This window comes from Heyndrickxia coagulans DSM 1 = ATCC 7050 (genome assembly GCF_000290615.1).
GTDB lineage: Bacteria > Bacillota > Bacilli > Bacillales > Bacillaceae_C > Weizmannia > Weizmannia coagulans.
The window spans coordinates 1-57671 of record NZ_ALAS01000107.1 but is presented as its reverse complement, the minus strand read 5'-3'; the positions used below and the strand labels follow the sequence as shown (position 1 = coordinate 57671).

Here is a 57671-nt window from a genome sequence, read left to right as displayed (position 1 = left end):
ATCTGCCGGCATGATTTCCGGATTCGGATTGGCCATTGCAAAAATAATCGGATCTTTTTTCATTGACTGCACCATTTCTTTTGTCAGCGCCCCTTCCACGGAAACGCCGATAAAAACATCCGCTTCTTTGATCACATCCGCCAGGCTGCCTGCTGCTTTGTCACGGTTTGTATATTTGGCCACTTCGGATTTCACCTTGTTCATTCCGAACGGGCGCCCTTCATAAATTGCCCCTTTGGAGTCGCACATGATAATATCGCGGACGCCAAAGTTGTAAAGCAGTTTGATGATCGCGATGCCGGCAGCACCCGCGCCGCTTGCCACCACTTTAATTTCAGACATTTCTTTGCCAACGAGTTTTAAAGCGTTCACGAGCCCTGCAGCCGTTACAATCGCCGTCCCGTGCTGGTCATCGTGAAAAACAGGAATATTCATTTCCTTCTTCAGCTTTTCTTCAATGACAAAACAGTTTGGCGCGGCGATGTCCTCCAGATTCACGCCGCCAAAAACCGGTTCCAGCCGTTTCACTGTCTCCACGATTTCATCAATATCTGTCGTATCAAGGCAAATGGGAAAGGCATCGACGCCGGCAAAGCTTTTGAACAATATTGCTTTGCCTTCCATGACCGGGAGTGCGGCTTCAGGGCCGATATTTCCAAGCCCGAGAACGGCGGTGCCGTCCGTTACGACTGCGACCATATTGCCTTTCATCGTATATTCATAGACCGTTTCCGGTTTGTCGTAGATCATTTTGCAAGGCTCAGCCACGCCGGGCGAATAGGCCAGGCTCAGATCCTTTGCATTTTTGACGGTGACTTTTGACTTGGATTCCAATTTCCCTTTGTGTTCGCGGTGCATATGTAACGCTTCTTCCCGCAATGACATGAACCTCACTCCCCCGTTTTCACTGCACGATATGCGATTTCTTATTCACAAGCCTATTAAACAATATAACATATTAATCTGGAGAGAAAAACTTATTTCAATATGACATTCCCTTCACCAAGCAGTTCCGTGAGCTTTTCGAGGCACGCTTCCTCCGCCCGGACCCGGCTTTTTTCCGGAAGCCGGATCGTTTTCCGTTCCTCTTCATAATGAAGAATGACCGGCGAGTCCCCCGGAAAAGCGTCAAGCACCTGCTTCACTTGAACAAGCAGCATGCGGTCCTTTCCAGCCGGAATCTTTAAATATAACGTGGCGCCGGCAGGCATGAACGGGCCGGCATCTTGCAGCCCCCGGGCAATCACCTGCTTTTTGCCGTTCCTGTTTTCGACATTTCCTTCCACGACCACAATCAACCCTTTTTGGCATAACGGGCTGTATTTTTTAAAGATATCCGGAAAGACGACACATTCTATTTCATCCGTTTCGTCACTCATGTGCAAAAATGCCATCAGGCTGCCTTGTTTTGTGCGGATCGTTCTTGTGTCCGTAATGCAGGCACCAAACCGGATTTTCCTCATGCCCGAATGCAGCTTGCTTACCGCAAGCACGCCTGTCTTGTCCCAAAAAGGCCGGTACTGCCCGGCCGGATGCCCGGATAGATAGAGCCCCAAATATTGCTTTTCAAATGCGAGCTTATCCATCAGTGAAATCGGCTCGGTTTCCACATAATTCGGTTCAATGCTGAACGCTTCATCCTCAAAGAACAGATCCGCCTGCCCGTCATCCGGCTGCATAATGTCCGCATGTTCAAGGGCGACATCGATGCTGGCAAGCAAGACAGCCCTGTCTTTTCCGAATTCATCCATCGCGCCTGAAAATGCAAACGCCTCTAAAATTTTCCGGTTCAGCCCTTTCACCCGCAGGACAAGATCAAACAAGCTTTTAAACGGGCGCCGTTTTCTTTCTTTAAGCAGTTCTTTGATGGAGGCGTATCCGATCCCTTTTATCGCAGCAAGGCTGTAGCGGATGGCGCCGTTTTCCACGGTAAACGGATAATGGCTGTGCTGCACGGAAGGCGGCAAGACCCGGATCCCCATCTGCTGCGCTTCGCGAATATACTGGGCAATTTTATCCTCGTTGCCGATCACGCTCGTCAAAAGGCTCGCCATAAAATAGAGCGGGTAATGGGTTTTTAAATAAGCAAGCCGGCAAGCGAGCATGCTATAGGCGACGGCATGGCTGCGGTTAAAACCGTAATTGGCGAAACGGACGATAAAATCATAAATAGTATTCGCCGTTTTTTTCTCATATCCTTTTTTTTGCGCGCCATTTATAAAATGCAGCCGCTGTTCGTCCAGGATTTCCCTTTTCTTTTTGCTGACGGCCCGGCGGAGCAAATCCGCCTCCCCGAGCGAAAAGCCCGCCATCTTTGAAGCGATCTGCATAATTTGTTCCTGGTAGACAATCACGCCGTATGTTTTTTCCAAAATCGGCTGAAGATCGGGATGCGGATATTCGACCGGTTTCACCCCGTGTTTCCGCTCAATATAGGCCGGGATATTTTCCATCGGCCCGGGCCGGTACAGCGCATTGACCGCGACAATGTCTTCAAATTCGGTCGGTTTAAGCCGCTCGAGCACTTTCCGCATGCCGTCCGACTCGAACTGGAAGATCCCAGTCGTATTGCCCGTACTAAAAAGGCGAAATGTCTCCGGATCATCAAGCGGCACATCCTGGAGGCGGATTTTTCTCCCCGTCCCCTTTTCGATCCCCGCGAGGATATGCTCAAGAATGGTTAAATTCCGCAAACCGAGGAAGTCCATTTTCAAAAGCCCGATTTCTTCGAGATGGTTCATCGGATACTGGGTTAAAAAAATGCCGTCATGCCCTTCCTGCACCGGGATGATGCCCGTAAGCGGTTCACCGCTGATAATGACGCCGGCAGCATGGGTGGAAACATGGCGCGGTAAGCCTTCCAAAAGCCGGGCCGTTTCAAAAAGCTTGCGGCGCTGGTCCGACTGGCCGATCCACTCCCGGAAGGCGCTTGATGCTTCATATGCTTTTTTAAGCGTCATGCCAGGCTGTGACGGGATGAAGCGCGACAACCGTTCAAGCTCTTTTGTTTCAAGGCCGAAAATCCGGGCAACATCCCGGGCTGCGGCTTTCGCGGCAAATGTGCCGAATGTGATGATCTGCGCGACATGCTGCCGGCCGTATTTTTCCGCGACATAGCGGATCATCTCGTCCCGCCTGTGATCCGGAAAATCGCTGTCAATATCCGGCATGGAGACGCGCTCCGGGTTCAAAAACCGTTCAAACAAAAGCCCGTATTGCACCGGGTCGACATCGGTAATATAAAGCGCGTATGCGACAAGGGAGCCGGCAGCGGAACCGCGCCCCGGCCCGGTAAGAATCCCGTGTTCCCTGGCATATTTCATAAAATCCCAGACAATGAGGAAATAGTCGCTGAACTGCATTTCCCGGATGATTTTCAGCTCATACTCCAGCCGGCCTGTATACCGTTCTCCCGGATTCGGCACGCGTTCGCTGAGGCCTTTGCGGCACACTTCTTCCAGGAAGGCATCCGCCGTCTGCCCGCCCGGAACCGGAAACGCCGGCAGCAGCCGCTGTCCCGTTTTGATTTCCACAGAGCAGGCATCTGCGATTTTTTCCGTATTGGCCAAAGCTTCCGGGAAATCGGCAAAAAGCTGTTCCATTTCCTGCTGCGGCTTAAAGTCGTACATCCCGCTTTCCGGGCCCGGCCGGTTTTCATCCGTAAGTTTCACCCCGGCTTTGATCGCGCGCAACACTTCATGGGCAAAAGCATCTTCCTTCTTTAAGTACTTCACATTTGCGGCAACGACTTCCGGGATGCCCAGTTTTTCCGACAGCGCATGCATATCGGGAAGCACTTTCTTAGCTTGCGCTGTCCCGTTGTTTTCAAGTGCAAGATAAAAGCTCGGCCCGAAAATTTCCCGGTATAAAACCGCAACCTCTTCTGCGCGCGGTCCATCGTCCCGCAACAGCGCCTGCTCGATTTCCCCTTCAAGCCCCGGCGTAAAGGCGATCAGGCCATCGCTGTAGGCGCGCAGCCATTTTGTGAAAATGCCGGGTTCGGGCCTCGTCTGGATGGCACTTGAGATTTTCATCAAATGCCGGTAGCCGGTTTCGTTTTTGGCAAGCAACACAACCGGATAGGCTTTGCCGGGTTCAAATTGGCTCATCACATCCGCTGTCATGCCGATAACGGGTTTGATGCCGTTTTCGCGGCAAGCCTTGTAAAAAGGGAAGGCCCCGTACATCACATTGCGGTCCGTGATCGCAAGGGTGTCATAATGAAGCGCTTTTGCGTACGCCGCCCATTCAGGGATGGAGATCGTACTTTCCAGCAGGCTGTAGGCTGTTTGGACCTGCAAATGGACAAAACGCATGTTAAACTGCCTCCTATTCGTACCTGTACATGATTCTTATTATACATGTTTTCAAGCGGGCAAAAAAGAAGATACGTTCGATTTCATACGGGCACGCATTGTCCCATATATTGTTTAGTAATGAAGAAAAGATGGGGATGGTTCGGTTGAGCGAAGGGTTTTTTCCCGCATTTTTCAACAGTTATTTTATCGCGTTCGGCGTAATGTTCGGCGGCGCCTTGATCGGGGGGCTCGCTTCGTTCATTACCGGCGAGCCGCTTTTGACGGAAATTTCGAAGATTGCGCGCGACCTCCGCATCTGGGCGATCATTGCCGCCATCGGGGGGACGTTCGATACCGTTTACAGCTTTGAAAAAGGATTTTTGGAAAGCGAGACAATGGTATTGTTCAAGCAGCTGCTTTTAATTCTGTCGGCCATGGGCGGTGCCAAAACGGCCGCGCTTATTATTTCATGGATTACCCAGGAGAATGTGCTATGAGAATCCCGCCGCTTTACCGGAAACCGGGCTGGCAGCGGTTCATGGCCGGATTTATCGTGGGCGGTTGCATCAGCTGGCTTATTTTTCTGTATATGTTCGGTGTCATGCAGGAAAGGCAGGCGCAAATGATTGAACGCCAGGAAAAAACGATCCAGGATTTGCAACAGGAAAAGGCAATCTGGCAGGAAGACTATAAAAAACTCAATCAAAAAAATGAAAAGCTCCTGACCATCCAGCGTATTGACGTGAAAATCAGCAACTATGAAAAATATGATATCCACGATTCACAAAGCATTTTTGAAGCAGAAGAGGATATTAAACATGACTTAAGCCCGCTGATCGCAAAAAATTTAAAAACCGCTTATTTGAACAAAGACTTGATTATCCGCATGCTCGAAAACAAAGTCATTAAAATCAACCACCGCCGCTATACCTTCGAAGTGCGAGACATTTTGTTTTACTCCGTTGTCCGCGTCCACCTGAATTTAAAGCTGGCAGACTGAAAGAAGGCAAATCCGCTTTCCCGCGGTTCTGCCTTCTTTTTTTACCCTTCCTTGCAGAGCGCGATCAAATCCTTTTTTACCGCCTCTGTCGTTTCCCACGAATGCACGGTGGCCCCGGCAGCAAGCGGATGCCCGCCGCCGCCGTATTTGCGGGCCAGCTCATTGATGGCAGGGCCTTTTGAACGGAAACGGAGGCGGATTTGGCCTTCTTCTTCGATAAAGAAGCACCAGGCTTTAAGCCCTTTAATATCGCCGAGCGTGGTGACAAGCTGGGAGGCTTCCCGCACCGTTACGCCGAATTTTTCAATCAGTTCTTTTTTCAGCACGACAATCGCCGCCCCGTGCTCAAGAATGTCCAGGTTCTGGTATATATACCCTTGGAGCCTCACGACTTCCGGTTCAACCTCGTACATCTTGTTAAAGAGCGCCGTCCGGTCGAAATTGTAATGGATCAGTTCACCGGCATAGTCAAATGTTTTTTCCGTCGTGCTCGGATACAAAAATCGGCCTGTATCCCCGACAATGCCGGCAAACAGCAGCCTTGCCGCATCATCTGTCATCCTGAGCCCCTCTTCTTTCCCGGATAAGTAAAACTCATAGATCATTTCGCTGACAGAGGACGCGTCTTCATCAACCCATTGAATATCCCCATAAGCATCATGGTTCGGGTGGTGGTCGATTTTGATCAGCCTTTCCCCGAGATGGAAGCGCTGGTCGCTGATCCGTTCGCGGTTGGCGGTATCACAAACGATGACAAGCGCCCCGCGGTACGTTTCATCCGGAATCCGGTCCATCCTGTTCAAATAGGCGAGGGCCGGTTCATCGTCGCCCACGATGTAAATGTTTTTATCCAGAAAAGACGCCTTCAGTATTTCCGCAAGTCCCCCCTGCGATCCGTAAGCATCCGGATCCGGCCGGACATGGCGGTGGATGATGATCGTGTCAAAAAGCCTGATCGTCTGTAAAATTTTTGCTTTCATCTTACTCCCCGTTTCTCTGGCAAGATTTTTTTCATTTTGTAAAATAGAAGGAAATACGGACAACTCGATTTGGAGGTGCACGATGCCGATCCTTGCCGTTTTGATTCTCGCATCTATTAGCGCGTATGTATATTTTAAACTAAAAAACGTCCGCAGCCTTTTGGTGATGGAAAAAAAGGTGTTTTCCGCCAAAGCCAATATGGCGCTCGGTTCATTTATTTTTTTGTTCGGCGTGAATGAATTGTTTCTGTTCCACACTGCCGCCACTTATATCATCGCAGCCGTTTTTATCGCGCTCGGGCTTTTCAATATCGCAGGCGGTTTCAAAAGGCTGCGGTTTTACCAGCCCGAAATGCAGAAAGAAAGGGACGAATCCCGGCGTGCACCGTAAAAGGCGTGGCACGTACCGTTATCTTTCAATCAGCTGGCACATCAGCAGGGCTTTGCCGACAAGGTTGCCCTGATTGAAGACTTCCACATCGATTTTGGCAGATTTCCGGCCGGAGTCGAGAATTTTCGGTACAATCCGGATCATGCTTTCGAGCTGGACCGGTTTGATAAAATAGACCGTTAAGCTTTCGATGATCATATCGCCTTTTTTTCTGGAGCGCAAAAAGCGGTTGGCCGTTTCGTGCACAAGTGTCGTGAATACACCGTATGAAATCGTCCCTAAGGGGTTGGTCATTTGCGGCGTCACTTCAAACTGGAAATCATCCGGATCCTCCGTTTTGGCCGATGAAGCATCGAGCTGGGTCGTGACGATATTGTCGATCGTTTCCCCGACTTGCGGCTGGCGCTGTGTCATTTGCAGCTCCTTTAAGACGTCCTGGCGGCTGACAATCCCCCTCAGCCGGTTAAAATCATCGGTCACCGGCAAGATTTCGATCCCTTCCCAGACCATCATATGGGCAGCGGATGTGACGCTTGTTTTTTCGCTGACCGTAATCGGATTTTTCGTCATCACTTTCTCGATATTTGAGTCCGTATCGGTTTCCATCACGTCTTTCGAGGTAACGATGCCCGCCACCTTTAAATTGCGGTCGACAACAGGAAAGCGCGAGTGGCCTGTTTCCCGTTTTTTGCGGTACCAGTCCCGGACCATGTCCGTTGTATTCAAATAAGCCGTTTTTTCGATCGGTGTTAAAATATCTTCCACGAGAATAATTTCTTTTTTAATCAGCTGGTCATAGACAGCACGGTTAATCATCGTCGCAACGGTAAACGTGTCATAGCTCGTCGAGATGACCGGCAGCGATTTCTCATCCGCAATTTTTTTTACATAGTCTTTTGTATCAAATCCGCCGGTAATCAAAACGGCAGCCCCTGACCTTAACGCCAATTCATGCGCATCCGTGCGGTTTCCGACAATGAGCAGGCTCCCAGGATCCGTATACTTCGACATCGCCTCGAGTTCCATGGCGCCGATCACAAATTTTGTAAGCGTTTTATACAAGCCGGATTTTCCGCCCAGCACTTGGCCGTCGATAATATTGACGACTTCCAAAAATGTCAGCTTTTCGATATTTTCTTTTTTCTTCTGCTCAATCCGGATGGTGCCGACCCGTTCAATCGTGCTGACATACCCTTTTATTTCAGCATCTTTAATGGCGCGGTAAGCGGTCCCTTCACTGACATTCAGCGCCTTTGCAATCTGGCGGACTGATATTTTTTCCCCGACCGGCAGCTCATTGATATATTGTAAAATCTGTTCGTGTTTTGTCGCCATTTTTTCACCTTCTTTCCGTTTTTGTACGCTTTCAAGGAATATGTATGGAGCAATCTGTATATTTCTATTATAGATGGAAAAAGGGGAAAAGGGCAATCAGGCCCCTTTAAATAATGGAAAAGGGGAAGTGCGGCCGGCACTTTTTCAGCACATGCCGGCTGCAAGCGAACCCCTGTATTTGCCAATCCTGGGCCTCTGTTACAATTCGATCGCATCTCCGGCTTTCATGACTTTGCCGTTTACGCCGTCGAGCAAATCGATAAATTTCTGCGGATCCTGCTGAATGAGCGGGAACGTATTGTAATGGATCGGCACGACCGTTTTCGCCTGCAGAAATGTTGCCGCCACTGCTGCGTCTTCCGGCCCCATCGTGAAGTTGTCGCCGATCGGCAGAAATGCGAGATCAATCGGGTGGCGTTCGCCGATTAATTTCATATCCGAGAACAGCCCGGTATCGCCAGCGTGGTAGATTGTTTTCCCTTCTGCCATCAGCAAAACGCCCGTCGGCATCCCGAGGTAAACGATTTCTTTCTTTTCATCATCCACAACCGCCGAGCCGTGGAACGCCTGGGTAAGCTTTACTTTTCCGAAATCGAACTGGTACGAGCCGCCGATATGGAGCGGATGCGTATTCAGCCCTTTCCAGGCAAAGTAATTTGCAATTTCATTATTGGCAATAATAAGCGCATTCTTTTTGCGGGCAAGCGCCTCTGTATCCCCGATATGATCGCCGTGCCCATGTGTGAGAATAATCACATCCGGGCTTTCTTCCTCCACTTTCAGGTCTGTCTGGCTGTTGCCGGTAATAAACGGATCAAAGAGTATCGTTTTGCCGCCCGTTTCCACTTTTACAATTGAATGGCCGTGAAAAGAAACTTTCATCAGCTGATCACTCCTTTTAAAATTTGTACGGCTTCAGTGGCCACTTTCATTATATTATTTCTTTGCCCCGTAATCCTGCCTGATGCTCTACATGTAGCATCTTAACCTATTTTTTGCTATGCTAGTAACGTCTGATAAGGAGATGAATGGGATGAATAAGCGTTTGGCAAGTGTGGCGGCGTGGCTGAAAGCGGAAAAGACCGATGCTGCTTTTATTACGTCGCCTGACAATGTCTTTTATTTGAGCGGTTACCGCAGCGACCCGCACGAAAGGCTGCTCGGCATTTGCGTATTCCAGGAAAAAGAGCCGTTTCTCGTCTGCCCGGCAATGGAGGCGTATGATGCGAAAAAAGCCGGCTGGGAATATGACATTCTCGGTATCCGGGATACGGATAACCCGTGGGATTTGGTGGCTGGAGAAATACGCGGGCGAATCGGGAATGTCGATACATTTGCGGTTGAAAAAGAGCATTTGAACGTGGAACGGTTCGAAGCGCTGAAAGAACGGTTTGGCGGCGCCCGCTTTACCGCTGCTGAAGAAAAATTGCGCACGATGCGCCTCATCAAAGATGAGCAGGAACAGAAGATTTTAAGGGAAGCGGCCGCTTTTGCCGATCTGGCCGTTGAAACGGGCATCCGCGAAATTCAAGAAGGAAAAACCGAACTTGAAATCGTGGCTGCCATTGAATTTGCAATGAAAGAAAAAGGGATTTCGGAAATGAGCTTCGCCACCACCGTCCTCTCAGGTGCGAAGGCGGCTTCCCCGCACGGCGCGCCCGGCCTTGACAAAATCGAAAAAGGGAATTTTGTCCTGTTTGACCTGGGCGTTGTGCACCAAGGCTACTGTTCCGATATTACAAGGACGGTCGCATTCGGGGGGCTCAGCGAAGAAAAAACCCGGATTTACGAAACGGTATTAAAAGCGGAAGAAGCAGCCGTGGCGGCAGCAAAACCGGGGGTAAAGGCAAAAGAGCTCGACTTGATTGCACGCCGCATCATTGAAGACGCGGGATACGGCGAATATTTTACACACCGGCTCGGCCACGGGCTCGGCATCAGCATCCACGAATATCCTTCTGTCACCCATACGAATGAGCTGGTGCTTGAAGAAGGGATGGTCTTCACGATCGAACCGGGAATATACGTGCCGGGAGTTGCCGGCGTCCGGATTGAAGATGACGTCTGCATTACAAAAACGGGTGCCGAAGTGCTGACAAAGTACCCGAAAGCCTTGCAGTATGTTTAAAAAAGAAGCACAAGCAGCTTTCATGCTGCTTGTGCTTCTTTTTTTGTTCCGGCAATTCTTGCAGCCGGCTTTTGAAAACTTATTTTAAAAGCTTTTTCACATCGGTATAGGAGAGCCCGAGCGAATCGGCCACCGCTTGATACGTTACATGCCCGTTCAGCGTATTGACTCCTTTTAACAGCGCCTCATTTTCCAAAACTGCTTTCTCATACCCCTTATTGGCAATTTCCGCCGCGTACGGCACCGTCACATTGGTGAGGGCAATCGTCGATGTGCGGGCAACCGCGCCCGGAATATTGGCGACTGCATAATGGACGACATCATGTTTGATATAAACCGGATCATCATGGGTCGTGGAACGGTCTGTCGTTTCAAAACTGCCGCCTTGGTCAATCGCAATATCCACGACAACAGAGCCCGGCTGCATCGCTTTGATCATCTCTTCCGTCACCAGTTTTGGCGCTTTTGCACCCGGGATCAGAACGGATCCGATCACAAGGTCCGCATCACTCACCGCTTCCGCAATATTGTACGGATTCGAGATCAGGGTTGTAATTTTGCTGCCGAAAATGTCATCAAGCTGGCGCAGGCGGTCCGGATTCAATTCGACAACCGTTACATCCGCCCCAAGGCCGATCGCGACTTTTGCCGCATTCGTTCCGGCAACCCCGCCGCCGATAATTGTAATCCTGCCTCTTTTGACGCCCGGCACGCCGGAAAGCAGGATCCCTTTTCCACCGTTATTTTTTTCAAGAAACTGTGCGCCAATCTGCGGCGCCATTCTGCCCGCCACTTCGCTCATCGGCGTCAAAAGCGGCAGCGAACGGTTGGCAAGCTGCACGGTTTCATAAGCAATGCCGGTCACTTTCTTTTTCAGCAGTTCTTCCGTAAGCCCGGGTGCTGCGGCAAGATGCAAATATGTAAATAAAATCATGCCTTCACGGAAATAGCGGTACTCGCTTTCGATCGGCTCTTTCACTTTCATGACCATTTCAAAAGACCACGCATCTTCAGCAGTCTCTACGATCCGGGCACCGGCTTTGGCATATTCTTCGTCACTGAACCCCGATGCAAGGCCCGCATTCTTTTCAATAAAAACTTCATGCCCCGCTTTGGACAGGGTCACCACGCCGGCCGGGGTCATGGCCACACGGCTTTCATTGTTTTTAATTTCTTTTGGCACGCCAATTCGCATAGAAAGTTCCTCCTCGTGTTCGTGTTTTGCCATCCGCTTTCTTATTATTGTAAGAAAACATATCAAACGGTTGAAAACTTTCCCAAACATCTTTATTGTAGCAAAAATTCCCTCTTTTTCCTATGTTTTTTGCAAATTTCTTATCCGCGGCAAGGAACGGGATACCGTTTTCATTTTTGCCTGCTTCCGCCCGTTTTGATTGAAAAATGGATCACCGGGTTTTTTCATTTTTCACACACAAACCCGGAAAATTCTAGTAAAATAGACATGAAAGGCAGGCAGTTTATAAAGGAGATGAGTAAGATGGGCACACAATACCGGAATATTTTAGTAGCGGTAGATGGCTCCAAAGAAGCCGATTGGGCTTTTACAAAAGCGGTTGAAATCGCCAAACGGAACAAGGCGGAATTATCGGTTGTCCATGTCGTCGATAACCGGGCGCTCGCCACTTTGACGCCGATTGATTCGACATTGTATGAGCAGAACGAAAAATTCGGGGATGAGCTGTTAAGCAATTACAAAGACCGCGCCGCGGAAAAAGGGATCAAAGTCCAGACGATCATCCAGCTCGGCTCTCCGAAACTTCAAATCACAAAAAATGTCGCGCCAAAAGTGCATGCGGATTTAATTGTGTGCGGCGCAACCGGTTTAAATGCAGTGGAAAGGCTCCTAATCGGAAGCGTTTCCGAGCATATTGTCCGCACTTCCCCCTGCGATGTGCTCGTTGTGAGAACGCCTAAGGAAGAAGAAGGCAAAGCGGAAAATTAAGCAAAAACCAGCCTTTTACGGGCTGGTTTTTTAACGGCCGCTTTTTTCTGTTAAAAACCGGTATTGATAATATTTCTCTGCAATTTCACAAACTTTTTTAGAAAAATAGTAGTTTGTAGCAGCCCCGATGGCCATCCCGGCCCAGCTGTTTTCTCCCCGCTTTTTCGGCCGGAGCAGCGCCAGAAAAGCGAGCTTACCGGCATGCCCGATGGCCCCCGGCCACAAATAGCGGTGGAATAACTTTTCATTCCCTGCATAGAAGCCGGTTCCGCGCGCTTCCAGCTCATCCATCAATTCTTCCCAGAGCGCATATTTCACCATGTCCGGGGCAGCGGCCATCAGCACGATTTTCAGCGCCGCCACGAGTCCGCCGGGCGATTTTGTTTCAAATCCGTAAGCTGCACCGGTGAGCTGGACCGCCCGGAGATTCACAGCCAGCAGGAAAAACGGGTCCGCCGCGGCAAAAACGGCTTTCCCGGTTCCGCTCAATGCCCCTTCGAAGAGTGAGAGACGGCGGTATTTTGCCTGCTGCCGTGCCGCAATAAACCCTGCCTGGTCGATGGTAAGTTTCCTCATATCGGGAATCGTTGCGACAGAACTGTCAAAGAGACGCCCCGCAGCAAGTATTTTTTCGATCTCATGCCCGTAAGGCAGATTTTCATCGGCAAATGAACAGATTTGAAACAAAACGGCATCTATTTTTTCATGGATATTTTCCAGCGCCTCATCCGGAAAATTGGCAAAGAGCGCATCCAGTTTTTGCTTGCGCCCGCCCCCTTCTTTTCCGGCCGCTAACAGCTTCTCCGCCCAGTCGTTGATTTCATCCAGGACTATTTTTTCCCTGTCTGTCCATTCCGCCATTTTCGATCCGCTCCCAAACTCTGTTTTACAGCCATTATAACATAAATTCCATGCACGGCTGTCCGTTTATGCTATGCCAAAGCGCTTCCTGAAACGATTTATTCGGGCACGGGCAGCAGAGAAAGCAAGCTGCCGGCGCCGGCCGGCTTCCGCGGTCATGAAGACAGCCGGACAACATCGCGTGCGATCATCAGCTCTTCATTAGTAGGGATAACGAGCACTTTTACAGGGGAATGCGGATAATTGATAAACGCTTCGGTCCCACGGATCTGGTTCAGGGTCGGATCCCAGTAAATGCCCATAAATTCCAGTCCCGTTAAAATTCTTGCGCGGATGGCATCGCTGTTTTCCCCGATGCCGGCTGTAAAAATAATCGCATCCACGCCGGCCATTTTTGCCGCATACGACCCGATGTATTTATGGATGCGGCTTGCAAAAATGTCAAGCGCCAGTTCAGCCCGCTTGTTCCGCTCGAGTTCTGCCGCCACCTGGATATCGCGCAAATCGCTGGAAACGCCCGAAATGCCAAGAAGCCCGGATTCTTTGTTTAACACTTCGAGCACTTCTTCCGCGGTTTTGCCTGTCTTCTCCATAATAAACGGAATCAGCGCAGGATCGATATTGCCGGAACGCGTGCCCATCGTCACACCGGCCAATGGCGTAAAGCCCATGGACGTATCGATTGACCGGCCGCCCTGGATCGCCGCAATGCTTGCCCCGTTGCCCAAATGGCATGAAATCAGGCGCAGCTGTTTAAGCGGCCTGCCGAGCAGCTCAGCGGCGCGCATCGCTACATATTTATGGGAAGTGCCGTGAAACCCGTATTTGCGGATCCGATATTTTTCGTAGTATTCATAGGGTAGGCTGTATAGGAAAGCACTTTCCGGCATCGTTTGGTGGAAAGCGGTATCAAACACGGCCACTTGAACCACATCCGGCAGCACAGCACGGAACGCCCGGATCCCCGTTGCGTTCGCCCGGTTATGAAGCGGCGCGAGTTCCGCCAAATCTTCAATTTGCGCGAGCACCTGGTCATTGACGACAGCAGAATCATTGAATATTTCGCCGCCGTGCACAACCCGGTGGCCCACGCCTTCTATTTCATCCAAAGACCGGATAATACCGGTTTCCGTTAATTTTTTTAATAAAAACTGCACGGCAACTTCATGGTTCGGAATATCGGTAATTTCCTTCACCCTGTCCCCGTTTACCGTAATGGAAAATAAAGCATCGTTTAACCCGATCCGTTCAATCAGGCCTTTCGTTATAACGCTTTCATTCGGCATATCAAATAATTGAAATTTTAAGGAGGAGCTCCCCGCATTAATTGCCATAATTTTTGCCATTGCTCGTCTTCCCTTCGCAAAATCAAATGAACCCTTTTATTTTTTTAAAATAGCGATCTCATTTTCTCATTTTGCCATTCTATCCGGTTTTTTTCAACCGGTTTTTTGGTTTCGTCTCCCGGGAACATATAAAATGATACCATAAAAACACAAACAAATGGGGGCCGGAACGCAATTTCCTGCTTTCCGGCCCCCATTTTTCCCAATTCGTCAAATTTTGCCGCTTTGGATATTTTCTTTGCACCAGGCGTCCATTTTTGCCATCAGCTGCCTTAGCGCCCCCTCGTTGGACAGGGACGGGAGCGACGCCAGCAGCACTTGTTCCGGCGCCTTCACGCCTTCCGCTTTCTTGCGGATGACAAAAATGCTTTTGGCAGCCTGTTCGTTTTTGAAGATGGTCATCGGCAATTGCAAAATCGCCTGGATATCCGCCTCTTCTTTTAAAAACCGGCGAAGTTTCGGGGCTTCTTTTGTTTCAAATAATCCGTTTGGGATGAGAAAAAATAAAAATCCGCCCGGGCGCGCCGCTCTCAGGCTCTGCTCGATAAACAAATGATGGGCGTACGAATGCCCTTCATCTGCCTTCAGCTTGTAATCTGCGGCGCCCGCATCATTCGGGTAGTATCCGACCGGCAAATCGCAAACAACGATATCGACAGGGTCAATGAACAATTGGGACAGGGCATCCTGCGTAAACAGTTCGATTTCATGGTGCAGAAGGTTCGCCCCCGTGTATGCGAGCCGGACCAAAACATCATCGATATCCACGCCGTAAGCAGTGATGTTTTTCCCGCTGAGCTGGTTCAAAATGGTCAAAAGCAAATTGCCGGTGCCCACCGCAGGGTCCAAAATCGAAAACGCACTGGTATCTTCTGCAAACTTGCCGATAAAATAGCTCATCAGCAGTCCGATCGAATCCGGCGTCATTTGGTGGTTTGCCTGGACGTTTGCTTTCATCCCCTTCAGGATGGCGAGCTGGTAGGCTTTCCGTATTTGCTCGCGGGTAAAGTCCCCGAGGCGGACCGTTCCGTATATGTTTTCAAGGCGTTTTTCATCGCGCGCATCAATCCCATTTTGGCGGATGCTTCCGGTGAATAAATTTTCCCCGGTCATCGCCACGGCTTCCAAATACGGGACAGAGAGGCGATTTTCCAAGATTTGCGCGGATTCGTTAAAAACGGTAAAAAGGGTTTCAACAGGAGAGGCCGACATTCATTCTCCTCCTTCATATTCTTCTTCCATATAAAATCCCCGATGGAGATCGGGGATTTTATCGCAGTATAGCAAGCGCTCTTCGCGTTTCCCGGCGCTATTCAATGCCTGTTTTACGATGCATCTTTTGCGGCTTGCAATGCTTTTTCGTAGTCAGGATGGTTGGTGCCTTCGCTTACATATTCCACATATGTAACCGTATCATTGGAATCCACGACAAATACGGCGCGGGCAAGCAGGCGAAGTTCTTTCATCACAACCCCGTAAGCTTTGCCGAATGACAGGTCGCGGTGGTCGGACAACACTTTTACATGGTCGAGCCCGGATGCCGCACACCATCTTTTTTGAGCAAAAGGCAGGTCACAGGAGAAAGTATAAACGTTGACTTCTTTCCCGAGTTTTGCTGCTTCTTCGTTAAAACGGCGCGTCTGTGCATCGCAAACACCGGTATCAATCGACGGGACAACGCTGAAGATGCGGACGCCGCCTTTTGTATCCGAAAGTGTCACCTCATTCAAGTCATTATCCAGAACCGTAAAGTCCGGTGCCTTATCGCCAACTTTTACTTGTGTCCCTTCCAATGTGACTGGATTCCCTTTAAATGTAACCGAAGCCATGAAATACCCTCCTTATTTTTGCCGGGGCTTACAATCCCCGTATTTCAGCTGTGCTCATACCTTATCATACTGGACAACGAAAAAAATTTCCAATTTAAAACCCGCGAATCATGCGGGTTTTTAAAAATCAAGATCCTGTTTTTGCTGGTTGGCCGGCTGTTGCCCGCCATTTTGGCCGTTTTGTTTCAGCATGCTCTGGATTTTTTCGACAACGCCCGGTGCGACGTCCATAATTTTTTCAATCAGATGCGTGTTTTGGTCCAGATGCAGCATTTTCACGCCTTGTGCGCCAACAACCAAAAAGGCAATGGGCATAATCGAGACGCCGCCGCCGCTGCCGCCCCCGAAAGGCAGCTCTGCCGGGCGGGATTCGCCGCTGCCGCCGGATCCGGATGGCCCGTTAAATTGGCTGCCGCCTGCCGCAAACCCGAAACCGACTTTGGATACGGTTAAAATGACGCTTCCATCCGGCGTTTCCACCGGATCCCCGATAATCGTATTTACGTCAATCATTTCTTTTAAATTTTCCATTGCGGCCGTCATCAGGCCTTCAATCGGATGTGAACCCATTGTTGTTTCCTCCTGTCATTTGTTTCTGCCGGGATTTAAGCATGCCGGCCGTTTTCCGGCTCAGAAACCGGTGTAAGCGCGATTTCCGCTTTTCCTCCCCGCCAGTATTTCAGCATTTTAAATGCGGCTATTATAGCTTTCCCGATCTGGATTTTCACCATACATTTTAACTGTGTTTCGGAAATCGGGTACTGGAAAAAGGGCGTAACGGAAAGGACAGGATCCGTTTTTACACGCAGATGTGTGGTAATGAGGCTTAAGATCCCCCCTTTCACCGCCCAGATGCTCCCGGCGACAATTCCCGTCCACGCGGCATCATGCAGCCCGATTGCTGTATGCCATTCGAATTTTCTTAACTGGACATTGCGGATGAACTTGCCTGCAATCGCCTTTAAACCGATGACGCGCTCCGCAATTTTTTTCACATCTTCAATCCGCTGTTCGAGGACATCCGGCGTAATGTTCCTTTCCTGCTCTGCATGTTTTGTCTCTTTTTCATATACGACACCGGGTTTTTTCCGGTCCACTTTCACTGCCGGGATTTTCACGGTATAGCAGATGATGCCCCACACCCTGATTTGGATAAAAATTTTATCATCATCTAAGCGGTGCCCGTATTCAATAAGGACGGACAGGGAAGAGAACCATACAATCGCAGTGATTGCGGCAAGTGCGAAAAACGCGGATAGCCACCATATCATTTCCATCATCAGCCTTTTTTGCAACCATTATCGCCAACAGGGCAAAAAAATAAACCTGCCCTTAAGCAGGTTCATAATAAGGATAGACCGGTTCATGGGACCGTTCATGAATGACGGCCGTATCGGCAAACAAATCGTGCACCCCTTGTTTTTTCGGCGTAAATGCAACGACAATATAGATGACCGCAATCTTGACACAAACATAACGGACGATCCATTCCCGGAATAAAACGGTGCTCCATTTCAGCGGCCCGGGATGGTTCAGCGGTACAACCCTGAGGCCAAACACCATTTTCCCAAGCGTCTGGCCGAAAAACTTCGTCATTAGAACGAAATAACCGTAAAATACAAGGGCTGATGCGATCGTAATCGGCGAGTAAATTTTTTCGTCTGTAAGGGACAGTCCGGAAAGCCGGAAAATGGGATGGATGACCAGCCATTTCACACTTTGGACAACAAGCAGGTCAAGCAAATAAGCCCAAAACCGTATCCAGAACCCGGCATAACGGGCTCCTGATAAACTTCCGGATATTTGTTCCGGCGCTTTTGTCAATGTTTCAGGAATATGGTTTTCGTTTGAATTCATGATGCTCCCCCCTATTCAGCCCCGGAATACAGGTACATCGGGCGTGGTGCGTTCGATTGCGTCAACAAATGCGCAAGCCCTGTCATTTCTGCTTCTTTGCCGAGCATTTTTTGCACTGAAGCAGAAAACAGCGAATCGAGCCCGCCGCTTGTTTCATATTCCACAACCTGCGCTTTCCCGAGATGAAGGTCTTTTTTCATTGCCGAAATGGTGTCATCCAGGTAGCCGTATTTATCAATCAGATGCAAATTGAGTGCCTGCCTGCCATCATAGACACGCCCGTCCGCAATTTTGCGCACCTCTTCTTTCGGAATGTGGCGCCCTTTGGAAATCACATTGACGAAACCGTTATACGAATTGTTGACCATTTTCTGCATCATTTCTTTTTCGCTTTTCGTCATGTCCCGGTAAGGGCTCATAATGTCTTTATACTGCCCGCTTTTAATCACCGGAAAATCGATGCCGTATTTTTTGGCAAGTTTCCCGTAGTTCACGCTTTCCATAATAACTCCGAGCGACCCGGTCAAGGTTTCCGGGCTTGCAAATATTTTATCGGCCGGCGTTGAAATGTAATATGCACCGGATGCGCAAGTCGGCCCCATGGACACATAAATTTTCTTCTTCGTATCTTTTTTTATTTCCATCAGCCGGTGATGGATTTCCGCCGACTCGGCCACCCCGCCGCCCGGCGAATTTATATGTAAAATGATGCCTTTTACATCGCGGTCTTTTTTCGCCTCATCCAGTTCTTCCAAAAAACTTTGATGGTTATATTCACCGGTATCCAGCAGGGATGGTGACGCGCCGGTATCCTGAATCGTCCCGTTCACATTCAAAACGACGATTTTCTTTGATTCATTCCCATCCTGCAATACATTTTCGGAAACATCCCCTTCCCCCGCTTCCACCGTCTCTTTAAAGATTTTGGAAAAGTTGGTTGATGCCGCCATGCTCGCCAGATTCACAATAATGGAAACGACGAACAGCCCGCCTGCCAAAGCAAGCGCTCCCCATCTTTTTTTGTTCATGCCAACATTTCATCCTTCCATTTCTTTGTTTTTCTTTTATTCTACTTGAAGATCCGGGACTTTAAAACAAAAAGCCGGACATTTTTTCAAAAAAATGTCCGGCTTTTTGTTTCTTATCTATTCCATTCCTGCTGCCTGAGCTCGACACGGCGGATTTTGCCGGAGGCCGTTTTTGGCAATTCCTTGATAAATTCAATCGCACGCGGGTATTTGTACGGCGCGGTCAGTTGTTTTACGTGGTTTTGCAGTTCTTTTACAAGCCCTGGCAAATTCTCACTGATGCCATCTTTTAAAACGACAAAAGCTTTCACAATGCTGCCGCGGATTTCGTGCGGACTTGCGACAACGGCACATTCTTTCACATACGGATGCTTGACGAGGGCATCTTCGACCTCAAACGGCCCGATCGTATAGCCGGAAGAAATAATGATATCATCCCGCCTGCCTTCAAACCAGAAATAACCGTCCTCATCTTTTCTTGCCCTATCCCCTGTAATGAAGTAATCGCCGCGGTATTGCTTGGCCGTGCGCTCCGGCTCTTTATAATAGCCTTTAAAAAGCGCAGGCGTGTCTCTATGGACGGCAATGTCGCCGGTTTCGCCCGGTTTGCACGGCTTCCCGTCATCATTTACGATTTCGACTTCATTTCCGGGGAACGGTTTGCCCATTGAACCCGGTCGCAACGGGGTATCAAGGGAAAAGCCGACGAGCAGCGTGCTTTCCGTCTGGCCGTAACCGTCGCGGATCGTGAGGCCGAAATGGTTTTGGAAAACATCCATGACTTCGCGGTTCAGCGGTTCCCCGGCTGAGACCGCGCTCCTTAAGCTTTTCAGATGATAATGGGACAAGTCATCCACTTTTGCCATTAAACGGTATTCAGTCGGTGTGCAGCAGAGCACATTGATTTCATATTCATCCAAAAGGGACAAATATTTTTTAGGATCAAAACGGCCGTTGTAAACAAACCCGATTGCACCTGAACCGAGAACGGAAAGGAACGGGCTCCATACCCATTTTTGCCATCCCGGTGCGGCCGTCGCCCAAACGCGGTCGCCTTCCTGAATGCCAAGCCAGTTCGGGGCAGCCGTGCGCAAATGGGCATATCCCCAGCTGTGCGTATGGATGACACCTTTCGGATTGCCAGTTGTCCCGGAAGTATAAGACAAAATTGCAATATCATCTTTTGACGTTTTGGCGATTTCCAGTTCACAAGGCGCTGCTTTTTTCTTTTCATCCAGAAACGCCCATCCCGGTTCCGGTTCTCCGATTACAAATTTTTTCAAATTTTCAATGCCGCGGACATCTTTAAACTGTGCGGTGCATGAATAATGGGCGACAACGCCTTTTACATCCCCTGCTTCGATGCGGTAGTCGAGGTCTTTTGTCCGCAGCATTTCCGAGGCCGGCAAAAGGACGATGCCGCATTTCATTGCAGCGAGATACACTTCGTATGCTTCTACAATGCGCGGAACCATGACAAGTATGATATCTCCCTTTTTCAGCCCGTTTTCCAAAAAGACATGGCCGGTCCGGTTTGCATTTTCAATTAATTCTTTATATGTGACTTCTCTGTGCATGCCTTCTTTGTCTTCCCAAATCAGCGCAACCTTGTGCGGGTCCCGGGCATATTTCTCAATTTCTTCGGCTATATTGTATGTTTGTGGCGCAATCAGGTCACTACGACGCAAGCGAATCGCCTCCAGAATTTTTTAGTACCTCATTATTATACCTGATATTAAAAAAATATGATACAGATTTACCCCAAAAACAAGAAGAAGCGGACCCCGCTTCAGGCCCGCTTCTTTATCCATTCTTCATTCAGTTATCGGGAAGTACCGCCTAATTGTTGTTCAGCCATCGAAACAAGGCGTTTCGTGATTTCGCCGCCGACAGACCCGTTTGCGCGGGAAGTCGTATCAGCACCAAGGTTTACGCCAAATTCCTGAGCGATTTCGTATTTCATTTGGTCCAGCGCTTGTTCAGCACCGCTTACAAGCAATTGGTTGCTGTTGTTGCTTTGTGCCATGTGTCTCACCTCCTTGTGAGTATAGATTGCGCATAAACACATGGCATCATGTTGTAAGTTTATTGGCGGTGCTGCCAGTTACTGGATTTTATAACAGCCCGGAAAAGTCTTCTTCCTGCGCCGTTTCATTTGGTGTAATAAAGACGTCCTCCGTATTTTGCACCGCTTCTTCAATCAATGGTTCCAGTTCGAGGCGGCTTTCGTAAAGACGCGCAAGCTCGAGTTTCGGCCGCGTTTTCGGCGAAGGCGGCGTGAAAATCGTGCAGCAGTCTTCATACGGAAGACTTGAGATGTCGTAAGTGCCGATTTTTTGGGCAATATCAATAATGTCCAGCTTATCCATTGAAACAAGCGGCCGCAACACCGGTGTCGTTGTTACGTCATTGATTGCAACCATGCTGTCGAGCGTCTGGCTGGCAACCTGGCCGAGGCTTTCGCCGGTTACAATCGCAAGCCCGTTATGGATTTTACGGAGCCGGTCGGTAATCTCAAGCATTACCCTTCTTTGCACGGTCATCGAATAGCCTTCCGGAACCCCTTTATGGATCGTCTCCTGGATTTTTGTAAAGGGGACAATATGCACTTTCATGGAGCCGCTGTAGGCGGAAATTTTTTGCGCAAGGTCAAGCGCTTTTTGCTTTGCACGCGGGCTTGTAAACGGCGGGCTGTGGAAATGGACCGCTTCCACTTTCACGCCGCGTTTCATCGCGAGGTATCCTGCAACCGGGCTGTCAATACCGCCCGAAAGCATGAGCATCGCTTTTCCGGACGCACCGACAGGAAGCCCGCCGGATCCTTTTATCACTTCAGTGGACAAATAGACGCCGTTTTTCCGGACATCCACAAGCAGCTCGATATCCGGCTGTTTTACATTGACTTGAATGCCGTCCAGCTGCTTTAAAATATAGCCGCCGACGAGATGGTTCAAATCATTCGAATCGTATTCAAATGTTTTATCGCCGCGGCGGGCCGACACTTTGAAGGTTTTGCCTTTCGCAAAGTTTTGCCGGACGAGTTCGAGCCCCGCCTGCTCGATGTCTTCGAGCTGTTTCCGGGTGCGGACGGCCGGGCTGAATGACTGGATCCCGAAGATTGATTTTAAAATATCGATGACTTGCCCGCCGTCTGCGCCATGCAAGAGCACGTACATGCGGTCGTACAGCGCCTGGACTTCAATGCCGCCAAAAGGCCTGAGCGCTTTTTTGACATTGTCTTTTAAATGCCGGATAAAAAACTGGCGGTTATGCCCTTTTGTCGAAAGTTCCCCATAACGGATTAAAATGCGGTCATAGTTCATTGATTTCTCCCCAACACTTCTTGTAAATTTGTGATTGTTTGCCTTAATATGCGGATAAAACGTTCCGCTTCCTCCATTGTATTTTCATAAGAAAGGCTCACGCGCACCGCCCATTCGGCTTCGTCTTCGGAAACCCCCATGGCAAGAAGCGTGCGGCTCAGTTCCCGCGTTTTTGAAGAGCAGGCGCTTGTTGTGGAAATATAAGTGCCTTCCTCTTCAAGCGCATGCACGAGCACTTCGCCGCGGATGCCGCGGACGGAAAAATTCAGGATGTGCGGCGCTGAAACAGCCGGATTGGTATAGACTGTCACAGCAGGCATCTCCTGAAGTTTTTCGATCAGGGCATCCCGGATACGGGCCGTTCTTTCTGCCGCCCCGGCTTCAAATTTTTCATGGACCAGGCGGAGCGCTTTTCCGGCTGCAACGATTCCGCCTGTATTTTCGGTGCCGCTGCGCAAGCCCCTCTCCTGGTGCCCGCCGGTTAAAAGCGGTGACAGGCGGAGATTTGCCCGTTTATATAATATCCCGGTTCCCTTTAAGCCATGGCATTTATGCGCGGAAACCGTACAAAGATCGATGCCGGCATCATGCAGGGAAAGCGGAACTTTTCCGCAGCCCTGGACATCGTCTGTATGAAACAGGATTTTCGGGTAAGTTTTGAGAAGCCGCCCGATTTCTTCCACCGGCTGCACTGTTCCTACTTCGTTATTCACATGCATCACGGAAACAAGAATCGTTTCATCCGTGATGGCCTGTTTTAAATCGTCCAGTTTGATTCTTCCGCTCCTGTCAACCGGCAAATACGTGACGCGAAAGCCCCATTCTTCCAGCTGCCGGCATGTTTCAAAAACAGATGCATGTTCAACAGCCGTCGTAATGATATGGCGCCCCCTTGAACGGTACTCGAGGGCTGTCCCTTTAATCGCCAGATTATTGCCTTCCGTGCCGCCGGATGTGAAAAAAATTTCGTTCTCGTCTGCGCCGAGAAGACTCGCAATTTGCCGTCTTGCCTGCGTGAGAAGTTTCTCTGTACGCGCGCCGAGGCTATGCAGGGAAGAGGGATTTGCAAAATAGTTTTCCGATGTTTTCACAAAAGCATCCAGCACTTCCGGATAAGGCCTTGTTGTGGCACTGTTGTCAAAGTAAATCATTTGAACACCCTCTGTTGGCATAAAATTGGATCCAAACCTGTATCATTGCCTAATATACCATGCCGGATACCGAACCTACAACCGATATACTCCCGTTATGCGCCGCCCATCCCGGTCTCCGCGCCGCTTCTTTCGCGGCACTGGTCTTTCATCTCCAGGATGGGGCGGCAATGGCCCTGCACGTTCGCCCATGCGCGTTAACTTGTTCGGTCGAGGAGATCCTGCCCGAATTGTCGAAAGGATGCACGTTCGCCCATGTGCGTTAACTTGTTCAGACAGAAAATAAGTTGCTTAAGGCTCAGAGGTCTTCACCCGTGCCTGTTTACCAGGTTAAAGAACCAGGCGCCAAAAAACGAGTGCGTCTGTTTGGCATCAGCCGCATGAAAGGCCTGCCTGCCGGCTGAAAGGCGCAGAAAAAAGCAAACGAAAAAAAACGGGGAGCGCTCCGTATTTTTTCCGTTTGCTTCAAAGTAATTCTTCAGTTTCCAGCATTTTTTCAATTTTTTTCAATGCGCCGGGCTCCACCGCTTCCACTGTCGTTGCGGCTTCTTCAAGCGCCTTCTCATAATCATAGCGCCGGAAAGCCACTTCTGCGCGCTCTAGCCCGTCCGCCACTTTCTTATATTTAGCGCGGTAACGGTTGCCGTATTGAATCACTTTTTCAGCAAGCTGCACATTTTCCATTAAAGCTTTCGTGCTTTTTTCAAAGTTTCCGACTGCCTGTTCCGCCTCCAGCAGATGGCGGTTGACCTTTTCCATGTTTAGCGGCGTGGCATGGAGGCTTTCGGCAGTGTCACGAATCGCATTCCAGGCTGCTTCGTACAGGGTGCGGTACGAGTCCGGCAGCCCGGGAATATTGCTTCTTTCGACAAGGCGGCGCATATCCTGGATTGTCCGCTTCAAGCCCATGATCTTCGCGCGTGCTTCCATTTCTTCTTTCCGCAGGTTCTGCAAAAATTCGTTAAACGTCTTCTGGTCATCCCGCAGTTTTTCAATCTGCCCTTCCATTTCTTTGAGCTGTTCGCTTAACACGGAATAAATCGTTTCGTTTTCAGGAATTTTTACTTCAAGGACCGCCAAACGCGCGGCCAGTTTCTCCAATTGTTTCTCGAGTTCAGCTGGAACGGCCATGTTTTCCTCATGCAGCTGGTATGTCTTTTGCACGGATTCTGTTTCTGTTTTGAGGCGCTTGTTTTCTTCCCGTACTTCATCCAGGATATCCTTCACTTCACGGAAATGCTTGAGCACATAGTTTTTCGCGTACGCTTCTTTTTCTAAAATATCGTAAATCGTTTCTATTCTTTCCTTGATTTCCCGGATGCCTTCCTCGACATCCGCTGTGTCAGCCTGTTCAAGTTGTTTCCGGTAAGCCGAAAGCTTCTCTGTAAGTTCCTTCATTTCTTCATCAAACTGCAGGTGATCGAGCGCAAAACCTTGTGCAGCCATTTCTTTGTAGCCCTCTTTCAATTCTCTAAACTGCATCGGCAAAAGCGATTCCGTTTCCGCCAGCAAATCCGGAATTTTCCCGGCATCCTCCTGCAACGTTTCTGTTTCTGCTTTCAGTTCATCGGCTAATTTCTTTGCCTCCAAGTAGTTCCCGGCTTCCGTCAGTTCATGGTAACGGGCAAATTTCTCCGCCAGGCCGTCCACTCTCAAGTCAAGGCTTTTAATGCCTTTTCCGTATGTATGGCGCCGTGTCAGAAGCTGTTTCTTCAAGTCTTTGAAGATTTTCCCGAGTTCTTCCACTTCTTTCCGGGATTCTTTCTCGGCATCCATCAGTTCATTGACGCCGTCCAGTATATCTTTTATTTTTTGTTCCGCATTTTGAAGAATCGCCTCTGCTTCCGCCTGTACTTCTTTCGCCTTTTTGAAACGGTATTTGTCGGTGTGCTCCTCGATTTCAAAGAGCTTATCTTCCACTGCCGGCAGTTCCTCGTTTAAAAGGTCCTCCCAGTCTTTGCGCCAGCCTTCAAATAAACTTTCCGCCTCCCCGCCCATATTGAGCCGTTTGACTTTTCCCAGCTCTTCAGTGACAGGCCGGTTCATGATTTCAATTTTCCATGCTTCAAGCTTGTCAATCTCTTTGTAAAACTGCCTCCTGATAAAAAAACCGCAAGTCAATAAAACGAGCAACAAAAGAATAGCGCCAATGATGCCATACATCATAAACTTGAAAGCCTCCCGTTCGTCCACAAATCAAACCTTAATATCCGCTCATTATGTATGTATGAATACCGGAGCAATCCTTCCCGATATCCATAGGCATGTATGTTTATTTTTATTCTATGATACCATGTAATGACAATATTTGACTATGAAATTCGAGATTTTTCGATTCATTTTGGGGAAGGTTTTTTCCGCACCCAAAATAAAAAAAGCCGGCGCTTATTTTTTGCACGGCGGCGGGCTTTTTCGGAAAGCTGCCGGCATTTAAAAACAGCCGGCCCGGGCCGGCACATTAAAAAGCGGTTTCAAGCAGCAGCGGTTCCGGCTGCGCCCCCGCGTTTTGCCGGATGCTGTCCAGCCATTCGGCAACCGATTTGCCGTATTTTTCGGCAAAATACGGTTCTTCCGGCTGTATGCCCCATACTTCCCGAATGTACTGGCTGTTTAAATACGGCATCGACAGCATGCTTTTCAGCTGAATCATGAGAAAGTTCAGTTTGCCCGCCTGGATTCCGGGCCCGCACCAGGCCTTGGCAAGTTTTTTCAATAAATAACGCTCTTTCATGAAATAAGTGGACAAAATTTCGCGGACAATTTGCGAATCAACGGTGACTTCCCGCCATACAAATCTGGACAGCAGGTGGTTTTCGCTTTGAAAGTGCAGGATGCGGAAGGCCGCCCGTTTTAATCCTTCTTCCGAAAGATTTTGCACTTCTTCTTCAAGGCAGGCAATATACGGTTCAAAAAAGCGGATAAAGCACGCCTCCAGCAACCCCTGCTTGCCGTTAAAGTAATAGGAAATATTGGCCGAATTGACTTTTGCGGAAGCCGCAATCGCCCTGATCGTCGTTCCTTTATAGCCCTTCGTATGAAATAAAGCAATCGCCGTATTGAATATTTTTTCTTTTGTTTCGCTGCTGTTTCCGTCCATTTGTTCCACCCTTTCCTCTTTTTTGCTTGCCGGGCTTCCCCTTTTGTGTTAAAAATATTCTATTCCGTACTATTCCATATGCCGGGTCGGGGTTCCTTTAAAAACTTTCCGACAAAATCCCGCCCCGTTTTTAAAAAATTTGCTGATGTAAGGATGATGGCGATGTTTCATGCAGAAAATGCCCAGGGTACGAAGAAAGAAAAGTATGATCTTGTCGTAAAACAGCTGATCGCGCTCACAGAAGGCGAACCGGACAAAATTGCCAATTTAAGCAATGCTACAGCGCTGTTAAACCAGTTTCTTGACCGGGTGAACTGGGTTGGGTTTTATTTCGCATCCGGGGATGAACTCGTCCTCGGGCCGTTCCAGGGTTTGCCGGCCTGTGTGCGGCTTCCGTATGGGAAAGGGGTGTGCGGGACAGCCTGGAAAGAAAAACGGGTGCTCCGGGTCGCCGATGTCCAGCAGTTTTCAGGCCATATTGCCTGTGACGCCGCTTCCCAGTCTGAAATTGTCGTACCGCTTATGAAAAACGGGGAAGTGGTCGGCGTTTTGGATATCGACAGCCCGGAAAAAAATCGTTTTGATGCAGAAGATGAGGCAGGGCTGGCAGCTTTTGCCGCTGCGCTGGAAAAAGTGCTGTAAGGCTGGTTTCGCAGGCTGAAAAATCAGGGCGGCAAAAGATACTGGCTGGCAAAGCCCCATGCCCAAACCCAAAATCCGCAGGCCGGACGAACTTGGCACAGGCAGCCGGGGTTTGTGGCCTGAAGCAGATATTACAACAATAACGAAATGCATAAAAAATGCCCCCCTTGCCGGATCCGGCAAGGGGGGTTTTAAAGGCGGCTGACAAAAGAAATCAGCTGCAGTGCGCCCTAATTGGATTTCATTTCCATATCGCTGATGACAACCTGGTTTTTCCCGAGGCTTTTCGCATGGTACAATCCGGCGTCCGCCCTGTTAAAGAGGGACTCCGCCGTTTCATTCATCTCTTTATTCCAGTACGACACCCCGCAGGAAATGGTAACCGGAGGATTTGTATTTTTCCGAACAGCCGCAAGCACCCTTTTGGCGACCTGCACCCCTGTTTGAAGCGGCACGCCGGGAAGATAAATCGCCATTTCCTCTCCGCCCCATCTTGCTCCGATATCGGTTGAACGAATGTTTTCTTTGATCAGCTTTGCAACCTGGATCAAAATTTCATCCCCGGTTTGATGGCCGTATGTATCATTGACTTTTTTAAAGTCATCAATATCGAGCAAAATCAGCGTGCCCTGCTCATCTTCACCAATAGAAGTTTCCATCCGGCTGTTCAAGTAATTTTTGGCAAACAGCTGGGTGAGATGATCGGTAATCACCATTTTTTCAAGCCGCTCGCGAAGCATGGAGTTGGTTAAGGCCATGCCCGACTGATAAATAAGCGACTGAAAAAGTTTGAACCTGTCGAAAGAAAAATGGTAAGGCGCTTCATGAAGAACAAGGCAAAACCCCTTTAAATCATCTTCCTGGATAATCGGGACAGCCATCAGCGAAGAAAAACGATAGTTCCTGCCGGGAAAGCGCCGGTTTAAATTGCTGATAAACAGGGATTCTTTCTTTTCGGCAAACGAACGGTTTGCAAATTCAAGATAACGGGCGCCTTCCTTTTCTTCAAAAATGGGGCTGCTGCCTTCAAGTAGGTCCATTTTCCCATTCTCCATCATCACGAACCCGATTGCCTGGGTATCAAATGAACTGGAGATCTGTTTCATTAAAAAATCGACGGTTTCTTTTAAATTCGCGCTTTTATTTAACTGGCGGGAAACCGAATTGATCAGGCGGAGTTCTTCAATGGACTGCATCGACTGCTGGTACAGCTTGGCATTTTCAAGCGCACTTCCCGCCGTATTGGCCAGCAGGCTGATAAATTCCAAATCGCTGCGATTAAATTCATAGTTGGTAAAAGTGATGACCTGCAGCACGCCATACACGCCCTGCTTTCCCCTTAGCGGCGCATAAAGCATCGTTTCGTTTGTCCGCCATACCGTGGCAAGGTGGACCTGGCCGTTTACATATGATTCGAGCGCCATTTCGTCGACCGCATCATATTGCAGCGACTTGATCGGCAAATCAAGATTGTGGTGGTAATCGTCCGACAGCATTAAGGTGTAGTCAAAAACCGGGTACAGCCTTTTCAGCGTGTAAATGATTTCTGCAAGGATCGTATCCGTATCCATGGAAGAATGGAATTTTCCGGTCACTTGGAATAATTCGATGTAACGCTTTCTGTCGGCTTCGACAACAGACAACTCATACTTCAGCTGCAGGAAGTTCCGGCTTTCCCTGACAAACGCCTGCAGATCCGCGTCAGACAGCTCCCCGAACAGCCTGTTTGGAATGGAAAGAAGCAGGCAGCCGTCCTCCATGTTTTTTTCCGGAATAAAAAAGGCAATGTTAAACTGTTTTAAATAAGGATCCTTTTTCAGTTTCCCATTTGTGACAACCTGGGAGGCTGTTTTTAAAGCTTTGATTTTTCCGGAGGGCACGACGAGTTCGACGTCATGCCGGAAAGGATTATAAAAGCTGCATATTTTGTAGAACTTCGTGTTTTCGCTGTCCGGCTTATAATATACGATATGATCGGCGCTGAGCACATCCGCCACGACCGCCACCCAGTCATCCAGGCTGCTTGCTGCCTCAAGATTCATTAAATCCAGTAAACGGGACTTATAATATAGGATTAAATGATTTTCTTTCTTTTTTTCCATTTCCTAATCACCCTGACCCTGTTTCCGTATAAAAGCGAAAAAAAGCACTAAAAAGTGTGAACCTTGAAAATGAAGAATTTTAAAACAAAAAACCGCACGGGAGACGTAAAAATGTAAAAACCGGTCAAATTAATACCATTATAATGCAAAAGTACTATAAATGTACAGCCCGCTCGACCGATATACAGTATGTGTTGTATCTTAAGTCCTGTTATGAACCCGGCAAAACCGGTATGTAAAATTTTTTTGGCATGGCATCCCGATTTGCAACGGCATCCCGATTTGCATTTGTTGTTGACTTTTTTTCTCTGAAAACATATAATCAACGTTGTGTAAAATAATGCAGCCTTATTGGACGGCTTTGTGTTTGTATTTTGTTCCTTGCCTGAATGCAAGGTGTATCGTGTAACCCTCTGCTGCTGGGGCGATGGTACATGAAAACAAAATACGCATGAAGAAGTGTCCATGATATCTGTTTTTATTTTACAACAAAATAAAAACAAAGGAGGAGTCTTTCATGGCTCGTTATACAGGTCCAAGCTGGAAATTGTCCCGCCGTCTCGGGATTTCTTTAAGCGGTACCGGAAAAGAATTGGAGAAGCGCCCTTATGCACCCGGGCAGCACGGCCCGAATCAGCGCAGAAAATTGTCTGAATACGGCTTGCAATTACAGGAAAAACAAAAGCTTCGCCATATGTACGGCTTAAATGAACGCCAATTCCACAACACTTTCCTGAAAGCTGGCAAAATGCAAGGGAAACACGGTGAAAATTTCATGGTTCTTTTGGAATCACGCCTTGATAACCTTGTTTACCGTCTCGGTTTGGCTCGCACACGCCGCCAAGCACGCCAGCTCGTAAACCACGGGCATATTCTTGTTGACGGCAAACGCGTCGATATCCCGTCTTACCGTGTAGAACCGGGGCAAACGATCGGCGTACGCGAAAAATCCCGCAACCTTGATGTTATCAAAGAAGCGATCGAAACAACGACATTCGTTCCGGATTACCTTTCTTTTGATGCAGACAAGCTTGAAGGGACTTACAGCCGCCTCCCTGAACGCTCGGAACTGCCGGCTGAAATTAACGAATCGTTAATCGTTGAGTTCTATTCCAGGTAATGTGTAAAACCCCGAAACCGCTCTGGTTCCGGGGTTTTTTTATATTCTGAGACACAAATTTATAAACAGGTGAAAAATTAGCCAACAGAAAGATATGGCCCTCAGACTTCCAAGCCCTCCCCTCTTAATCGAGGATCATAAAAAACCACTGCATCACATTTTCTCAGATGGCATTCCCGGTTTGGGTCTATGATGATGCTTCGGGAAAACTGGGAGATCCAGCACTTGGCAGTGAATTAGCCAATTTTATGATTTCGCTTTCAGACAAATCACCATAGATCCAAATCAGTTTTTCCTGGTCAAAATAATAAAACAAGGATTGCGTTTTCGATCGAGTATTTACAAAAGCCTCATCGCCCTTAAACGGAATGGTTTTCGTTCCTTCAGGCATGGAAAAGGAAAATTGGGGATACAGTGCAATCATGACTGTTCTTTTCCCGTCTGTGATGTTCCATATCGATTTTCCATCAAAATCTGAGGTGATTACAGCATATTTTTGCATAGGAAGCGTTAAACCTTTAACATGATCTTCCAAACGATCAATAGGGGCATCTGTCACGTTTTTTATTCCCCACTTACCGTCATGAAAGGACAGGGCAAACAGATTCAATCTTGAATCTTTAAGTTTTGGTACTTTGGTTGCTACGACCGCTTCGCTTCCCAAATGGGTTTCCCATAATATATTCTTCTTAGAAGGAACAACATCTTTTTCATCTGAAAACTTCCATTTAACCACATGGGTAACGGTATCGAGCGGTGTTTGCTGTTCGTCTTTTGATGCCTCAGTCATCATCATTTGGTCAAGACTAAGGGACGCCGCTTGGCTATTCTCCTTGGCCTTGGTGTGGTTTGGCTGTATTTCATGCTTCACCTGGTTACCGGAATGACTTGCTGAACAACCGTTTAATAGAATGGGAAGCATCACAAAAATTGTACAAGCGTGTCTAAAAATCGGCCGTGTCATGGTCGTTGCCCCTCATCTATAAATGTTTTGTGTGTGCAACGACTGCTTTCACTTTCGGAATATACACGGTGAGCTGAACGTTTTTTGATTGCACACAACTATTGCTTAGATAGTAATACGTGCCATACCATTTATCACGTTTTGTTCCATAATCATTCCATCCTTCATATTTAGGACGGACAGTTATTTTCACTGAATCAGATTTAGACCATGATACTGTCCGGTCGGCATTATATCCCACTTCAGCACTTACAGGTTTCCAACCACCACCTAATTTTCCACTTGCTGTTGAGCTTTTGGAATGTGTACCAGTAAATGTTGATGTTATAGTCACATTGTCTTTTGTTCTATTAAGGTAATGAGTTCCCTCCACTATCTTATAAAATGCATATCCTTGTTTTGTTGCGGAATAAGCCCAGCCACCCATACATGCACGTCTTTCGGAAATGTCAACAGCTTTTTTTAAATAGGTTGATGGAACATCGGGTTCATCCTCCCAATCCTGCACCTCTTGATATTCATCCCATTGGTTTTTTGAAACCGCTATGGGATCGCCATTTTTAATATCATAAACTGCTGAAACTTCTGATTCAGAGTCATCTGCCAATGCTTTAGACGTACCTCCATAACCAACTATTGTCATTACAAATGCAATGAATGAAAAAATACAGATTTTAATTTTTCTATTCATTAGCTTATTCCCCCTTTTTTGTTTTAATATTTTAAATAAATTATATAGATAAAGTTCGCCAAAAATCCACTAAATTCATTCGACAAATTCCGATACGGTCAAACTATTGAAAAATAATCTTCGGACTGGGAGTGGCCCCGTCTCAAGTATCAAGGGATGAAAGAAATGAATACTATGGCGCTACGATTGAACGTATACGTGATGTAATGGAAGCAATGAACATGTTTTCGATTACAAAAATTGAACCGAAAGAAGTCCAATATGCATAATTGGGTTGGTCCAAACTGGAAAGTCCTTAACCGTGCGGGAAAATAAAAAAAGAGGAGTCCGTGCCATTGGTTTTCACCGTTGTGGCACAATTTACTGATAGCTTGCCCATGCCGGGTTAGGCACGGCGCGGCCGGGATAGAAATACAAATCAACAAAATGAAATAGAAAAGGCCGCCCGGGGCACGGTTGCTTTGCGGAGCGGCCTTTTTCTTACCTCTTCCTTTTGCGTCGCCACAGCATGAAAAGCGAAGCGGTCAGGGCAGCGGTGAGAAGCGGTTCTTTTTTCAATTTATTATCTTTTGTATACAGTGCATCCTTTACAATCAGGTTCACATTTTGCGGGCGTTCGGCAAGGCGCCGCATATAATAGCCGAACCAGTCATTTCCGAACGGCATGTACGTCGTGAAATGGTATTTTTTCGCTAGTTCATACTGCATCTCCTGGCGAAATCCGTACAACATCTGAAACTCAAACCGGTCGTGCGGGATTTGGTTTTCTTCAATAAACGCTCCCAGTTCGCGAATGAGGTAATGGTCATGGGTGGCAATGGACGTATACGCCTCACCGAGCAGCCGTTTTTTTACAAGCTTTACATAGTTCCGGTCAATTTCCGCTTTTGACTGAAAAGCGACTGTCTCGCTTTCTTTGTAGGCACCCTTTACAATTCTGAGCCGGACATCTTTCAGTTCATCCATGACCGCTTCAGCATTGCGCAAATACGCCTGGATGACTGTTCCGACATTTTGATACGATTCAAGCAGGGTTTTCAACACCTCTATTGTCGCATGAAAATGGGCGTAATCTTCCATGTCAATATTGATAAAAATCCCGTATGCTGCTGCACGCCTCAAAATGTCTTCCATATTTTGCAGGCAGAACGCACGGTCAATATCAAGCCCGAGCTGGGTCAGTTTCACCGAGATATGGCAATCCAGGTTCTCCTCATGAATCCTGTCCAGCATTTGCAGAATGCGCTGTTTCGCCGACTCCGCTTCCGCTTTTTCAGATACGAATTCGCCCAGATTGTCAACGGTACAGCTGATCCCGCGGGCATTCATTTCCCGGATGGTCCGGGTGACGGAATCAATATCCGTCCCCGCCACAAATTTTTCAGCACCGAACCGGAAACCCCATTTTTGTGCACTTTTATTTAAAAACCTGCTGTTTGAAAGGCCGATGAAAAAATCTCTCGTCAAATTCGCCATACGCCTTTCCTCCCGTTAAAACATTTCCGATACAGATTTTGCTTCCATAAACAGCTTCAAATAATCCGGGCCGCCCGCTTTCGAATCGGTGCCGGACATTTTAAAACCGCCGAACGGCTGGTAACCGACAACGGCCGCCGTGCATCCCCGGTTAAAATACAGGTTGCCGACATGGAATTCGTACCGGGCGCGTTCCAAATGCTCCCTGTTTTTCGAAATGACGGCGCCTGTCAGTCCGTATTCCGTATTATTGGCAATTTCAAGCAGTTCGTCAAAATCTTTTCCTTTCGCAAAAGCGACAACCGGCCCGAAAATTTCTTCCTGCATGATCCGTGCCTTTGGATATACATCTTTAAAAATCGCCGGGTAAACGAAAAATCCTTTTTCACCATCCGTTTCCCCGCCAAAGACGAGTTTGCCCTCTTCTTTGCCGATTTCTATATAACTTTTAATCTTGTTAAACTGCTTTTCGTTAATGACAGCACCCATGTACACATTTTCTTCGGACGGGTCGCCGACGGTTACGTTTTTCGCAAGGGCGATCGCCTTTTCGAGCACTTCTTCATACACGTCTTCATGCACGACTGCCCGCGAGCAGGCTGAACATTTCTGGCCGGAAAAACCGAATGCCGACTGGACAATCGCATCTGCGGCGAGATCGAGATCCGCTTCTTTATCGACAATAATCGTATCTTTGCCGCCCATTTCAGCAACGACCCGTTTTAAAAAGTGCTGGTCCTTCTGCACTTTCGCAGCCCGTTCATAAATGCGCAGGCCCGTTGCTTTGGAACCCGTAAAGTTAATCCAATGGGCAGACGGATGATCCACCAGGTAATCGCCGATTTCTGCCGGATCGCCCGGCACAAACTGGAGCACGCCTTTCGGAACCCCCGCTTCTTCCAAAATTTCAACGAGTTTGTATGCAATAACAGGCGTGCTTTCCGAAGGCTTCAGCAGAACCGGGTTCCCGGCAACAAGCGGGGCAACCGTCGTGCCGCAAACAATGGCGAAAGCAAAATTCCACGGCGGAATGGTCACCCCCGGCCCCATCGGCTGATAAAAATAAGTGTTGTGCTCATTTTCACGCTGTTCCATTTCCTGCCCCTTTGCAAGCTCAAGCATCTGGCGGCCGTAGTATTCCAAAAAGTCGATTCCTTCCGCCGTATCCCCGTCCGCCTGGCTCCACGGCTTGCCGGCATCAAACACAAGCCACGCCGACAGCTCATGTTTGCGGCGGCGCGCAATCGCAGCGGCTTTGAACAGCACATTCGCCCGCGCTTCGGGTGCCATTTTCCGCCAGCTGCGAAATGCCTCATTGGCGCCTTCGAAAGCTTTGTCAACCAGTTCTTTCGATGCTTTCGAAACTTTCCCGACAACCTGTTCTTTATTCGCAGGATTGACGGATACGAGCTTATCCTCTGTAAAAATCCGTTCTCCGTTTATTACAAGCGGGTACTCCTTCCCGAGTTCCGCACGCACTTTTTCAAGTGCCGCTTGAAACGCCTGTACGTTTTCAGGCTGGTTAAAATCCGTTAATGGTTCATGTTTAAAAGGCAAGACCAATGAAAAAACCTCCTTCATCCTCGTTCTGGCTTAATACCATGCAAGAATCATGCCAACTTCTGGAACATCCCTGTTTCCCTATATCCGCAAAAAAATAAACCGTTTTCTATGTACAATATATTTACACAATTGTAAATCGAATGTACAATACCTTTACACGACAAAGGGGAGGAAGACGGAAATGGCAAATGAACTGTCTTATTTGCAGGCGGTATTATCGGCGGAAAATGATGCGATTACGATCGTAAACGAAAAAAAGGAAGTCATTTATTGGAATGATGCCGCCGTCCGGACCTACAATATTCCAAAAGAAATGATCTTAACCAAAAAAATTACCGATTTTTTTCGCGATGATGATTTAATGGTGCTCAAAGTGCTGCGGACAAAAGCCCGTATTACCGACCAATATCATCGGCCCCGCCCCGACAAGCATGTCGTCGTCAATGCGCGGCCCATTTTTGACAACCGCGGCAGGCTGATCGGCGCGGTATCCGTGGAACGCGATATCACCCAGATTGTTAGGCTGAACGACAATCTCGTCTCCACTTCCATAGAACTGAATGAACTGCGCCAAAAAATGTACACAAGCTATGAAGAAACGCCTTTTTCCAAATTAAAGGGGAAAAGCCGCGCGCTCCGGGATACGATCCAAATTGCGGCGAAAGCGGCGAAAACGGATGCCGTCACGCTTATTCTCGGCGAGTCCGGCACCGGGAAAGAAATATGCGCGCGCGCTATCCATGAAGCAAGCGCGCGGAAAAACGGCCCTTTTATTCCGGTGAACTGCGGCTCGATCCCTTCCGCCCTGTTTGAAAGCGAATTATTCGGCTACGAACCTGGCACGTTTACGGGTGCGGAAAAAAAAGGAAAAGCGGGAAAAATTGAAGAAGCGGACGGGGGTACGCTGTTTTTGGACGAAATCGGCGAACTGCCGCTAGATATGCAGGTGAAACTGCTGCGCGTGCTGCAGGAAAAAGTGATTTACCGCATTGGCGACGCTTCGGGCAGGAAAATCAATGTCCGTTTTATTGCCGCCACCAACCAAGACATTGAAAAAATGATGAAACAAAAGACATTCAGGTCGGACCTTTATTACCGGTTAAATGTTATTCAAATTACGATGCCGCCATTAAGGGTGCGCACAGACGATATTCCTGTCCTCGCCCGCTACTTTCTGAAACAATTTGCCGTCCAGTACAAGATGCCTGAACCGGAACTCGCCCCTGATGCCCTTTCTTTCCTGCAAGCGTATCATTGGCCAGGGAATGTCCGGGAGCTCCGGAATTTAATGGAACGGATGGTGATCCTATCAGAAAAGCCGTTTATTGACCGCGCCTCCCTTCTCCGCTTTTTCCAGGGAAATGAAACCCAACCGTCCGGAAGTGCCATCCCGGAAAGCGGCACTTTGCCTGTGGAAAAAGAAAATATGGAAAAACAGCTCATTGAAAAAGCATTGCGCAAAGCAGGCGGGAACAAATCCGCCGCAGCAAAAGAACTTGGCATTTCAAGGGTCACCCTGTATCAGAAGCTGAAAAAATTTGGAATTGGGAGCTGACTTCCCCCGCCGGGAAAAACGAAGAAGGGCAAGCCGCGATCAGAGCAATAAAAAAGGGATGCACATTTCAGGCATCTTCATTGTGCATCCCTTAATATCCTCAATGTTTAATTAAAAAGTATTTTTTCTTCCCTCTTCTAATAACGGTAAATTCGCCGCCGATTTTGTCCTTTTCCTGCAACACAAACCCGAGATCCGTTACGCGGTCACCGTTTACGTAAATGGCGCCGTTTTGGATATCTTCGCGTGCCTGGCGTTTTGACGGGGAGATTTTGGCGGCAACGAGCAACTCCACAAGCTGCTTTTGTTCTTCGCTTTCAAGCTGGAATGACGGAACATCTTTAAATCCCTGCTTCATTTCTTCAGCCGACAGTTTCTTCACATTGCCGCTGAACAATGCTTCCGTAATATTCAAAGCCTGCTGCAATGCTTCCTCCCCATGGATCAGTTTTGTCATTTCCGCGGCCAGCGCTTTTTGGGCTTTGCGGAGATGCGGTTCGGTTTCAACCGATTTTTCCAGCTCTTCGATTTCTTCTTTTGGCAAGAAGGTGAAGTACTTCAAGTATTTTACGACATCGAGGTCAGCCGTGTTGACCCAGAACTGGTAAAACTCATATGGCGATGTTTTCTCGGCATCGAGCCAGACTGCGCCGCTTTCTGTTTTCCCGAATTTTGTGCCGTCCGCTTTTGTGACAAGCGGAATGGTAAGCCCGAAAGCTTTTTCTCCTTCCGGTTCGAGCTTGCGGATCAGCTCAAGGCCGCTTGTAATATTGCCCCACTGGTCGCTTCCGCCGATTTGCAGGCGGCAGTTGTATTGTTTATACAAGTTAAAGTAATCGACGGCCTGGAGGATTGTATATGTAAATTCCGTAAACGAAATACCGGTTTCAAGCCGTGATGCGATCGTGTCTTTTGCAAGCATGTAGTTGATGCCGATATGCTTTCCGTAATCACGCAGGAAAGTAACGAGATCCATCGAGCCGTGCCAGTCATAGTTATTGACCATGATGGCGCCTGACTCGCCGTCAAAATCAAAAAAGCGTTCCAGCTGTTTTTTCAATGCTTCGCCGTTTTGCTTGACCTTTTCAACTGTTAACAGCTTTCTTTCTTCCTTCTTGCCGCTCGGGTCGCCGATCATGCCGGTTGCCCCGCCGAGCACGACAATCGGCCGGTGTCCCGCTTGCTGGAAACGGCGCAGCGTCAGGTACGGGAGCAGATGCCCGATATGCATGCTGTCGCCTGTCGGGTCAATCCCGCAATACAGGGTCACTTTCCGGTTTTGAAGCAACTCCGCGAGCCCTTCTTCGTCTGTCTGCTGGTAAACAATTCCCCGCCATTTTAAATCTTCGAGTAAATCCATTTCAAACCACTCCTTTTGTGCCATTTCAAATGCCGGCAGCATTCAGGTTCCAGTGCCCGGCTTATATCCGGCGATAATGGGCAGGAACCTGTTGCTGCCTTCTTTTTCCTGTAAAACAGAAAAACGCCCCTCCGCCAAAACGAAGGGACGATTGTATCGCGTTACCACCCAACTTGAGAATTGCTTCTCCACTCATTTGGATAACGGCTGGGGGCCGTCTGCCGTATCCGGCAAAAGCTCCGGGGTGTAATTCGCCGCCTGCCTGTACCGGTTCGCACCACCCACCGGCTCTCTTGTATGCAGCAACAGGAAGCTACTTGATCCTTTCGACGCTTCATTCATCAAATTGTAAGTTATTTTTACCATATACATTTTGAAATGTCAACCTTGCCAAGCAGGCTGCACCAGCGCTTTCTTCAAATTCGGTAATGCCCATTTTAACCTTTCCTCATCCGGCAAAGGCCCTGTTCCGTCCCGAAGCACGCCTTCCAGCGTGTCTTCCCGTTTTCTTCCAACCCAAACCGTGCCTTTCCGATCGTATACACCCGGCAATCACCGGGCATGGGCGGCAACACCGGCAATCCGTTCCGGGCAGGTGTAAATATTCATCGACCCGCCGCGGATAAAGCCGATCGTGGTAATGCCGAGTTCTTCAGCGGATTCCAGGGCGAGTGTGGTGGGTGCCGATTTCGATAAAATCACCTCGCAGCCGATTTTCGCTGTCTTCAATAAAATTTCCGAGGAAATGCGCCCGCTGAATGCAAGGATTTTCCCTTTTGTGGAAACCTGATTTTTCAAACAATATCCGTAAATTTTATCAAGCGCGTTATGGCGGCCGATATCCATCCGGCTGACAAGGATCCCGCCGGCATCGCACAGTGCAGCATTATGGACGCCCCCTGTTTTTTTAAACACTTCGGCATTCTCCTGCAATGCTTCCATCAGCCGGAAACAATCATCAACTGTAATCCGGACGTGCACACCGTCCATTTTTTTCGCCGCCAGAGCATCATTGACAAAAACAAACGCCTGCCTGCTCATTCCACAGCAGGAGGTGATATAACGTTTATTTTGCAGCTGTTCGTAATAAGGATTAAGATGATCGGTCCGGACATGGACGAATCCTCCTTTTTCATCCGTCCAGATGTCGCGGATATCTTCATAGCGCCGGACAACCCTTTCCGACACAAGATAACCGACCGCCATGTCCTCGATATATTCAGGTGTGCACACCATCGTCACCCATTCCTGCCCATTCACTTTTAATGTCACCGGGAATTCCGTTGCGACTGTATCCAGCGCCCGTTCGAGCCGCCCGTTCTTGAAACGGAGAATTTCCCTCTGCGTGTCCACATTTTTCATGGGTTCAACAGCCCCCTATCTATAATGTTTTATTTTAAAGGAATCAGATTAAAAACAAAAGCCGCCCGCTCAAATAGGCAAAACATTCTGATGGTTTGTTCATTTTTGCATCAGATGCTAGAATAAAAAAGAGAATGGTAGTTTTATTTTTGCAAAGGATTGGTATAAGTAACAGAGTTGCCGGTTTTTTGTATTCTTTCCTGAAGGCCTGCCTTCACTGTTTGCAAAAGGAGGAAAAGAAATGGAAACCAAATCGATTCACATCACGATTGATGGCCGGGATTATGAAGCCCGCCCCGGCGAGAAAATCATCGATGTGATCAACCGGAATGATATTTTTCATCCACAAATTTGCTATTACCCGGAAGTAGATCCGATCCAAACTTGCGACACGTGTATTGCGGAAGTGAACGGGGAACTGATGCGCACCTGTTCGACGGCGGCGGAGGACGGCATGGTGGTCCACCTCAGCGATGACCGGTCGGAAGCGGCCCGGCATGAAGCGATGGACAGGATTCTCGCCAACCACCTTTTATACTGTACGGTGTGCGACAATAACAACGGCAACTGCATCGTCCACAATACAACGGAAAAAATGGGCATCGAACACCAGAAATATCCGTTTACGCCAAAAACGGACGCAAGCGGGGTCGACTATTCGCACCCGTTTTACCGGTACGACCCGAACCAGTGCATCGCATGCGGGAGATGCGTGGAAGCCTGCCAAAATCTGCAGGTGAACGAAACGCTTTCCATTGACTGGGAAGCAGAACGCCCGCGCGTCATTTGGGATAACGGCGTTCCGATCAACGAATCGTCATGCGTTTCCTGCGGGCATTGCGTCACCGTCTGTCCTTGCAATGCATTGATGGAAAAATCAATGCTCGGCGAGGCAGGCTATTTAACCGGGCTTGAAGAAGACCTGCTTGACCCGATGATTGATCTTGTGAAAAAAGTCGAACCGGGTTACGGCAGCATTTTTGCCATATCCGAAATCGAAGCTTCGATGCGCGAACAGCGCACGAAAAAAACGAAAACCGTTTGCACCTTCTGCGGTGTCGGCTGCACATTTGAAGTATGGACAAAGGGCCGGAAAATTTTAAAAATCGAACCGAAGCATGAAGGACCGGTAAACGCCATCTCCACTTGCATCAAAGGCAAATTCGGCTGGGATTTTGTGAATTCCGATAAGCGGCTGACAAAACCGCTTGTCCGTAAAGACGGAAAATTTGTAGAAACGTCATGGGATGAAGCGCTCAGCGTGGTGGCAAGCCGGCTGAAAGAAATCCATTCCCAATACGGAAAAGATTCCGTCGGTTTTATTTCTTCTTCAAAAGTTGCCAATGAAGAAAACTATTTGATGCAAAAGCTGGCGCGCCAGGTGTTTGAAACCAACAATGTCGACAACTGTTCGCGCTATTGCCAGTCGCCGGCAACGGACGGCCTGCTCAGAACCGTCGGCATGGGCGGCGACAGCGGCACGATTAAAGATATTGCGTCAGCCGGCCTTGTCATGATTGTCGGCGCGAACCCGGCGGAAGCCCACCCGGTCCTTGCGACCCGCATCAAACGGGCCCATAAACTGCACGGCCAGAAACTGATTGTTGCCGATATGCGCAAAAACGAAATGGCAGAGCGCGCCGATCTTTTTATCCATCCGAACCAGGGCACAGACCAGGTATGGCTGATGGCGGTGACAAAATATATCATCGACCAGGGCTGGCATGACCAAAAATTCATCGAGGAAAAAGTGAACTTTTTCGATGAATTTAAAGAAACGCTTGAAAAATACACGCTCGACTACGCTGAAAAGATTACCGGCATCCCGAAGGAAACGCTGGTCCAAATCGCCGAAATGATCCATCAGGCAGACGGGACATGTATCCTCTGGGGCATGGGCGTCACGCAAAATACAGGCGGTTCCGATACGTCCGCCGCTATTTCCAATCTGCTCCTTGCCACCGGAAACTACGCGCGCCCGGGTACAGGCGCTTATCCGTTGCGCGGGCATAACAATGTGCAAGGCGCATGCGATATGGGCACGCTGCCGGGATGGCTGCCGGGCTACCAGCATGTGGAGGATGATGCGGCACGCGAAAAATTTGAAAAAGCGTACGGCGTCAAAATCAGCAACAAACCGGGGCTGAACAATATTGAAATGCTGCATTCGATTGCAGCCGGGCAGTTAAAAGCCATGTATATCATCGGCGAAGACATGGCGCTTGTCGACTCCGACGCCAACCATGTTAGCGAGGAACTTTCCAATCTTGACTTTCTTGTCGTCCAGGATGTCTTTTTCTCAAGGACGGCCCAATATGCGGATGTTGTTTTGCCTGCAGCCCCGTCGCTTGAAAAAGAAGGCACCTTTACAAACACGGAACGCCGTGTGCAACGGATGTACCAGGCACTCCCGGCTTTGGGCGAATCCAAACCGGACTGGTGGATTATCCAGGAAGTGGCAAAACGGCTCGGCGCAGACTGGCATTACAGCCACCCGGGCGAAATATTTGCCGAAATGGCCAGCCTGGCTCCGCTGTTTGCACAGGCGGACTACGACAAATTGGAAGGCTGGAACAGTTTCCTTTGGGGAAGCCTTGATGGCGCCAATACCCCGCTTCTTTACAAGGACGGCTTCCCGTTCCCGGACGGCAAAGCGCGGTTTGCCCTGACAGACTGGGTAAAACCGGCTGAATTTCCGGAACAATACGATTTGCATATTAATAACGGCCGGATGCTGGAACAGTTCCACGAAGGCAACCTGACCAATAAATCGGAAGGCATCGAATCAAAAGTTCCAGGCGTATTTGTTGAAGTGTCACCGGAGCTTGCAAAAGAACGCAATCTCGACACCGGAGACCTTGTCCGCGTCACTTCCCCGTTCGGATCGCTGAAACTGCATGTGCTGGTTACAGACCGCGTGCAGGGCAATGAGCTGTACTTGCCGATGCACTCGACAGAAAAGGAATCGGCGATCAACTTCTTAACCGGGCCGATTTACGATAAGCGGCAAAGCACACCGGCGTTTAAACAAACGAAAGTGAAGATGGAACTGATCCAAAAAGGTGGGAAGCCGCCGCTGCCAAAAACAAACCACCGCGATAAGAAACGCAATCCTACACGCGGCGTGGAAGTCGAACGGAAATGGCAGCGCGAAGGCTATCAACCATTAACAGACGTACGCTAAGGGAGGGAAAAAAGGATGGCCGCTCCGATCACAGAGATTGTAAAACAGCAGCCGGCGGAAGAAGAAATCACCCGGCAAAAGCTCGAGGAATTGGAAAAACTGGTTGCCGATCATAAAGATGCGTTTGAAAATTTGATCCGCCTGATCGATGATTTCAATGATACCGGTGCACTGGAAGCCGCAAATGCAATGATTCTCGCAAAAAACGATATTTTAAAAATCGTCCTCGAGCAATTGTCCCGGGAACAGGTCGTCAACCTGATCAACATGCTGCTCGGCACGGCCGGCGTCTTTATGAAAGCCGACCACGACCTTATTATCCACTTGATGAACGGTGTATCATCAGGCTTTGATGAAGGCAAGCAATTCATTGGCTCGGAGGAAAAAGTGACATTGTTCGGGCTGCTGAAATCGTTGAGCGACCCGGACGTCAACCGGGCAGTCGGTTTCGCCATTTCCTTTTTGAAAGGCATGGGAAAAGCGCTCCAGGAACCGGTGCCGAAAAAAGAAGACGTGGATCATGAAACATTGGCAAATATTTAACGCCATTCAAAAAGGAAGCACGGAAATGCGTGCTTCCTTTTTCATTGAAAATATTTTTGATAAAGCGAACGGGCCTCTCTCTTATCTTTCGTCCCGTGAATGAGCATCCTCCCGTCCGGAAATAAAACCGTCCGGTGGCCTTCAAGCGCAGTGATCATTAAGTAGCCGTTATATTGCACGGCAGCACCGCCCGCTTTCATCTCCCGCGCCATGTTTTCAAGCTCGAACGTGCCCGGATGGCGGATTTGGACTGTATCCCGCCCGCACAATACATCGGCGGATGATTGGGATTGAAGGGCCGGATAGACCGGATGCCCTCCGCATGACGGGCAGTCCTTATTTTTCATTTTTCCTGCTTTGATAAAATGGTGTTCGCCCTGCCAAATATCAAACACGGCAACAGATGGTCGCGGCTTTTCCCCGGAAAGCAGCTTTAAAGCCTCTGTTGTCTCATAAGCCGCGGTCATTTGCACAGCCGGCGCGATAATGCCCGCTGTATCGCACGTCGCGTGGTAAGCGGGGAGATGGCCAATCAGGCAGCGGAGGCAAGGCGTTTCGTCGGGAATAATGGGAAACGAAACACCGCAGCTGCCAACGCAGGAGCCGTAAATCCACGGAATCCGGTATTTTTGCGCCAGGTCATTCACATAAAAGCGCGTCTCAAAATTATCGGTCCCGTCAATGATCACATCAACGCCTTCTTCCAAAACAGAAAGAAATTTCGAGTCAAATGCATCGATCACATGCGCCTCGATCCGGATGGTGCTGTTGATGGCTTCAAGCCGTTTTTTTGCGGCGATGGCTTTTGGCAAATGGGTGCGCGCATCTTCCTCACAATACAAATTTTGCCGCTGCAAATTCGATTCATCGACATAGTCACGATCCACAATCGTGATTTTTCCGGCGCCCGCCCGCGCCAAGCTTTCCGCAACAGCGGAGCCGAGCGCGCCGGCGCCAATGATCAGCACATGGCCTTTTGAAATGTTTTGCTGCCCGTTTTCAGCGATCGGGGCAAACAGCATTTGCCGGGAATACCGTTCCATGCTCATTCCTCCTGCCTGATATAATGCCCGCTTTTTCCGCCTGTTTTTTCGATCAGATAGGTCGGCCCGATGACCATGCCTTTGTCCAGTGCCTTGCACATATCATAAACGGCCAGCGCGCATACGGACGCCGCTGTCAAAGCTTCCATTTCCACGCCCGTTTGCCCTTTCGTTTTGGCCATCGCTTCGATATCAAGGCTGTACCCGTCTTCCTGTTCGTGCCAGCTGAACGAAATGTCAACGCCTGTTAAAGGCAAGGGGTGGCACATCGGAATGACATCCGCCGTTTTTTTTGCGCCCATAATGCCGGCTACCTGTGCGACGGCAAGCACGTCCCCTTTTTTGATTTTAAAGTTTGTAATCTGTTCATAGACTTCCTTTGACACGATCACACTGCTTTTTGCGCGCGCCGTCCTGGCGGTTTCCGGTTTTGCCGTTACATCGACCATTTTGGCGCGGCCCTGTTCGTTCATATGCGTCAAGTTTCCCATCTTTCAACCTCCGCTGACCGGCGGGATGAGGGCAACGGTATCGCCGCTATGGACCATTTCCTCATCGCGGGCAAATTCTTCGTTCACGGCCACCATAACTGCATCCTGCTGCAAAATCCCTTTTTCCGCAAGCGCCTGGCGCAGTTCGGCGACCGTCATTTTTTCGCAGTTGATGTCCATTTCAGAACGGCCGGCCTGTTCTTTTAAATGGGCAAATAACAATACTTTAATCATCGTTCAAACGCCTCCGGTGCCCCTGATTCATAGAAAACCGTTTCCTTTTGGTTGCCGACCCACATTTCGCCGTTTTCCCAATGTTCTTTTTTCCAGATCGGCACCATTTCTTTGATTCTTTCAATCGCGTACCGGTTTGCCCGGTAAGCCTCATCCCGGTGCGGGGCGGAAACCGCAATGGCAACCGCAATGTCGGAGATGCCGAGGCGCCCGGTCCGGTGCACGATCGCCGTTTTGGCTTCCGGGAACTGCTGCCGGATTTCCGTACCGATTTGTTCCAGCTTTTTCCGGGCCATCGGTTCGTATGCTTCATATTCCAGATACAATGTTTTCTTTCCTTTTGTCATTTCCCGGACAGTACCGATAAAAGTGACAATGGCGCCTGCATTCCGGTCGGCAACAGCCTGGATCAGTTTGGAAACATCCACCGGTTCTTTTACAATTTCAAACATCTTTTCACCCCTTTAAAAACGCTTCAACCCATTCGACGCAGCTTTTCCGGTCAGAGAGTTTCATGCAGCCGGATAATGCCGGATTCAGGCTGAAGGCGGCCCGCACATTCGTCAGGCTGAGCAAATCCCTGTCTTGTTCATCACGCAGGCAGACCACTTTCGGATAAGGCGCGTATTTGTAGCCTTCTATCAGCAGCAAATCAAGCGGCAATGCCTCGTACCAGCCGATGAGCTGCTCCAGTGAGAGCCCTTGATCGGCACGAACGGCGAGGACAAACAAGCCGTCCCCTTCCACCCCGGCTGCCCGGGCACCCGCTTCAAAGTGCCGCGTGGAATCTTTGCCGGGAGCGAGCAACGGCTTCCCGCCATGGCCGTGGTGTTTCAGTGTTCCGACCCGGTATCCGTTATCCGCCAAAGCCCGTGTCCAAAGTTCGGCAAGGGCGGTTTTACCGCTGTCTTTGCGGCCTGCGATCTGTAATATTTTCATCCCAAAGAGGCGCCCCTTCCCCGTCTTCCAGCATCAGCACATCCACCATGGTCCCTTTTGTAAAACCGCGGGACCCGCCCGGCAGCACAATCAACGCATCCGCTTCTATTAAAGAGGAAACAATATTCGATTTGTCCCTTCTTACCGGAAGCGCGTGCAGCAGGCCTTCCTGATAAGAAAGTTTGGCGCGGACAAAACGGGTGAACGGGTTTGGTTTCGGGAAATCCTCCCCAAGTACAGCCTGCGTTTTTTTCAAATAAACATTTCGTTCGCCAAGCATCGTTTTTAAGTACGGGCGGACGAACAGTTCAAAACCGACGTAGCAGGCGGACGGATTGCCGGAGAGGCCGAAAAGGATTTTCCCGTCCAATTCGGCCGCCGATGTCACGCTCCCCGGGCGCATCGCCACTTTATTGAATAAAAGCGTTGCCCCCAGCTTTTCGTAGACATTCGGAATATAGTCAAAATCGCCGACCGAAACGCCGCCCGTTGTCATGACGATATCCGCTTCCTTAACCGCCTGCCTAACCGCTTCATATGTTTCCTCGAAATCATCCTTCACAAGCCGGTAAAAAACCGGTTCGCCCCCGGCGCGGATGATTTGCCCCCAGAGCATATAGGCATTGCTGTTGCGGATTTTCCCTTTTTCGAGCGGCTCGCCGGCTTCGAGCAGCTCCGTCCCCGTTGCAATAACGGCGGCTTTCGGTTTTTTTGTGACCGGCACTTCTGTATATCCGAAAGTTGCAAGCGCCGCCATTACGCCCGGATTAACGAGCGTGCCTTTCGGGACAAGCACTTCGCCTTTTTTCATATCTTCGCCAATGCCGACAATGTTCTCACCGGGCCGGACTTTCCGTTTAATCTGCACAAATGTTTTCCCGTTCTGCACCACTTCTTTTGTGAGCTCCACCATGATCACGGCATCTGCCCCGTCCGGGATGGCGGCGCCGGTCATGATTTTCACGGCCTGATTCGGCTTTATCCCTTCATCCCATGTAAAACCTGCCCCGATTGTGGCGACAACTTCAAGGAGAACGGGGTGGTCCGCGCCCGCTTCAAGTGTGGATCCGGAAAAAATCGCATACCCGTCATACGGCGACCGTTTAAACCACGGCACGTCATGGGTTGCAGCCAAATCATCGGAAAGCACCCGGTTAAAACTGCTCTGAATCGGCACAAGCTCCTTTTCGCCTGCAAGCGGATGGGCCATCACTTTGCGGATGGCCTCCGCCACTTTGATTGGTTTTCTCATCAACATCACCGGCTTCTTTTTGTTGTAAAATATAATCTTCTTTTGTATTGATATTGGCAAACGCCTTTTCCTGCGCAAAATCGATAAATTTCAGGCGGCAGCGTTCAAAAAGCGCCCGCATGCTGAGGCGGCCTGTTTCAAGCTGCTCCCTTACTTTTTCTTTCACCCTGTTGTGAAAAACGGCAACGAGCGGCTGGATTCTCCCCTCTGCCCGGGCCACGATGGCGTCATATGCCGGATCGCGTTCTTGAAGCAGCCGGGCAACCGTTCTTTTTCCGATCCACGGCGTATCGCACGGCAACACAGCGTACCACTGGGCGTCCACTGCGAGCATCGCCGAATAAATGCCGGCGAGCGGGCCTTTTCCGCGGTAGCGGGGAAGATCGAAAATCACCTCAATCGGCCGGTTGCGCGGGATTTTTTCCGCAAGCCCGGGCCGCGCTACCACAATGATCGCCCCAGTTCCGGCGAGCGCATCCACGCTACGTGCGACCATCTCTATGCCGCCGATTTTCGCAAGCGATTTTTCGCCGCCGAACCGGCTCGACTTCCCGCCTGCCAGAACAATTCCGGCTGTATTCATTGCCGGCTGAGCTCCCAGACAATATGCTTTAATTCCGGCAAAATGAGTTTTTTCATGGCAAGGGACACGGCGTTGCTGGAGCCCGGCATTGAAAATACGGCTTTTTTCCCGATTGTGCCGGCAAGCGCTTTGCTGAGCATCGAGGCGCTTCCGATTTCTTCATAACTTAAATAGCGGAACAGCTCGCCAAAACCGGGCATTTCTTTATCGAGGAGCGGCCGGACCGATTCCACTGTAACATCCCTTTTCGTAAAGCCGGTGCCGCCGTTCAGCAAAATGGCATTGGTGGTTTCTTTCGTCTGTAAAACCGCCTGCCTGATTTCGTCCGCTTCATCTTTAACGATGCTGTATTCCGCAGCTTCCATCCCTTCCTGTTTTAACAAATCTATCATCAGCCTGCCGCTTTTGTCTGTTTCTTCCGTCCGGGTATCGGAAACGGTGATCACTTTGCACAGCACCGGAAGATCAGCCTGTTGTTTATGTTCTTTCGTGCTCAATCCTTTACCCTCCAATATACGACATTTCGATCCGTTTTCCTCTAAAAGTCGGGTTTTTTCCCCGTTCTTGTGAGTAGCGGTCCGCCCGGTTCTGCCATATGCCTGCAATGCGGGCAGCCAGCACTTCATCGCTTGCCCCTTCCCTTATGGCGCCAAGCAGGTCCGTGCCTTGTGCGGCAAACAGGCAGGTGTATATTTTCCCGTCTGCCGACAGCCGCAAGCGCGTGCAGTCGCCGCAAAAAGGCTGGGATACGGATGAAATGAACCCGACTTCTGTATCCGTCCCTTTGTAACGGTACCGTTTGGCAACTTCCCCGTAATAATTTTCTTTCAACGGTTCAAGCGGCATTTCTTTTGAAATCATGTTGAGAATTTCTTTGCTGGTCACGACTTCATCCAGCTTCCATTCGTTCAGGGAGCCGACATCCATAAATTCGATAAAACGGAGGGAAATCCCTTTTTCCTTGAAATAGGCGGCCATCGGTACAATTTGCGAATCGTTCATCCCTTTTTTGACCACCATATTCACTTTAACTTTGATGCCCTGGCGGATGGCTTCCTCCATCCCTTCCAAAATTCTTGCCGGTTTTGCCCCGACGCCGTTGATGGCCGGAAAGATTTCCGGATCGAGGGCATCCAGGCTGACATTGATGCGCGAAAGGCCGGCCTTTTTTAACGGTGCGGCATATCGTTTCAACAGAAAGCCGTTCGTTGTCACCGATAAATCTTCAAGGCCGCTGATTTGATGGAGCATGGCCACAAGCTGATCGATGTCTTTCCGCAGCAAAGGCTCCCCGCCCGTCAGCCGGATTTTCCGGACGCCAAGGGATACAAAAAGTCTCGCAAGGCGCGTGATTTCTTCAAATGTCATGAGTTCGGACCGGTTCATAAAACAATATTTCTGGCCGTTATCGGCAGGCATGCAGTACGTGCAACGGAAATTGCAGCGGTCCGTTACCGAAATCCGCAAATCCAAAAGCGGCCGGTTCAGCTTATCGGTCAGCATGTTCTCCATCATCTCCGTTTTAAATTCTGTTTCTCTGTTAAAAATGCATTTGCCAAATGTTTGCAGGCGCCCGGCTGCCATTCTTAATCGCCAAAGTTCCCATGCCCGTCGTAAGGCGCACGCACTGGCCACGGTTTGTCATGCCGCGGGAACCCGGGCATCCTGCCGGGCGGCCCACCGCTTTCTTCGGTCCCCGGTTCTGCTTCCACGGTTCCGGGCATCTTGCCGGGCGCACACCGCTTTCTTTGTCCACGGTTGCCATGTTTGCCTGAAGCATGCCGCTTCTTTGAGAGGAATCCGGGCATTTTACCGGACGGCACGCCTTTTTCTTTGGTCCCCGGCTTTCATGTTCTGGTTCCGCACTTCCGGGCATCTTGCCGGGCGGCGTGTTTCAGCACTTCGTTTTTCGGGCCCGCCTGCAATACTTTCCCGTTTCTGTACAAAATGACATTGTCGCAAAGCAGATCGGCTTCTGCCATATTGTGGGTAACCAGTAAAACGGCCCCGTGAAAATGATCGTGAAGAAACGATAAAAATTCTTCCATCACAAGTTCCTTCGTGTCCGGGTCCAATGCGGAAAAAGGTTCATCCAAAAGCAGGCAGGAGGGCTCCGTGATGAGCGTCCTTGCAAGCGCCACACGCTGCTTTTGCCCGCCGGACAGTTCAGCAGGGTAGCGGTTTTCAAAACCTTCCATTTTGATTTTTTTTAGAAAAGCAGCCGTCTTCTCTTCTATTTCCTTTTTTGGCCGCCCCTTTAAACCAAATGCAAGATTTTGTTTTACCGTTAAATGCGGAAAAAGGGCGTAATGTTGGAACATATAGCCCGTATGGCGGTGCCGCGTCTTGATATCCATATGCTTTTCCTTATCAAATAATATCCGGCCGTTTAGTTCAATCTTTCCTTCATCGGGCTTGTCGATCCCCGCAATGCACTCCAGCGTCAGGCTTTTGCCGCTTCCGGACGGCCCTAAAATGCCGGTGACGCCGGGGCCCGCTTCAAATGCGGCATCCAGCTCAAATTCCGGAAATGTTTTTTTTATGTTTATGCGGAGCATGCCTGCTGCCACCCCTTCCCATCTTTTTTTCCATCCGCTTCATGCCGTATAAGACAGCCAGCGATAAAAACGTCATGATCGCAACGAGGAGCCCTGCCGTCCGTTCATCCCCGTTCATCAGGCAATTGTAAATGGCAATGGACATCGTTTCCGTTTTTCCCGGAATGCTGCCGGCCACCATTAACGTTGCCCCGAAGTCGCCGAGGGCGCGTGCAAATGCAAGCATGACGCCGCTTGTGAGCCCCCGCCATGATAAAGGGATCATGACAGAAAAAAAGATATTCCATTCCGTCCGCCCCAAAAGGCGTGCGGCATGAAGGAGCGATTCATCAATACTGGCAAAAGCCGTGCGCGCCGACTGGATGAAAAATGGAAGGGATACGCACATTGCCGCAATGACCGCTCCTGTTTGCGTAAATACAATCGTCACTCCGAATTGTTGTTCAAGAAACCGGCCGAACACACTTTGCCTTCCGAGGATCACGAGCAGATAATAGCCAAGCACGGTCGGCGGCAGCACAATCGGAAGCGTCAGCAAAGCGTCTGCCACATCCGTCGCTTTTCCCTCCGACCGGCTTAAAAGATAGGCTGCCAACAGTCCGGGGATAAGGGAAAAAACAGTTGAAAGCAATGCCACTTTAAAAGACAGATAGATGGGAAATAAATCGACCTGCCCCACTTGCTACTGCCCCGCAGACACTGCATAGCCGTATTTTTTCATCGTATTTTGCGCTTCCCTGCCGGCTAAATAATGCACAAATTTCTTCGCAATTTCCTGCTTTTTCGAGCTTTTCACAACCGCTGCCGTCTGTTTCAGCGGATTGTACAGGCTGCTTGAAATGCTGGCAATAGCCAGCTTTTCACCTTGCGCAAGAGAAAGAGAAACGATGCCGGCTTCTGTATTTCCCGATTTTACGTATGTGAGGGTATCTGAAATATTTTTGGCGTAAACCAATTTTGATTTCACTTCATCCCAAATCCCCGCTTTTTGAAGCGCTTGTTTTGCCGCCAATCCGTATGGCGCTGTTTCCGGGTTGGCAATGGCAATTTTTTTCACCTCAGGGCGGGTTAAATCTTTAAGGCTGCGGATGGAAAGATGGCTGCCCTGTTTGGCGGCAATCCCGATTTTCCCGTATGCGTAGACGGTTTTTGTGCCAGGAACGAGCATGTTTTTATCCGCCAGCTGGTTGACGTAATCCGCGTTCGCCGCCGCAAACACATCATACGGCGCGCCGTTTTCAATTTGCTGCTCTAGCTCGCCGGATGCGGCAAAAACAAGTTTCACCTTGATGCCGGTCTGTTTTTCAAACTGTTTGCTGATTTGCCGGAAAGATTTTGTCAAATCTGAAGCTGCCGCCACATTGATTTCTGTTTGTTTCGATTGCTTCTTGGCTGAGCCGGATGCACTCCCTTGTGCGGAACAGCCCGCAAGCAGGAAAAGGCAAAGCAACGTCATACCGAACCTTTTCATATTGAACACCAACCTTACACTCTTATAAAAGGATATGTTTTTATGATAACGGAATATTTTTTCTTTCTCAATTTTTTCACTTACCCGGGGATTTTTCCACTGTTCTGTATCAATGAAACCTTTAGACGAAAAAACCGGGCAGCATTAAGGCTGTCCGGTTTCGTACTCAATCTTCCATTGTCGAAAGGTCCCCGGCCGGCAGATCCAGTTCCCAGGCTTTCAGGACGCGGCGCATGATTTTCCCACTCCGGGTTTTCGGCAGTTTTTCGCAAAACTCGATTTCCCGCGGCGCGGCATGGGCAGCCAACCCTTTTTTCACAAATTGGCGGATTTCTTCCTTCATCTCATCTGACGGTTCGTATCCATCCCTTAAAGCGATAAAGGCTTTAATAATTTCGCCGCGGACCGGATCCGGCTTGCCGATGACGCCGGCTTCCGCAACGGCCGGATGTTCGATCAGTTTGCTTTCCACTTCAAACGGCCCGACCCGCTCGCCGGACGTCATGATGACATCGTCCACGCGGCCCTGGAACCAGAAATAGCCGTCCTCGTCCATATAAGCCGAGTCACCGGAAACGTACCAGCCGTTCGGGAAAAAGTAAGATTCATATTTTTGCGGGTTGTTCCAGATGGCACGCATCATGGAAGGCCAGCCTTTTTTAATGGCGAGATTGCCCATCCGGTTCGGCGGAAGCGGATTTCCCTGGTCATCAACAATGGCCGCTTCAATGCCAGGAAGCGGTTTCCCCATCGATCCCGGTTTGATATCCATGCAAGGATAGTTGCAGATCAGCTGTGCGCCGGTTTCCGTCATCCACCATGTATCATGGATGCGGAGCCCGAATACTTCATTGCCCCAGCGGATCACTTCCGGATTCAGCGGTTCACCGACACTTAAAATATGGCGCAATGTCGAGAGGTCATATTGGTTAATGATTTCATTGCCGGCCCCCATCAGCATCCGGAACGAAGTCGGGGCGCTGTACCAAACGGTGACGCCGAACCGTTCAATCGTTCTGTACCACGCTGCCGGGCTGAAGCGGCCGCCGACAACGACGTTTGTTGCGCCGTTTAACCATGGCGCAAACATGCCGTAAGAAGTTCCCGTTACCCATCCCGGGTCTGCCGTGCACCAGTAAATATCATCTTCTTTTAAATCAAGCACCCATTTTCCCGTCTGGTAATGCTGGATCATGGCATTATGGACATGGAGGACGCCTTTTGGCTTTCCGGTTGAACCGGACGTATAGTGGAGGATCAGCCCGTCTTCCCGGTCAACCCATTCGATTTCCAGTTTATCGGAAGCTTCGTTAAAATATTTCAGGTAGTCTTTGTACTTTCCTTCTTCTTTGACATTTTCCCCGACAACAAAGATGGTTTCCAATGCCGGAAGCTGGCCGGCCGGGACACGCCCGACAAGGTCAGGGGTTGTCACAAGCACTTTCGCTTCACTGTCTTCAAGGCGGTCTTTTACAGCCCCTTCCATAAACGCTTCAAACAGCGGGCCGACAATGGCGCCGAGCTTGATGGCGCCAAGCATGGCAAAATACAGTTCCGGAGAGCGCGGCATAAAGATGAAAACACGGTCACCTTTTTGGACGCCCGCTTTTTCTTTTAAAACATTTGCCGCCTTGTTTGTCAGCCTTTTTATTTCATAGTAAGTATATTTCTCGTTGCGTGAATCACTTAAGTACATAAGCGCTACTTTATTTTTGCGGGAGCTTTCCGCATGTTTGTCAATGGCTTCATACGCCAGGTTGACACGCCCTGTTTCATACCATGAAAAATTTTTCTCGGCGTCTTTCCAGCTGAACGTTTTGCGGGTTTCTTCATAGTTTTTCAGATTGAAATCCCCTTGTACGGTTGGTAACGCTTCCAGTTTCATGTAAGGTCCCCCTTTGTTTAGATTCACACATTTATTATATATGAAAACTGTTTTATTCACAATTTAAAACTTCTTTCCGCAAATGCCACCATTGTGAACAATTCTGGAATTTCCCTTTTTCCATATTGTTTTTGTTCTGTAAACATGAGATGATGAAATTGTGAAATGAACGGTCATTCATCATACTGTTTTTTTCTTTGATTTGTTCAAGGGATGGTGGAAAAATGGAACATAAGAAAACATATTATGCTATCGAATTGCCTACAAAAGCAGGGCCGCTTGTGATTGAAGGGCCGGTTCCCGGGAAAAGGCTTGCGGAAATGGAATTCCATGAAGACTTAAAAGCTTTCCGCCCCGCGCCGAAACAGCATGCTGCCCTGATTGAAATTGCCGACCTACCGGAGGGGAGGATCATTCTGGCACGCAGCGGCAATACAATCGTCGGCTATGTCACGTTTCTTTTCCCGGACCCGCTCGAACGCTGGTCAGAGGGCCATATGGACAATCTTCTCGAACTCGGCGCAATCGAAGTCATTCCGGAATACCGGGGATGCGCTGTCGGCAAGCATTTGCTGAAAGTCTCCATGATGGACGACGCGATGGAAGATTATATTATTATCACGACCGAATATTACTGGCACTGGGATATGAAAGGAACCGGCCTGAACGTATGGGAATACCGGAAGATGATGGAAAAAATGATGGCAGCAGGCGGCTTGAAATGGTTCGCCACGGACGATCCCGAAATTTGCTCGCATCCGGCAAACTGCCTAATGGTGCGGATCGGGAAAAGAGTCGATCAGGAATCGATTGAAAAATTTGACCGGATCCGCTTTAAAAACCGGTATATGTACTAAAACTTCGGCAAAAGGGGATGGGTAAAGATGATTGTGGAAGAAATCATGCAAAAAGACGTCAAGACGCTGTCGCCCCGGCATACCGTACAGGACGCGCTAAAATTGATGCAGAAGGAACAGATCCGCCATATCCCGTTGCTCGACCAAAACGGCAAACTGTGCGGGGTCGTCACTGAACGTGACATCAAGGAAGTGGCGCCCAATCCGTTTTTCCCGGGCGAGCAGCTGGAAAAACTTTCGCTGCCGCTTGAAAAAATTATGAAAACGGACCTTTTGACAGGGCATCCGCTCGACTTTATCGAAGACATTGCCGCGCTCATGAATGACAACCGGATCGGCTGCCTGCCGATTCTTGAAAACGGGCAACTGGCCGGGATTGTGACAGGGACCGATCTGCTTCAGACTTTTGTCGATCTGACCGGCGCAGGGCATCCGAGTTCGCAGATTGAAATCCGCACCCGCAACCGGACCGGCATCCTGCGCGATATTACCGAAATCATATACGAACATCATCTGAATATTTTAAGTGTGCTGATTTACCCCGACCGTAAAAATGAGGAAAACCGTGTGCTCGTGTTCCGGGTCAGCACGATGAATCCGGTGTCCCTCATTACGCATTTGAAGGAGGCCGGCTATGAAGTACTCTGGCCGAATATGCCGGGGATGCCGCGATGAAAGATGCTGTTTTCGTCTATTCCGCCGATTTGCTGGCTTACCGTTTCCGCGATGACCACCCGTTTAATCAGATGCGGCTCCAATTGGTAAAAGAGCTGCTCGAAACGATCGGGGCTTTAAGCGGGGAGGATATCGTCAAACCGCGGAAAGCTGCTGATGAAGAACTGTTGCTTATCCATGACCCGTCTTATGTGGAAGCCGTAAAACTGGCCGGCCATGGAAAACTTGATCCGGTCAAAGCTGAAAATTACGGGCTCGGGACAGAAGACACCCCTGTTTTTCCGAATATGCACGAAGCAAGCGCTTTAATCGCTGGCGGCACATTGCAGGCAGCCGAAGAAGTGATGTCGGGGAGGGCGCGGCATGCCTTGCACCTTGGTGGTGGGCTGCATCACGGATTCCGCGGCAAAGCTTCCGGATTTTGCATCTATAACGATACGGCGATTGCAATCAAATATTTGCGCAAACAATACGGCGCGCGCGTTCTTTATGTGGACACGGATGCCCACCACGGCGACGGCGTGCAGTGGGCTTTTTACGATGATGAAAATGTTTGTACGTTTTCCATCCATGAAACAGGCCGTTACCTTTTCCCCGGCACCGGTAATGTCAACGAATGGGGAACGGGAAAAGGATATGGCTATTCTTTCAATATTCCTTTGGATGCGTTTACAGAAGACGAATCATGGCTGGAATGTTATTCAAAAGCATTGGAAGAAATCGCCGCATATTTCAAGCCGGATGTACTGGTCACGCAAAACGGGGCGGACGCCCATTATTATGACCCGCTCACCCATTTGTCCGCGACGATGAACATTTACCGCGAAATTCCGAAACTGGCCCACAAAATTGCGCACGAATATTGCGAAGGCCGGTGGATTGCAACCGGCGGGGGCGGCTATGACATTTGGCGGGTCGTGCCGCGGGCCTGGTCACTCATTTGGCTGGAAATGGCGGAAAAGGCAGGCGGAGGCGGAGAGATCCCTGCTGCATGGCTCGAAAAATGGCAAAAAATCTCCCCCTACCCCCTGCCTGAAAGATGGGACGACCCGGAAGGTTTATACCGCCCGATCCCGCGCAAACCGGAAATTGAAGAAAAAAACCGGCTTGTGCTGAACCGGTTGCTGCAATTCATTAAACAAACAAAATAAAAAGCCGGCCCTGCCAGACCATTCTGGCAGCACCGGCCTTAATTTTATTCGTTTCAATGGTGCGCAGCGTTTTACGCCCATGCTGCTTTTTTATTTTGTCGAATTCCGGTACTCCACGCGGTGCGGCAGGATGACCTGGTTTTCCGTTACGGTTTCTTTGTTCATGTATTTCGTCAAAAGCCGCATGGAAACAGCACCGATATCATACAACGGCTGGACAACGGAAGTCAGCTGCGGGCGCACCATTTCAGCGAGACGCGTATTATCGGAAGAAACGACTTCCAGCTGTTCCGGAATGTTGACGCCGGCATCAAGGGCGCCGTGGATTACGCCGAGTGCCATTTCATCGTTTCCGACAAACACGGCCGTAGGGGTCTTGTCCAATTCCTGAAGCCGTTGCCATGCTTCTATGCCGGATTCATATGTATAGTCCCCTTCCAGCACATAATCCTCATTGAATTCGATGCCTGCGTTACGGAGCGCTTCTTTGTATCCTTCCAGGCGCAATTCGCGGTTGACCGCATCATGCAGCGGCCCGATTACCAATGCAATCTCCTTATGGCCTTTTTTGGCAAATTCGCTGATCACTTCAATGGTCGCTTTTTTATAATCGATATTAACGGACGGAATTTTCCCCGTAGGTTCAATCGACCCGGCGAGTACGATCGGGACTGAAGATTTTTCAAATTCCTCAATATGCTCTTCCGTAATATTCCCGCTCATAAACACAATGCCGTCCACCTGTTTGCCGAGCATCGTGTTCAAAAGGCGCAGTTCCTTTTCCTTATTTTGGTCGGAATTGCTTAAAATAATATTGTATTTGTACATCGTCGCGATATCTTCAATCCCGCGGGCAAGTTCCGCATACAGCATATTCGACACATCCGGGATAATGACGCCCACGGTTGTCGTCTTTTTGCTGGCGAGGCCGCGCGCAACCGCATTCGGGCGGTAGCCGAGCCGGTCGATCACTTCGAGCACTTTCTTCCTTGTTGTCGGTTTCACATTCGGGTTTCCGTTAACGACCCGCGAGACCGTTGCCATGGAAACGTTGGCTTCACGGGCAACATCATAAATCGTAATATTCATCTTTCAATCACTCTCCAATATACAAGTCCTGTTCATAGTTTTCACCAATCAGCCTGTCTTAAACAAAGAAATGTAAGGCTTTTTCCTCTGGTGTATCGTACAAAAAAATGCCCAAACACGATCGCGTTCGACACTTTTATCGGTTCATTAGACTTCTCATTATACCATATATGATAAGCCAGGCAAAAACTTCCTGCAAGGTTTGCAGTTCTGAAGAGTAAATTCATCAATTTTTAGATGTTTTATGATAAAATGACTTATCCACATTTAGAAAATTTTTCCATCTATTTTTTC

The 57671-nt window shown here is 49.2% G+C and carries 54 protein-coding genes and 1 other annotated feature (1 of these 55 running past the window's edge); of the genes, 13 read left to right on the top strand and 41 right to left on the bottom strand.

The genetic code is table 11. The annotated features are described in order from the left end of the window. Positions 1–885, bottom strand: partial view of an NADP-dependent malic enzyme gene (gene ystJ, locus IC21_RS05240; RefSeq protein WP_029141414.1) — the 5' portion only. The gene continues 348 nt to the left of window position 1, outside the view; the window shows 885 of its 1233 coding nt (coding positions 1–885); it begins with the start codon at positions 883–885; its stop codon lies off the left edge, out of view. 92 nt (positions 886–977) lie between these two features. Next, positions 978–4316, bottom strand: a complete 3339-nt coding sequence (gene dnaE, locus IC21_RS05235) for a DNA polymerase III subunit alpha (protein WP_029141415.1) — start codon at positions 4314–4316, stop codon at positions 978–980. Between the two features lie 137 nt (positions 4317–4453). On the opposite strand from dnaE, the gene ytrH reads away from it, so the two are divergent. Together ytrH and ytrI are read left to right on the top strand one after the other, a co-directional pair. Then, positions 4454–4795 carry a sporulation membrane protein YtrH gene (ytrH, locus tag IC21_RS05230; protein ID WP_029713756.1) on the top strand — a complete coding sequence of 114 codons (342 nt, stop codon included), beginning with the start codon at positions 4454–4456 and terminating at the stop codon, positions 4793–4795. Beyond that, positions 4792–5298: a sporulation membrane protein YtrI gene (gene ytrI, locus IC21_RS05225; protein ID WP_017554745.1), complete on the top strand. Its 507-nt coding sequence runs from the start codon at positions 4792–4794 to the stop codon at positions 5296–5298. Before ytrH ends, ytrI begins: the two co-directional genes overlap by 4 nt. A gap of 41 nt (positions 5299–5339) precedes the next feature. On the opposite strand, the gene IC21_RS05220 is transcribed toward ytrI, so the two are convergent. Further along, entirely contained in the window at positions 5340–6278 is a 939-nt protein-coding gene (locus IC21_RS05220; RefSeq protein WP_029141416.1) for a DHH family phosphoesterase, read from the bottom strand. An 82-nt stretch (positions 6279–6360) separates the two neighbouring features. Here IC21_RS05220 and IC21_RS05215 point away from each other — a divergent pair, with 82 nt between their 5' ends. After that, positions 6361–6669 carry a YtpI family protein gene (locus IC21_RS05215; RefSeq protein WP_019720730.1) on the top strand — a complete coding sequence of 103 codons (309 nt, stop codon included), beginning with the start codon at positions 6361–6363 and terminating at the stop codon, positions 6667–6669. 18 nt (positions 6670–6687) lie between these two features. Here the strand turns inward: IC21_RS05215 and IC21_RS05210 are convergent, their stop codons facing one another. Both IC21_RS05210 and IC21_RS05205 read right to left on the bottom strand, forming a co-directional pair. Further along, the gene (locus IC21_RS05210) at positions 6688–8004 is read right to left on the bottom strand and encodes a CBS domain-containing protein (protein WP_019720729.1); all 1317 of its coding nucleotides are present in this window, start codon (positions 8002–8004) and stop codon (positions 6688–6690) included. Between the two features lie 198 nt (positions 8005–8202). Next, positions 8203–8886 carry a metal-dependent hydrolase gene (locus tag IC21_RS05205; RefSeq protein WP_013859929.1) on the bottom strand — a complete coding sequence of 228 codons (684 nt, stop codon included), beginning with the start codon at positions 8884–8886 and terminating at the stop codon, positions 8203–8205. Positions 8887–9037: 151 nt separating this feature from the next. Between IC21_RS05205 and IC21_RS05200 the strand changes: the two genes are divergently transcribed. After that, a complete protein-coding gene (locus IC21_RS05200; RefSeq protein ID WP_029141417.1) occupies positions 9038–10132 on the top strand; it encodes a M24 family metallopeptidase in 1095 nt (364 codons plus the stop codon). A 79-nt stretch (positions 10133–10211) separates the two neighbouring features. On the opposite strand, the gene ald is transcribed toward IC21_RS05200, so the two are convergent. After that, positions 10212–11327 carry an alanine dehydrogenase gene (ald, locus tag IC21_RS05195; RefSeq protein WP_029141418.1) on the bottom strand — a complete coding sequence of 372 codons (1116 nt, stop codon included), beginning with the start codon at positions 11325–11327 and terminating at the stop codon, positions 10212–10214. A gap of 303 nt (positions 11328–11630) precedes the next feature. On the opposite strand from ald, the gene IC21_RS05190 reads away from it, so the two are divergent. Then, on the top strand, positions 11631–12095 hold the full coding sequence (locus tag IC21_RS05190) for a universal stress protein (protein WP_019720725.1): 465 nt from the start codon (positions 11631–11633) through the stop codon (positions 12093–12095). A gap of 30 nt (positions 12096–12125) precedes the next feature. Here IC21_RS05190 and IC21_RS05185 read toward each other — a convergent pair whose 3' ends face one another. The 14 genes from IC21_RS05185 to refZ all read right to left on the bottom strand — a co-directional run bounded on the left by IC21_RS05185 (position 12126) and on the right by refZ (position 26587). After that, the gene (locus tag IC21_RS05185) at positions 12126–12956 is read right to left on the bottom strand and encodes an EcsC family protein (protein ID WP_019720724.1); all 831 of its coding nucleotides are present in this window, start codon (positions 12954–12956) and stop codon (positions 12126–12128) included. A 155-nt stretch (positions 12957–13111) separates the two neighbouring features. Next, a complete protein-coding gene (locus IC21_RS05180; protein WP_029141419.1) occupies positions 13112–14302 on the bottom strand; it encodes an acetate kinase in 1191 nt (396 codons plus the stop codon). 210 nt (positions 14303–14512) lie between these two features. After that, positions 14513–15514, bottom strand: coding sequence for a class I SAM-dependent methyltransferase (locus IC21_RS05175; protein ID WP_029141420.1), 1002 nt, complete (start codon positions 15512–15514; stop codon positions 14513–14515). A 113-nt stretch (positions 15515–15627) separates the two neighbouring features. Continuing rightward, positions 15628–16131 carry a thiol peroxidase gene (gene tpx, locus IC21_RS05170; RefSeq protein WP_019720720.1) on the bottom strand — a complete coding sequence of 168 codons (504 nt, stop codon included), beginning with the start codon at positions 16129–16131 and terminating at the stop codon, positions 15628–15630. A 120-nt stretch (positions 16132–16251) separates the two neighbouring features. After that, positions 16252–16701: a GerW family sporulation protein gene (gene ytfJ, locus IC21_RS05165; RefSeq protein WP_019720719.1), complete on the bottom strand. Its 450-nt coding sequence runs from the start codon at positions 16699–16701 to the stop codon at positions 16252–16254. A 35-nt stretch (positions 16702–16736) separates the two neighbouring features. Further along, positions 16737–17408 carry a DUF2953 domain-containing protein gene (locus IC21_RS05160; RefSeq protein WP_029713757.1) on the bottom strand — a complete coding sequence of 224 codons (672 nt, stop codon included), beginning with the start codon at positions 17406–17408 and terminating at the stop codon, positions 16737–16739. 55 nt (positions 17409–17463) lie between these two features. Continuing rightward, complete coding sequence (locus IC21_RS05155; protein WP_019720717.1) at positions 17464–17988, bottom strand: RDD family protein; 525 nt, start codon at positions 17986–17988, stop codon at positions 17464–17466. 11 nt (positions 17989–17999) lie between these two features. Then, positions 18000–19016, bottom strand: a complete 1017-nt coding sequence (gene sppA / locus IC21_RS05150) for a signal peptide peptidase SppA (RefSeq protein ID WP_029141422.1) — start codon at positions 19014–19016, stop codon at positions 18000–18002. A gap of 113 nt (positions 19017–19129) precedes the next feature. Continuing rightward, on the bottom strand, positions 19130–20704 hold the full coding sequence (gene mbcS / locus IC21_RS05145) for an acyl-CoA synthetase MbcS (protein ID WP_029141423.1): 1575 nt from the start codon (positions 20702–20704) through the stop codon (positions 19130–19132). Positions 20705–20838: 134 nt separating this feature from the next. Then, the gene (locus IC21_RS05140) at positions 20839–21042 is read right to left on the bottom strand and encodes an alpha/beta-type small acid-soluble spore protein (RefSeq protein ID WP_013859944.1); all 204 of its coding nucleotides are present in this window, start codon (positions 21040–21042) and stop codon (positions 20839–20841) included. An 88-nt stretch (positions 21043–21130) separates the two neighbouring features. Continuing rightward, entirely contained in the window at positions 21131–22339 is a 1209-nt protein-coding gene (gene thiI / locus IC21_RS05135; protein ID WP_017553368.1) for a tRNA uracil 4-sulfurtransferase ThiI, read from the bottom strand. Beyond that, on the bottom strand, positions 22336–23490 hold the full coding sequence (locus tag IC21_RS05130) for a cysteine desulfurase family protein (RefSeq protein ID WP_029141424.1): 1155 nt from the start codon (positions 23488–23490) through the stop codon (positions 22336–22338). Before IC21_RS05130 ends, thiI begins: the two co-directional genes overlap by 4 nt. A gap of 465 nt (positions 23491–23955) precedes the next feature. Beyond that, on the bottom strand, positions 23956–25656 hold the full coding sequence (ezrA, locus tag IC21_RS05120) for a septation ring formation regulator EzrA (RefSeq protein WP_029141426.1): 1701 nt from the start codon (positions 25654–25656) through the stop codon (positions 23956–23958). A gap of 292 nt (positions 25657–25948) precedes the next feature. Continuing rightward, a complete protein-coding gene (refZ, locus tag IC21_RS05115; RefSeq protein ID WP_029141427.1) occupies positions 25949–26587 on the bottom strand; it encodes a forespore capture DNA-binding protein RefZ in 639 nt (212 codons plus the stop codon). 162 nt (positions 26588–26749) lie between these two features. Between refZ and msrC the strand changes: the two genes are divergently transcribed. Then, complete coding sequence (gene msrC / locus IC21_RS05110) at positions 26750–27229, top strand: free L-methionine (R)-S-oxide reductase MsrC (RefSeq protein WP_013859949.1); 480 nt, start codon at positions 26750–26752, stop codon at positions 27227–27229. Positions 27230–27459: 230 nt separating this feature from the next. Here the strand turns inward: msrC and IC21_RS05105 are convergent, their stop codons facing one another. Further along, complete coding sequence (locus tag IC21_RS05105; RefSeq protein WP_029141428.1) at positions 27460–29331, bottom strand: sensor domain-containing diguanylate cyclase; 1872 nt, start codon at positions 29329–29331, stop codon at positions 27460–27462. A 517-nt stretch (positions 29332–29848) separates the two neighbouring features. Between IC21_RS05105 and rpsD the strand changes: the two genes are divergently transcribed. Next, positions 29849–30451, top strand: coding sequence for a 30S ribosomal protein S4 (gene rpsD / locus IC21_RS05100; protein ID WP_013859951.1), 603 nt, complete (start codon positions 29849–29851; stop codon positions 30449–30451). Positions 30452–30638: 187 nt separating this feature from the next. Here the strand turns inward: rpsD and IC21_RS05095 are convergent, their stop codons facing one another. From IC21_RS05095 to pruA, 4 genes are all read right to left on the bottom strand, one after another. Continuing rightward, positions 30639–31415, bottom strand: a complete 777-nt coding sequence (locus IC21_RS05095; protein WP_013859952.1) for a hypothetical protein — start codon at positions 31413–31415, stop codon at positions 30639–30641. A 16-nt stretch (positions 31416–31431) separates the two neighbouring features. Continuing rightward, positions 31432–32106 carry a hypothetical protein gene (locus IC21_RS05090; RefSeq protein ID WP_013859953.1) on the bottom strand — a complete coding sequence of 225 codons (675 nt, stop codon included), beginning with the start codon at positions 32104–32106 and terminating at the stop codon, positions 31432–31434. 480 nt (positions 32107–32586) lie between these two features. After that, on the bottom strand, positions 32587–33582 hold the full coding sequence (locus IC21_RS05085; protein WP_029141429.1) for a proline dehydrogenase family protein: 996 nt from the start codon (positions 33580–33582) through the stop codon (positions 32587–32589). Positions 33583–33597: 15 nt separating this feature from the next. After that, a complete protein-coding gene (gene pruA, locus IC21_RS05080) occupies positions 33598–35145 on the bottom strand; it encodes an L-glutamate gamma-semialdehyde dehydrogenase (protein ID WP_029141430.1) in 1548 nt (515 codons plus the stop codon). 181 nt (positions 35146–35326) lie between these two features. Here pruA and IC21_RS05075 point away from each other — a divergent pair, with 181 nt between their 5' ends. Next, complete coding sequence (locus IC21_RS05075) at positions 35327–36700, top strand: sigma-54 interaction domain-containing protein (RefSeq protein WP_029141431.1); 1374 nt, start codon at positions 35327–35329, stop codon at positions 36698–36700. Positions 36701–36800: 100 nt separating this feature from the next. Here IC21_RS05075 and tyrS read toward each other — a convergent pair whose 3' ends face one another. Next, complete coding sequence (tyrS, locus tag IC21_RS05070) at positions 36801–38060, bottom strand: tyrosine--tRNA ligase (protein ID WP_013859957.1); 1260 nt, start codon at positions 38058–38060, stop codon at positions 36801–36803. Positions 38061–38200: 140 nt separating this feature from the next. Further along, positions 38201–38399 (bottom strand) — a binding site (T-box leader). Positions 38400–38612: 213 nt separating this feature from the next. Further along, the gene (fdhD, locus tag IC21_RS05060) at positions 38613–39422 is read right to left on the bottom strand and encodes a formate dehydrogenase accessory sulfurtransferase FdhD (protein WP_014097714.1); all 810 of its coding nucleotides are present in this window, start codon (positions 39420–39422) and stop codon (positions 38613–38615) included. A 241-nt stretch (positions 39423–39663) separates the two neighbouring features. Between fdhD and fdhF the strand changes: the two genes are divergently transcribed. Both fdhF and IC21_RS05050 read left to right on the top strand, forming a co-directional pair. Then, positions 39664–42606, top strand: a complete 2943-nt coding sequence (fdhF, locus tag IC21_RS05055) for a formate dehydrogenase subunit alpha (RefSeq protein ID WP_029141433.1) — start codon at positions 39664–39666, stop codon at positions 42604–42606. A gap of 15 nt (positions 42607–42621) precedes the next feature. Further along, positions 42622–43149, top strand: a complete 528-nt coding sequence (locus IC21_RS05050; protein WP_017554563.1) for a helical membrane plugin domain-containing protein — start codon at positions 42622–42624, stop codon at positions 43147–43149. A 41-nt stretch (positions 43150–43190) separates the two neighbouring features. Here IC21_RS05050 and IC21_RS05045 read toward each other — a convergent pair whose 3' ends face one another. The 13 genes from IC21_RS05045 to acsA all read right to left on the bottom strand — a co-directional run bounded on the left by IC21_RS05045 (position 43191) and on the right by acsA (position 53605). Next, a complete protein-coding gene (locus IC21_RS05045; protein WP_019720705.1) occupies positions 43191–44192 on the bottom strand; it encodes a ThiF family adenylyltransferase in 1002 nt (333 codons plus the stop codon). A gap of 2 nt (positions 44193–44194) precedes the next feature. After that, complete coding sequence (gene moaC, locus IC21_RS05040; RefSeq protein WP_029141434.1) at positions 44195–44683, bottom strand: cyclic pyranopterin monophosphate synthase MoaC; 489 nt, start codon at positions 44681–44683, stop codon at positions 44195–44197. Positions 44684–44686: 3 nt separating this feature from the next. Next, positions 44687–44917 (bottom strand): molybdopterin converting factor subunit 1, encoded by a 231-nt coding sequence (gene moaD, locus IC21_RS05035; RefSeq protein ID WP_013859963.1) that lies wholly within the window; start codon positions 44915–44917, stop codon positions 44687–44689. Then, on the bottom strand, positions 44914–45369 hold the full coding sequence (locus IC21_RS05030; RefSeq protein ID WP_013859964.1) for a molybdenum cofactor biosynthesis protein MoaE: 456 nt from the start codon (positions 45367–45369) through the stop codon (positions 44914–44916). Before IC21_RS05030 ends, moaD begins: the two co-directional genes overlap by 4 nt. Positions 45370–45373: 4 nt before the next feature. After that, complete coding sequence (gene mobB / locus IC21_RS05025; protein WP_029141435.1) at positions 45374–45856, bottom strand: molybdopterin-guanine dinucleotide biosynthesis protein B; 483 nt, start codon at positions 45854–45856, stop codon at positions 45374–45376. Beyond that, a complete protein-coding gene (locus tag IC21_RS05020; RefSeq protein ID WP_035176064.1) occupies positions 45816–47108 on the bottom strand; it encodes a molybdopterin molybdotransferase MoeA in 1293 nt (430 codons plus the stop codon). The genes mobB and IC21_RS05020 overlap by 41 nt, the downstream gene beginning before the upstream one ends. Next, complete coding sequence (locus tag IC21_RS05015) at positions 47011–47691, bottom strand: molybdenum cofactor guanylyltransferase (RefSeq protein WP_013859967.1); 681 nt, start codon at positions 47689–47691, stop codon at positions 47011–47013. Before IC21_RS05015 ends, IC21_RS05020 begins: the two co-directional genes overlap by 98 nt. Next, positions 47688–48188 (bottom strand): MogA/MoaB family molybdenum cofactor biosynthesis protein, encoded by a 501-nt coding sequence (locus IC21_RS05010; RefSeq protein WP_013859968.1) that lies wholly within the window; start codon positions 48186–48188, stop codon positions 47688–47690. Before IC21_RS05010 ends, IC21_RS05015 begins: the two co-directional genes overlap by 4 nt. A 4-nt stretch (positions 48189–48192) precedes the next feature. Then, positions 48193–49194, bottom strand: a complete 1002-nt coding sequence (gene moaA, locus IC21_RS05005) for a GTP 3',8-cyclase MoaA (RefSeq protein WP_280136693.1) — start codon at positions 49192–49194, stop codon at positions 48193–48195. Positions 49195–49538: 344 nt separating this feature from the next. Next, positions 49539–50249, bottom strand: a complete 711-nt coding sequence (locus tag IC21_RS04995; RefSeq protein ID WP_029141439.1) for a sulfate/molybdate ABC transporter ATP-binding protein — start codon at positions 50247–50249, stop codon at positions 49539–49541. Continuing rightward, positions 50209–50928: a molybdate ABC transporter permease subunit gene (gene modB, locus IC21_RS04990; protein WP_029141440.1), complete on the bottom strand. Its 720-nt coding sequence runs from the start codon at positions 50926–50928 to the stop codon at positions 50209–50211. Before modB ends, IC21_RS04995 begins: the two co-directional genes overlap by 41 nt. Before the next feature lie 3 nt (positions 50929–50931). Further along, the gene (gene modA / locus IC21_RS04985; RefSeq protein ID WP_029141441.1) at positions 50932–51720 is read right to left on the bottom strand and encodes a molybdate ABC transporter substrate-binding protein; all 789 of its coding nucleotides are present in this window, start codon (positions 51718–51720) and stop codon (positions 50932–50934) included. A 166-nt stretch (positions 51721–51886) separates the two neighbouring features. Next, positions 51887–53605 carry an acetate--CoA ligase gene (gene acsA / locus IC21_RS04980; RefSeq protein WP_029141442.1) on the bottom strand — a complete coding sequence of 573 codons (1719 nt, stop codon included), beginning with the start codon at positions 53603–53605 and terminating at the stop codon, positions 51887–51889. A 224-nt stretch (positions 53606–53829) separates the two neighbouring features. Here acsA and IC21_RS04975 point away from each other — a divergent pair, with 224 nt between their 5' ends. The 3 genes from IC21_RS04975 to IC21_RS04965 are packed head-to-tail and all read left to right on the top strand — an operon-like array spanning position 53830 to position 56288. Further along, the gene (locus IC21_RS04975; protein ID WP_029141443.1) at positions 53830–54462 is read left to right on the top strand and encodes a GNAT family N-acetyltransferase; all 633 of its coding nucleotides are present in this window, start codon (positions 53830–53832) and stop codon (positions 54460–54462) included. A gap of 27 nt (positions 54463–54489) precedes the next feature. After that, positions 54490–55137, top strand: coding sequence for an acetoin utilization AcuB family protein (locus tag IC21_RS04970; RefSeq protein WP_013859975.1), 648 nt, complete (start codon positions 54490–54492; stop codon positions 55135–55137). Then, entirely contained in the window at positions 55134–56288 is a 1155-nt protein-coding gene (locus tag IC21_RS04965; RefSeq protein ID WP_013859976.1) for an acetoin utilization protein AcuC, read from the top strand. Before IC21_RS04970 ends, IC21_RS04965 begins: the two co-directional genes overlap by 4 nt. Before the next feature lie 90 nt (positions 56289–56378). On the opposite strand, the gene ccpA is transcribed toward IC21_RS04965, so the two are convergent. Next, entirely contained in the window at positions 56379–57377 is a 999-nt protein-coding gene (ccpA, locus tag IC21_RS04960; RefSeq protein ID WP_013859977.1) for a catabolite control protein A, read from the bottom strand. Positions 57378–57671 lie beyond the last annotated feature (294 nt).

What these genes read in the sequence shown, in the direction of transcription:
- dnaE (WP_029141415.1), bottom strand. Translation starts at nt 4,316, where the DNA reads ATGCGTTTTGTCCATTTGCAGGTCCAAACAGCCTACAGCCTGCTGGAA.
- ytrH (WP_029713756.1), top strand. Translation starts at nt 4,454, where the DNA reads ATGGTTCGGTTGAGCGAAGGGTTTTTTCCCGCATTTTTCAACAGTTAT.
- ytrI (WP_017554745.1), top strand. Translation starts at nt 4,792, where the DNA reads ATGAGAATCCCGCCGCTTTACCGGAAACCGGGCTGGCAGCGGTTCATG.
- IC21_RS05220 (WP_029141416.1), bottom strand. Translation starts at nt 6,278, where the DNA reads ATGAAAGCAAAAATTTTACAGACGATCAGGCTTTTTGACACGATCATC.
- IC21_RS05215 (WP_019720730.1), top strand. Translation starts at nt 6,361, where the DNA reads ATGCCGATCCTTGCCGTTTTGATTCTCGCATCTATTAGCGCGTATGTA.
- IC21_RS05210 (WP_019720729.1), bottom strand. Translation starts at nt 8,004, where the DNA reads ATGGCGACAAAACACGAACAGATTTTACAATATATCAATGAGCTGCCG.
- IC21_RS05205 (WP_013859929.1), bottom strand. Translation starts at nt 8,886, where the DNA reads ATGAAAGTTTCTTTTCACGGCCATTCAATTGTAAAAGTGGAAACGGGC.
- IC21_RS05200 (WP_029141417.1), top strand. Translation starts at nt 9,038, where the DNA reads ATGAATAAGCGTTTGGCAAGTGTGGCGGCGTGGCTGAAAGCGGAAAAG.
- ald (WP_029141418.1), bottom strand. Translation starts at nt 11,327, where the DNA reads ATGCGAATTGGCGTGCCAAAAGAAATTAAAAACAATGAAAGCCGTGTG.
- IC21_RS05190 (WP_019720725.1), top strand. Translation starts at nt 11,631, where the DNA reads ATGGGCACACAATACCGGAATATTTTAGTAGCGGTAGATGGCTCCAAA.
- IC21_RS05185 (WP_019720724.1), bottom strand. Translation starts at nt 12,956, where the DNA reads ATGGCGGAATGGACAGACAGGGAAAAAATAGTCCTGGATGAAATCAAC.
- IC21_RS05180 (WP_029141419.1), bottom strand. Translation starts at nt 14,302, where the DNA reads ATGGCAAAAATTATGGCAATTAATGCGGGGAGCTCCTCCTTAAAATTT.
- IC21_RS05175 (WP_029141420.1), bottom strand. Translation starts at nt 15,514, where the DNA reads ATGTCGGCCTCTCCTGTTGAAACCCTTTTTACCGTTTTTAACGAATCC.
- tpx (WP_019720720.1), bottom strand. Translation starts at nt 16,131, where the DNA reads ATGGCTTCGGTTACATTTAAAGGGAATCCAGTCACATTGGAAGGGACA.
- ytfJ (WP_019720719.1), bottom strand. Translation starts at nt 16,701, where the DNA reads ATGGGTTCACATCCGATTGAAGGCCTGATGACGGCCGCAATGGAAAAT.
- IC21_RS05160 (WP_029713757.1), bottom strand. Translation starts at nt 17,408, where the DNA reads ATGGAAATGATATGGTGGCTATCCGCGTTTTTCGCACTTGCCGCAATC.
- IC21_RS05155 (WP_019720717.1), bottom strand. Translation starts at nt 17,988, where the DNA reads ATGAATTCAAACGAAAACCATATTCCTGAAACATTGACAAAAGCGCCG.
- sppA (WP_029141422.1), bottom strand. Translation starts at nt 19,016, where the DNA reads ATGAACAAAAAAAGATGGGGAGCGCTTGCTTTGGCAGGCGGGCTGTTC.
- IC21_RS05140 (WP_013859944.1), bottom strand. Translation starts at nt 21,042, where the DNA reads ATGGCACAAAGCAACAACAGCAACCAATTGCTTGTAAGCGGTGCTGAA.
- thiI (WP_017553368.1), bottom strand. Translation starts at nt 22,339, where the DNA reads ATGAACTATGACCGCATTTTAATCCGTTATGGGGAACTTTCGACAAAA.
- IC21_RS05130 (WP_029141424.1), bottom strand. Translation starts at nt 23,490, where the DNA reads ATGATTTACTTTGACAACAGTGCCACAACAAGGCCTTATCCGGAAGTG.
- ezrA (WP_029141426.1), bottom strand. Translation starts at nt 25,656, where the DNA reads ATGATGTATGGCATCATTGGCGCTATTCTTTTGTTGCTCGTTTTATTG.
- refZ (WP_029141427.1), bottom strand. Translation starts at nt 26,587, where the DNA reads ATGGACGGAAACAGCAGCGAAACAAAAGAAAAAATATTCAATACGGCG.
- msrC (WP_013859949.1), top strand. Translation starts at nt 26,750, where the DNA reads ATGTTTCATGCAGAAAATGCCCAGGGTACGAAGAAAGAAAAGTATGAT.
- IC21_RS05105 (WP_029141428.1), bottom strand. Translation starts at nt 29,331, where the DNA reads ATGGAAAAAAAGAAAGAAAATCATTTAATCCTATATTATAAGTCCCGT.
- rpsD (WP_013859951.1), top strand. Translation starts at nt 29,849, where the DNA reads ATGGCTCGTTATACAGGTCCAAGCTGGAAATTGTCCCGCCGTCTCGGG.
- IC21_RS05095 (WP_013859952.1), bottom strand. Translation starts at nt 31,415, where the DNA reads ATGACACGGCCGATTTTTAGACACGCTTGTACAATTTTTGTGATGCTT.
- IC21_RS05090 (WP_013859953.1), bottom strand. Translation starts at nt 32,106, where the DNA reads ATGAATAGAAAAATTAAAATCTGTATTTTTTCATTCATTGCATTTGTA.
- IC21_RS05085 (WP_029141429.1), bottom strand. Translation starts at nt 33,582, where the DNA reads ATGGCGAATTTGACGAGAGATTTTTTCATCGGCCTTTCAAACAGCAGG.
- IC21_RS05075 (WP_029141431.1), top strand. Translation starts at nt 35,327, where the DNA reads ATGGCAAATGAACTGTCTTATTTGCAGGCGGTATTATCGGCGGAAAAT.
- tyrS (WP_013859957.1), bottom strand. Translation starts at nt 38,060, where the DNA reads ATGGATTTACTCGAAGATTTAAAATGGCGGGGAATTGTTTACCAGCAG.
- fdhD (WP_014097714.1), bottom strand. Translation starts at nt 39,422, where the DNA reads ATGAAAAATGTGGACACGCAGAGGGAAATTCTCCGTTTCAAGAACGGG.
- fdhF (WP_029141433.1), top strand. Translation starts at nt 39,664, where the DNA reads ATGGAAACCAAATCGATTCACATCACGATTGATGGCCGGGATTATGAA.
- IC21_RS05050 (WP_017554563.1), top strand. Translation starts at nt 42,622, where the DNA reads ATGGCCGCTCCGATCACAGAGATTGTAAAACAGCAGCCGGCGGAAGAA.
- IC21_RS05045 (WP_019720705.1), bottom strand. Translation starts at nt 44,192, where the DNA reads ATGGAACGGTATTCCCGGCAAATGCTGTTTGCCCCGATCGCTGAAAAC.
- moaC (WP_029141434.1), bottom strand. Translation starts at nt 44,683, where the DNA reads ATGGGAAACTTGACGCATATGAACGAACAGGGCCGCGCCAAAATGGTC.
- moaD (WP_013859963.1), bottom strand. Translation starts at nt 44,917, where the DNA reads ATGATTAAAGTATTGTTATTTGCCCATTTAAAAGAACAGGCCGGCCGT.
- IC21_RS05030 (WP_013859964.1), bottom strand. Translation starts at nt 45,369, where the DNA reads ATGTTTGAAATTGTAAAAGAACCGGTGGATGTTTCCAAACTGATCCAG.
- mobB (WP_029141435.1), bottom strand. Translation starts at nt 45,856, where the DNA reads ATGAAAATATTACAGATCGCAGGCCGCAAAGACAGCGGTAAAACCGCC.
- IC21_RS05020 (WP_035176064.1), bottom strand. Translation starts at nt 47,108, where the DNA reads ATGAGAAAACCAATCAAAGTGGCGGAGGCCATCCGCAAAGTGATGGCC.
- IC21_RS05015 (WP_013859967.1), bottom strand. Translation starts at nt 47,691, where the DNA reads ATGAATACAGCCGGAATTGTTCTGGCAGGCGGGAAGTCGAGCCGGTTC.
- moaA (WP_280136693.1), bottom strand. Translation starts at nt 49,194, where the DNA reads ATGCTGACCGATAAGCTGAACCGGCCGCTTTTGGATTTGCGGATTTCG.
- IC21_RS04995 (WP_029141439.1), bottom strand. Translation starts at nt 50,249, where the DNA reads ATGCTCCGCATAAACATAAAAAAAACATTTCCGGAATTTGAGCTGGAT.
- modA (WP_029141441.1), bottom strand. Translation starts at nt 51,720, where the DNA reads ATGAAAAGGTTCGGTATGACGTTGCTTTGCCTTTTCCTGCTTGCGGGC.
- acsA (WP_029141442.1), bottom strand. Translation starts at nt 53,605, where the DNA reads ATGAAACTGGAAGCGTTACCAACCGTACAAGGGGATTTCAATCTGAAA.
- IC21_RS04975 (WP_029141443.1), top strand. Translation starts at nt 53,830, where the DNA reads ATGGAACATAAGAAAACATATTATGCTATCGAATTGCCTACAAAAGCA.
- IC21_RS04970 (WP_013859975.1), top strand. Translation starts at nt 54,490, where the DNA reads ATGATTGTGGAAGAAATCATGCAAAAAGACGTCAAGACGCTGTCGCCC.
- IC21_RS04965 (WP_013859976.1), top strand. Translation starts at nt 55,134, where the DNA reads ATGAAAGATGCTGTTTTCGTCTATTCCGCCGATTTGCTGGCTTACCGT.
- ccpA (WP_013859977.1), bottom strand. Translation starts at nt 57,377, where the DNA reads ATGAATATTACGATTTATGATGTTGCCCGTGAAGCCAACGTTTCCATG.